At 63.8% G+C, this 57,671-nt stretch carries 50 protein-coding genes (1 of these 50 running past the window's edge); 38 read left to right on the plus strand and 12 right to left on the minus strand.

Features of this window, described 5'->3' with window-relative positions; genetic code table 11:
- From JWP26_RS14955 to JWP26_RS14970, 4 genes are all read left to right on the plus strand, one after another.
- On the plus strand, positions 1-907 hold a 907-nt coding region (locus JWP26_RS14955; RefSeq protein WP_299729236.1), incomplete at its 5' end, for a VpsF family polysaccharide biosynthesis protein.
- A gap of 94 nt (positions 908-1,001) precedes the next feature.
- Positions 1,002-2,441: a lipopolysaccharide biosynthesis protein gene (locus JWP26_RS14960; RefSeq protein WP_299729239.1), complete on the plus strand. Its 1,440-nt coding sequence runs from the start codon at positions 1,002-1,004 to the stop codon at positions 2,439-2,441.
- A 181-nt stretch (positions 2,442-2,622) separates the two neighbouring features.
- Positions 2,623-3,618: a sterol desaturase family protein gene (locus JWP26_RS14965; protein WP_299729242.1), complete on the plus strand. Its 996-nt coding sequence runs from the start codon at positions 2,623-2,625 to the stop codon at positions 3,616-3,618.
- Complete coding sequence (locus JWP26_RS14970; RefSeq protein ID WP_299729245.1) at positions 3,615-4,760, plus strand: GNAT family N-acetyltransferase; 1,146 nt, start codon at positions 3,615-3,617, stop codon at positions 4,758-4,760. Before JWP26_RS14965 ends, JWP26_RS14970 begins: the two co-directional genes overlap by 4 nt.
- 195 nt (positions 4,761-4,955) lie before the next feature.
- Here JWP26_RS14970 and wecC read toward each other — a convergent pair whose 3' ends face one another.
- Together wecC and wecB are read right to left on the minus strand one after the other, a co-directional pair.
- A complete protein-coding gene (wecC, locus tag JWP26_RS14975; protein ID WP_299729248.1) occupies positions 4,956-6,242 on the minus strand; it encodes a UDP-N-acetyl-D-mannosamine dehydrogenase in 1,287 nt (428 codons plus the stop codon).
- A complete protein-coding gene (gene wecB, locus JWP26_RS14980; protein ID WP_299729250.1) occupies positions 6,235-7,377 on the minus strand; it encodes a non-hydrolyzing UDP-N-acetylglucosamine 2-epimerase in 1,143 nt (380 codons plus the stop codon). Before wecB ends, wecC begins: the two co-directional genes overlap by 8 nt.
- 174 nt (positions 7,378-7,551) lie before the next feature.
- Here wecB and JWP26_RS14985 point away from each other — a divergent pair, with 174 nt between their 5' ends.
- Positions 7,552-8,067, plus strand: a complete 516-nt coding sequence (locus JWP26_RS14985) for a hypothetical protein (protein ID WP_299729253.1) — start codon at positions 7,552-7,554, stop codon at positions 8,065-8,067.
- A gap of 11 nt (positions 8,068-8,078) precedes the next feature.
- Here the strand turns inward: JWP26_RS14985 and JWP26_RS14990 are convergent, their stop codons facing one another.
- The 3 genes from JWP26_RS14990 to JWP26_RS15000 all read right to left on the minus strand — a co-directional run bounded on the left by JWP26_RS14990 (position 8,079) and on the right by JWP26_RS15000 (position 12,255).
- Positions 8,079-9,194 carry a glycosyltransferase gene (locus tag JWP26_RS14990; protein WP_299729256.1) on the minus strand — a complete coding sequence of 372 codons (1,116 nt, stop codon included), beginning with the start codon at positions 9,192-9,194 and terminating at the stop codon, positions 8,079-8,081.
- An 8-nt stretch (positions 9,195-9,202) separates the two neighbouring features.
- On the minus strand, positions 9,203-10,711 hold the full coding sequence (locus JWP26_RS14995) for a GumC family protein (protein ID WP_299729259.1): 1,509 nt from the start codon (positions 10,709-10,711) through the stop codon (positions 9,203-9,205).
- 86 nt (positions 10,712-10,797) lie between these two features.
- Positions 10,798-12,255, minus strand: coding sequence for a hypothetical protein (locus JWP26_RS15000; protein WP_299729261.1), 1,458 nt, complete (start codon positions 12,253-12,255; stop codon positions 10,798-10,800).
- Positions 12,256-12,398: 143 nt separating this feature from the next.
- Here JWP26_RS15000 and JWP26_RS15005 point away from each other — a divergent pair, with 143 nt between their 5' ends.
- The 4 genes from JWP26_RS15005 to JWP26_RS15020 all read left to right on the plus strand — a co-directional run bounded on the left by JWP26_RS15005 (position 12,399) and on the right by JWP26_RS15020 (position 16,984).
- On the plus strand, positions 12,399-13,277 hold the full coding sequence (locus JWP26_RS15005; protein WP_299729264.1) for a WecB/TagA/CpsF family glycosyltransferase: 879 nt from the start codon (positions 12,399-12,401) through the stop codon (positions 13,275-13,277).
- 98 nt (positions 13,278-13,375) lie between these two features.
- Positions 13,376-14,476, plus strand: coding sequence for a glycosyltransferase family 4 protein (locus tag JWP26_RS15010; RefSeq protein WP_299729267.1), 1,101 nt, complete (start codon positions 13,376-13,378; stop codon positions 14,474-14,476).
- 80 nt (positions 14,477-14,556) lie between these two features.
- Positions 14,557-15,555: a GNAT family N-acetyltransferase gene (locus JWP26_RS15015; RefSeq protein WP_299729270.1), complete on the plus strand. Its 999-nt coding sequence runs from the start codon at positions 14,557-14,559 to the stop codon at positions 15,553-15,555.
- A 10-nt stretch (positions 15,556-15,565) separates the two neighbouring features.
- Complete coding sequence (locus JWP26_RS15020; RefSeq protein ID WP_299729273.1) at positions 15,566-16,984, plus strand: hypothetical protein; 1,419 nt, start codon at positions 15,566-15,568, stop codon at positions 16,982-16,984.
- Here JWP26_RS15020 and JWP26_RS15025 read toward each other — a convergent pair.
- The gene (locus JWP26_RS15025) at positions 16,978-18,234 is read right to left on the minus strand and encodes a cellulase family glycosylhydrolase (RefSeq protein WP_299729276.1); all 1,257 of its coding nucleotides are present in this window, start codon (positions 18,232-18,234) and stop codon (positions 16,978-16,980) included. The genes JWP26_RS15020 and JWP26_RS15025 overlap by 7 nt on opposite strands.
- Positions 18,235-18,366: 132 nt before the next feature.
- Between JWP26_RS15025 and JWP26_RS15030 the strand changes: the two genes are divergently transcribed.
- From JWP26_RS15030 to JWP26_RS15060, 7 genes are all read left to right on the plus strand, one after another.
- Entirely contained in the window at positions 18,367-20,292 is a 1,926-nt protein-coding gene (locus JWP26_RS15030) for a heparinase II/III-family protein (RefSeq protein WP_299729279.1), read from the plus strand.
- Between the two features lie 139 nt (positions 20,293-20,431).
- Positions 20,432-21,841: an exopolysaccharide biosynthesis polyprenyl glycosylphosphotransferase gene (locus JWP26_RS15035; RefSeq protein WP_299729282.1), complete on the plus strand. Its 1,410-nt coding sequence runs from the start codon at positions 20,432-20,434 to the stop codon at positions 21,839-21,841.
- 147 nt (positions 21,842-21,988) lie between these two features.
- A complete protein-coding gene (locus JWP26_RS15040; RefSeq protein ID WP_299729285.1) occupies positions 21,989-22,660 on the plus strand; it encodes an amino acid ABC transporter permease in 672 nt (223 codons plus the stop codon).
- Positions 22,660-23,331, plus strand: a complete 672-nt coding sequence (locus tag JWP26_RS15045; RefSeq protein WP_299729288.1) for an amino acid ABC transporter permease — start codon at positions 22,660-22,662, stop codon at positions 23,329-23,331. Before JWP26_RS15040 ends, JWP26_RS15045 begins: the two co-directional genes overlap by 1 nt.
- 3 nt (positions 23,332-23,334) lie before the next feature.
- Positions 23,335-24,069 carry an amino acid ABC transporter ATP-binding protein gene (locus JWP26_RS15050; RefSeq protein WP_299729291.1) on the plus strand — a complete coding sequence of 245 codons (735 nt, stop codon included), beginning with the start codon at positions 23,335-23,337 and terminating at the stop codon, positions 24,067-24,069.
- 3 nt (positions 24,070-24,072) lie between these two features.
- Positions 24,073-24,996, plus strand: a complete 924-nt coding sequence (locus JWP26_RS15055) for an isoaspartyl peptidase/L-asparaginase (RefSeq protein WP_299729294.1) — start codon at positions 24,073-24,075, stop codon at positions 24,994-24,996.
- A 12-nt stretch (positions 24,997-25,008) separates the two neighbouring features.
- A complete protein-coding gene (locus JWP26_RS15060; protein ID WP_299729297.1) occupies positions 25,009-25,800 on the plus strand; it encodes a transporter substrate-binding domain-containing protein in 792 nt (263 codons plus the stop codon).
- Positions 25,801-25,843: 43 nt separating this feature from the next.
- Here the strand turns inward: JWP26_RS15060 and JWP26_RS15065 are convergent, their stop codons facing one another.
- The gene (locus tag JWP26_RS15065) at positions 25,844-26,845 is read right to left on the minus strand and encodes a LacI family DNA-binding transcriptional regulator (RefSeq protein ID WP_299729300.1); all 1,002 of its coding nucleotides are present in this window, start codon (positions 26,843-26,845) and stop codon (positions 25,844-25,846) included.
- A 144-nt stretch (positions 26,846-26,989) separates the two neighbouring features.
- Here JWP26_RS15065 and JWP26_RS15070 point away from each other — a divergent pair, with 144 nt between their 5' ends.
- From JWP26_RS15070 to JWP26_RS15085, 4 genes are all read left to right on the plus strand, one after another.
- A complete protein-coding gene (locus JWP26_RS15070; RefSeq protein ID WP_299729303.1) occupies positions 26,990-27,898 on the plus strand; it encodes an ROK family protein in 909 nt (302 codons plus the stop codon).
- Positions 27,891-28,613 (plus strand): copper homeostasis protein CutC, encoded by a 723-nt coding sequence (locus JWP26_RS15075; protein ID WP_299729306.1) that lies wholly within the window; start codon positions 27,891-27,893, stop codon positions 28,611-28,613. The genes JWP26_RS15070 and JWP26_RS15075 overlap by 8 nt, the downstream gene beginning before the upstream one ends.
- A gap of 24 nt (positions 28,614-28,637) precedes the next feature.
- The gene (locus tag JWP26_RS15080) at positions 28,638-29,165 is read left to right on the plus strand and encodes a TMEM43 family protein (RefSeq protein WP_299729309.1); all 528 of its coding nucleotides are present in this window, start codon (positions 28,638-28,640) and stop codon (positions 29,163-29,165) included.
- Positions 29,166-29,262: 97 nt separating this feature from the next.
- Positions 29,263-29,745 (plus strand): hypothetical protein, encoded by a 483-nt coding sequence (locus JWP26_RS15085; RefSeq protein WP_299729312.1) that lies wholly within the window; start codon positions 29,263-29,265, stop codon positions 29,743-29,745.
- A 151-nt stretch (positions 29,746-29,896) separates the two neighbouring features.
- Here JWP26_RS15085 and cydB read toward each other — a convergent pair whose 3' ends face one another.
- The 3 genes from cydB to JWP26_RS15100 form a co-directional block, all read right to left on the minus strand.
- Positions 29,897-30,901: a cytochrome d ubiquinol oxidase subunit II gene (cydB, locus tag JWP26_RS15090; RefSeq protein WP_299729315.1), complete on the minus strand. Its 1,005-nt coding sequence runs from the start codon at positions 30,899-30,901 to the stop codon at positions 29,897-29,899.
- Entirely contained in the window at positions 30,891-32,303 is a 1,413-nt protein-coding gene (locus JWP26_RS15095) for a cytochrome ubiquinol oxidase subunit I (protein WP_299729318.1), read from the minus strand. Before JWP26_RS15095 ends, cydB begins: the two co-directional genes overlap by 11 nt.
- A gap of 184 nt (positions 32,304-32,487) precedes the next feature.
- Positions 32,488-33,741 (minus strand): D-amino acid dehydrogenase, encoded by a 1,254-nt coding sequence (locus tag JWP26_RS15100; protein WP_299729321.1) that lies wholly within the window; start codon positions 33,739-33,741, stop codon positions 32,488-32,490.
- A gap of 162 nt (positions 33,742-33,903) precedes the next feature.
- On the opposite strand from JWP26_RS15100, the gene treY reads away from it, so the two are divergent.
- Positions 33,904-36,396, plus strand: a complete 2,493-nt coding sequence (gene treY / locus JWP26_RS15105) for a malto-oligosyltrehalose synthase (RefSeq protein WP_299729323.1) — start codon at positions 33,904-33,906, stop codon at positions 36,394-36,396.
- Here the strand turns inward: treY and JWP26_RS15110 are convergent.
- The gene (locus JWP26_RS15110) at positions 36,393-36,644 is read right to left on the minus strand and encodes a hypothetical protein (RefSeq protein ID WP_299729325.1); all 252 of its coding nucleotides are present in this window, start codon (positions 36,642-36,644) and stop codon (positions 36,393-36,395) included. The genes treY and JWP26_RS15110 overlap by 4 nt on opposite strands.
- Positions 36,645-36,734: 90 nt before the next feature.
- Here JWP26_RS15110 and JWP26_RS15115 point away from each other — a divergent pair, with 90 nt between their 5' ends.
- From JWP26_RS15115 to JWP26_RS15150, 8 genes are all read left to right on the plus strand, one after another.
- A complete protein-coding gene (locus tag JWP26_RS15115; protein WP_299729327.1) occupies positions 36,735-37,307 on the plus strand; it encodes a DNA-3-methyladenine glycosylase in 573 nt (190 codons plus the stop codon).
- A 193-nt stretch (positions 37,308-37,500) separates the two neighbouring features.
- Positions 37,501-37,818 (plus strand): plasmid stabilization protein, encoded by a 318-nt coding sequence (locus tag JWP26_RS15120; RefSeq protein ID WP_299729331.1) that lies wholly within the window; start codon positions 37,501-37,503, stop codon positions 37,816-37,818.
- Positions 37,819-37,925: 107 nt separating this feature from the next.
- Positions 37,926-39,749 carry a DNA helicase RecQ gene (gene recQ / locus JWP26_RS15125; protein WP_299729334.1) on the plus strand — a complete coding sequence of 608 codons (1,824 nt, stop codon included), beginning with the start codon at positions 37,926-37,928 and terminating at the stop codon, positions 39,747-39,749.
- A 252-nt stretch (positions 39,750-40,001) separates the two neighbouring features.
- Positions 40,002-41,408, plus strand: a complete 1,407-nt coding sequence (locus tag JWP26_RS15130) for a GumC family protein (RefSeq protein WP_299729336.1) — start codon at positions 40,002-40,004, stop codon at positions 41,406-41,408.
- Positions 41,401-42,450, plus strand: a complete 1,050-nt coding sequence (locus tag JWP26_RS15135) for a cellulase family glycosylhydrolase (RefSeq protein WP_299729338.1) — start codon at positions 41,401-41,403, stop codon at positions 42,448-42,450. The genes JWP26_RS15130 and JWP26_RS15135 overlap by 8 nt, the downstream gene beginning before the upstream one ends.
- The gene (locus JWP26_RS15140) at positions 42,447-43,304 is read left to right on the plus strand and encodes a WecB/TagA/CpsF family glycosyltransferase (protein ID WP_299729341.1); all 858 of its coding nucleotides are present in this window, start codon (positions 42,447-42,449) and stop codon (positions 43,302-43,304) included. The genes JWP26_RS15135 and JWP26_RS15140 overlap by 4 nt, the downstream gene beginning before the upstream one ends.
- Complete coding sequence (locus tag JWP26_RS15145) at positions 43,294-44,592, plus strand: O-antigen ligase (protein WP_299729344.1); 1,299 nt, start codon at positions 43,294-43,296, stop codon at positions 44,590-44,592. The genes JWP26_RS15140 and JWP26_RS15145 overlap by 11 nt, the downstream gene beginning before the upstream one ends.
- Positions 44,589-45,647, plus strand: coding sequence for a glycosyltransferase family 4 protein (locus JWP26_RS15150; protein ID WP_299729347.1), 1,059 nt, complete (start codon positions 44,589-44,591; stop codon positions 45,645-45,647). Before JWP26_RS15145 ends, JWP26_RS15150 begins: the two co-directional genes overlap by 4 nt.
- On the opposite strand, the gene JWP26_RS15155 is transcribed toward JWP26_RS15150, so the two are convergent.
- Positions 45,605-47,041 (minus strand): oligosaccharide flippase family protein, encoded by a 1,437-nt coding sequence (locus tag JWP26_RS15155; RefSeq protein ID WP_299729350.1) that lies wholly within the window; start codon positions 47,039-47,041, stop codon positions 45,605-45,607. The genes JWP26_RS15150 and JWP26_RS15155 overlap by 43 nt on opposite strands.
- A 139-nt stretch (positions 47,042-47,180) precedes the next feature.
- On the opposite strand from JWP26_RS15155, the gene JWP26_RS15160 reads away from it, so the two are divergent.
- From JWP26_RS15160 to JWP26_RS15200, 9 genes are all read left to right on the plus strand, one after another.
- Positions 47,181-48,344: a glycosyltransferase gene (locus tag JWP26_RS15160; RefSeq protein ID WP_299729353.1), complete on the plus strand. Its 1,164-nt coding sequence runs from the start codon at positions 47,181-47,183 to the stop codon at positions 48,342-48,344.
- A complete protein-coding gene (locus JWP26_RS15165) occupies positions 48,341-49,081 on the plus strand; it encodes a polysaccharide deacetylase family protein (RefSeq protein ID WP_299729356.1) in 741 nt (246 codons plus the stop codon). The genes JWP26_RS15160 and JWP26_RS15165 overlap by 4 nt, the downstream gene beginning before the upstream one ends.
- Position 49,082: 1 nt before the next feature.
- On the plus strand, positions 49,083-50,189 hold the full coding sequence (locus JWP26_RS15170) for a GNAT family N-acetyltransferase (protein WP_299729359.1): 1,107 nt from the start codon (positions 49,083-49,085) through the stop codon (positions 50,187-50,189).
- Positions 50,190-50,250: 61 nt separating this feature from the next.
- A complete protein-coding gene (locus JWP26_RS15175; RefSeq protein WP_299729362.1) occupies positions 50,251-51,231 on the plus strand; it encodes a heparan-alpha-glucosaminide N-acetyltransferase in 981 nt (326 codons plus the stop codon).
- Positions 51,232-51,430: 199 nt separating this feature from the next.
- Positions 51,431-53,257, plus strand: a complete 1,827-nt coding sequence (locus JWP26_RS15180) for an ABC transporter ATP-binding protein (RefSeq protein WP_299729378.1) — start codon at positions 51,431-51,433, stop codon at positions 53,255-53,257.
- Complete coding sequence (locus JWP26_RS15185; RefSeq protein WP_299729365.1) at positions 53,254-55,152, plus strand: ABC transporter ATP-binding protein; 1,899 nt, start codon at positions 53,254-53,256, stop codon at positions 55,150-55,152. Before JWP26_RS15180 ends, JWP26_RS15185 begins: the two co-directional genes overlap by 4 nt.
- A 246-nt stretch (positions 55,153-55,398) precedes the next feature.
- The gene (locus JWP26_RS15190) at positions 55,399-56,700 is read left to right on the plus strand and encodes a hypothetical protein (RefSeq protein ID WP_299729368.1); all 1,302 of its coding nucleotides are present in this window, start codon (positions 55,399-55,401) and stop codon (positions 56,698-56,700) included.
- An 88-nt stretch (positions 56,701-56,788) separates the two neighbouring features.
- Entirely contained in the window at positions 56,789-57,526 is a 738-nt protein-coding gene (locus JWP26_RS15195; RefSeq protein ID WP_299729371.1) for a TSUP family transporter, read from the plus strand.
- Between the two features lie 40 nt (positions 57,527-57,566).
- Positions 57,567-57,671, plus strand: part of the annotated coding region (locus tag JWP26_RS15200; protein WP_299729375.1) for a LysR family transcriptional regulator (this coding region is incomplete at its 3' end). Its footprint extends 632 nt past the window's final position; 105 of its 737 annotated nt are in view.

Below are 57,671 nucleotides of genomic sequence, written 5' to 3' on the forward strand. Positions count from 1 at the left end.
GGGCGCGGCCGGTCTGATCATGCTGGCACTCAATCCCAGCGTGCGGCGGGCGCTGGGTGACCTGACGCTGATCATGCTGATCCTGAGCGCAGTGATTGGCCTCGTCGAGGAAATTACCCATCATCGCCTGCTGCCTTACCCCTATGTGGAACTGCAATTTCGGCCGATCGGGCTGTCCGAGCATCCCCTGGCGCTGGGTGCGCTGTGTGCCACCGCGGTGGGCTTCGTGGCCGTGACCAATTGGCGGCTCTGGGTTCGGGTCGCGGCGATTTTTATCCTGCTGATTGGCTGTGCGGCCTCGGGCGCGCGTTTCGCACTGCTGCTGACCGCCGCCGAAATTCTGGCCCTGCTGGTCTTCGTGCGCTGGCCGCGCCTGTCGCCGCGCCATGAACGCCAGGCCAAGGTTCTCGTGCTGCTGACCACGCTGATCGGCGGCGCGCTGTTGGTGTCAGCGCTGTTCGCAGCCGGATTGCTGGGCCGGTTCAGCGACACCATTTTCGACGAGAATTTCTATGCCCGCGTGAACATCTATCAGGTGTTCAACTACGTGGACTGGAAGGACATCACCTTCGGCATGAAGGCTGCCGACCTGATCGGCATCGTACGCGAGCAATTGCATTTGCCGGCTATCGAGAGCGCACCAGTGGTGCTGATCCTGCTGCTGGGCCTGCCCATTGCACTGGCCTTTGCGGTGCTGGTGTTCTGGATGTTGCTGCGCCTGTTGCGCGGCGCCCCGATGCCGATCTGGATCGCCACCATCACCTTTCTGCTGGCCGCGCTGTCCAACAATACGCTATCGGCCAAGACGCCGGTGGTGATGATGATCGTGGTGTTGATCCTGGCGTATAATTCAAAGCCGGTGCCGAACAGGGCGGAATTGGTCGAGGATGCGCCTCGATCACATTAAGGGCATTTACTGTCCCCAGGGTTTTCGCTGGGTTAGGGGCTTGCGAAGGATTAATCCAAGGTAAACGGGCTCACCATGGCCCAAGGACATAACCTTGCTGCTGCGCTCCACTCTTATCTATGCCCCGGCGATCCTGCTGACGCGCATTTCGGCGCTGCTGCTGCTGGTGATTGCCACGCGGCTGATCGACCAGAGCGAATATGGCCTGCTGACGCTGGTCGTTACCGTTGGCGAGATGACCGATGTGGCGGTCACCAATTGGCTGCGCATTGCGCTGTTGCGGTTGGGGGGCAAGGGCGAGGTGAGCCGGGGGAGCCTGTTCCTCGCCGGCCGCGTGCTGCTGGCAACTACCGCGCTTGGCATTGTCATCTCGGTTGCGGGCGCAACGCTGGTGGCGCCGGAGCGCTGGGTGGAGTTCTCCATTGCTGTGTGCAGCTATCTGGTTGCGGGCTCGATCAGCCGCTTCGCGCTGACGGTGCTACAGATGCAGCAGCGCCATTCGACCTATTCGCTGCTGGAGGCGCTGCGGGCGGCGCTGCAGATGATCCTGCCGGTGGCGGCAATCTTCATCTTCCACAACTCGTTCCTGATGGTGTCGCTGGGCTCGTCATTGGGTGTGCTGATCGCCGGGGTCGTGGCCAGTATTATGGCCTTTGGCCGGGTTGCGCCTGGTCAGGCGCGGTTTACCCACCGGGCGTTCTTTGCCTTTGGGGTGCCGCTGATCGTCATGGCGCTGATGGGCTTTGGCCTCAACAGCGCCGAGCGCGTGTTTCTCAAAGTCTATTACGACGCCGGCGCGGTGGCGGTGTTCGCAGCCGCCTATGCGCTGGCGCGCCAGCCCATCGACATGGTGGCCAACGCCATCAATATGGGGGCTTTCCCCGAAGTGGTCAGCCGCTTCGACGAGCATGGCCCCTCGGCTGCCGCCGATTTCCTGTCGCATCTGATGGGTTTGATGATCCGGCTTTGCCTGCCGGTCGCGGCGCTATTAGTCGCGCTGGCTCCTGCCATCACCGAACTGGCGCTGCCGGCAGAATATCATGGCCATGTCGCCCAGCTGTTTCCGCTCATTGCCTTCAGCGTGCTCTGCGCCAATCTCACCAGCTTCGTTTATGGCGACGTGGTGCACGCCCACAAGCGGCCCTGGCTGCTGAGCATTCCCACGGCTTTGGGCTCCGTCGGCACTATCGGGCTGTCGCTGCTGCTGGTGCCGCCATATGCCGAGCTCGGCGCGGCCTCAGCGCTGGCGGGCGGTTCGCTGGTGAGCCTGGTTGCGTGTCTGGTCATCAGCGAACGGCTGACACCCATCCCGGTGCCATGGCGCCATATCGGCGTTTCCATCGTCATTGCGCTGGCGACCGGGCTGGCGGCCAGTCTTGCTGCCGCGGCCTTGGGGCAAGTGCCGACTATTGTCAGGCTGGCTGCTGGCGGATTGCTGGGCGGCGCGGTGTTCCTCGGCCTCAACGCGCTGTTCGATCCGGCGGCCACACTGCAACTGACCGGCAAGCTAAAGGCTCGCCTGGGCATGGCATGATGGCTGCACATACAATTTTACCGATTAAGAACGTTGGGATTTTGGGCGCCAATTGGCCCGCCCGATATGGCATCTTGAGCCCATTCGATGGGCCGGCCTTGCCACTGCCGCGCCCCTCGGTCGTCGATCCTCAGGTCAGCACCGCCGTCGGATCGCCGCGTTGCGGACCCAGGAGCGCTTCATGATTGCCGATCTTGCCAACATCGTGGTCGAAAAGCTGTGGAGCGCCAACGGGCTCGCCGCGGGCCTGTTGTTTTTGACGGCGTTTGGCAGTGCGCTCGTCGCCTACATCAGAATTGAAGAACACAAATCCTTGCTCGATTTTCTCAGCTTCGCCTTCCCCAAGGAGGTGATCATGCACCCTTCGGCGCGGGCCGACGTGCTGTTCTGGATCACCAAGCGGGCGATCATGCCGTTCTTCCTGATCCCGTTCGGCTTCGGGTTTGTGGCGGCAGTGGCCTATGGCACCAACCAGCTCATCGGCGGTGTGTTCCATCTCGATGGGCCGCTGATGGCCGGCCCGGCCAGCCCGTGGATCATCGTGCTGTTCACGCTGACCATGCTGGTGGCCTACGATATTTCCTATTACCTCTACCACGTGGCGCAGCACAAAGTGCCGATCCTGTGGGAACTGCATAAGGTGCACCACTCGGCCGAGGTCATGGTCGGCATCACCAAGGATCGCGTCCACCCGCTCGACGAATTGCTCAACCGCGCCTGGGACGGGGTCATTCCGGGCATCTGTTTCGGGCTGTGGAGCGTGATCGCGCTCGACCCGGTCGAGCTGACCATTTTCGGCATCAATGTCTACGTGATCCGCAATATCCTGATGATGGATTTCGTGCGGCACACCCATTTCAAGATTTCGTTCGGCCCGCTCGACAACGTCGTGCTGTCGCCGCACTGGCACCAACTCCATCACAGCACCAATCCCAAGCATTACGACAAGAATTTCGGGCTGTTGTTCTCGTTCTGGGATCGCCTGTTCGGGACGGCCTGCGTGCCTGAGCCCGATGAGGATTTCAAATTCGGGCTGCTGGATCGCGACCATCGCGATTACCAGTCCCTGTTCGGGCTTTACATCATGCCGTTGCAGAAGATGGGCGGACACGTGGCCAAATGGGCCGGGCGGCGGCCTCGGGTGACCGTTCCGCCGCCGGAAAGTCCGCGGTCATGAATGCGCATGCCGCTATTGGGATGGCGGCAGATGAACGGCTTGAGGTCGTTCAATCAGGCGAGCGGCTGGCCGAGATCGGACCCGCCTGGATGGCGCTATGGCGTCAAGCCGATGGGCTGATTTTTCAGAGCCATGCGTGGATTTCGGCCTGGTGGACCACGCTGCCGGATCATCGCGACCGCGCCTTGCGTATCGGGCTGGTCTGGAACGGCGAGCGACTGGTTGCAGTGCTGCCGCTGGCGATCAGCCGGCGCAAGGGCCTGCTCATGCTTGAATGGGCCGCCAATGCGCATAGCGACTACGAGGATGCGCTGGCCGCGCCCGACTGCGCGCCCGAGATGCTGCAGCGGTTGTGGGGGCAGATGTCCGCCTTGGGCGGATACGATCTGGTCAGACTCAATCGGCTGTTGCCGGGCGCGTTGGCCAATGGGCTGACCGGCGCCACGGCCGGCGTCAAACTGCGGGCCAATCATCGCGAGGAAATGAGCTATCGAGTCTCCGGCCAATGGGCGGATGGCGCGACCTGGTTCAACGAGCAGCCCAAGAAGACGCGGCAGAATTATCGGCGCGGCCGCAAGGCGCTGGACGAGGCGGGGGAGGTGCAGTTTAGGCTCTTACCACCGGATGCGCCGCTCGGGCCGGTGCTCGATCGGCTAGCGGCGCTCAAGAGCAAATGGCTGTCGGCGCGCGCCATCGAATCCGAATTGTTCGAGGATGGCGCTGTGCCGCTGTCGGCTTTGGTCGAGGCGTTGGCGCAGGCGGGCGTGTTGCATGTGTTCGTGCTGGAGAGCCAGGGCACGGTCATCGCCGTGTCGATCAATTTCGTGCAGCGCGGCAGCATGATGGCGTTCGTGACGACCTATGATCCGGACTTTGAGCGCGCCTCGCCCGGAATGGTGCTGATGATGGACTATATTCAGTGGTCGATCGATCATGGATTGCACACCGTGGATTTCCTGTGTGGCGCAGAGGCGTTCAAGCGCCGGTTTTCGACAGAGGCAGTGATGCTGAGCACGATTGCGGGGACGGGGAGTGCCAAGGGGGCGGTCGCGGAATTAGCCGACCGGACGCGCCACCAAGTGCGGGTGTTGCAGGAGCGGTGGCGGGGACGATCGGCTGCTGCACCGGAGGCAGCGGACTAAACTCCACAGACTAACGAACGCCGGACGGGCTCCCTCCCCCTTGAGGGGAGGGCTGGGGTGGGGGGAACGCGCGGCCTGGCGAGGTTGTCTGCCCAACTGGGCGCCGCTCCCTGTGCAACTTCCCCCCACCCTAACCCCCCCTCAAGGGGGAGGGGATCAGATCGTGGCGGCGACAGCATGGGAGTCAATTCAGCCCTAAACCACCAGCCTTGCATCCGACTTGCGGCTCTTCTTCCAGGTCCACAGCCCGCGCGTATCGATCAGCTTCTTGTTGCTGAGGGCTTCTGGGTCGATGAAGTTGAAATGGCGGTGATCCACCAGCAATACCACCACGTCGGCGCGATCGATCGCGGTGAGCGCGTCGCGGAATTCGATGTCGAGGCCTTGCAATTGCGGGGGCAGGGCATCGGTATGGGGCTCGCTGGCGATGATCTTGTGGGCGATGCCGGCCTCGTGCAGCAGGCGCACCACTTCGACGGCCGGGCTTTCGCGCAGGTCATCGATATTGGGTTTGAAAGCCAGGCCGAGGCAGGCCACAGTCTGCTTTTTCTTGGGGTCGAGCACTGACTTGATCTCGTCCACCACCGCCTGCGGGCGGGCGCTGTTGATCTTGCGGGCGCGGGCCATGAGCTGGCTCTGCTTGGGAGCGGCGTCGATGATGAAATAGGGATCGACGGCAATGCAATGGCCGCCGACACCGGGGCCGGGTTGCAGGATGTTGACGCGCGGATGGCGGTTGGCCAACTCGATCACTTCCCACACATTGATCTTGAGATGCGTGCAGACGGCGGCAAGTTCGTTGGCGAAGGCGATGTTGACGTCGCGAAAGGCGTTTTCGCTGAGCTTGACCAGCTCGGCCGCCTCGGCGGAGGTGAGGAACAATTCGCCGGTCAGGAAACTCGAATAGAGCAGGCCAGTGGCCTCGGCCGAGCGCTTCGACAGGCCGCCCACGCTGCGGTCGTTCTGCACCAGTTCGGTCAAAACCTTGCCGGGCAACACCCGCTCGGGGCTATAGGCGACCAGCACGTCGGCATCCTCGCCGGCGCCGGTGGGGAAGCTGAGATCGGGGCGGAGCACGGCCAGCTCTTTGCACATCGAGCGCGTGGTGCCGACCGGGGAGGTGGATTCCAGCACCACCAGGTCGCCCTTTTTCAGCACCGGCGCGATCGAGCGCGCGGCGGCGTAGACATAGGTGGTGTCGGGGCGGTGGTCCTCGGTCATCGGCGTGGGGACGGCGATGATATAGGCGTCCGAGGTCTCAGGCTTCAGCGCGGCGCGCAGGTTGCCGTTGGAGACGACCTTCTGGATCAGGCCATCGAGATCGGGCTCCACGATGTGGACCTCGCCGCGATTGACCCGTTCGACGACGCTCTTGTTGACGTCGACGCCAAGCACCTTCAGCCCGCGGCTGGCAAAGATTGCGCAGGTGGGCAGGCCGATATAGCCCATGCCGACGACACAGACGGTCTTGAAATCACGCATCGCGCGCAAGCTCCTCGAGAATTCGCAAACTGGCCTTGCCATCGCCATAGGGATTGTGGCGCATGCTCATCTGGCCATAGGCCTCTTCATTGTCGAGCAGCCGATTGGCCTCGCTGACGATGCGATTGGTATCGGTACCGACCAGGATCGCTGTGCCCGCCCGCACGCCTTCGGGGCGTTCGGTATTGTCGCGCAGCACCAGCACCGGCTTGCCCAGCGAAGGGGCTTCCTCCTGCACGCCGCCCGAGTCGGTCAGCACCAGATCGGCGCGCTTGAGCAGGTAGAGGAAGGGCAGGTAATCCTGTGGCTGAATCAGGTGAATACCCGCGACGTGGTCGAGGGCGGCATGGACCGGTACCATCACTTTCGGGTTGGGATGGACCGGATAAACGATCTCGACATCGCCACGCGCAGCCAGCGTTTTTAGCGCCGCGCAGATGCGCTCTATGCCGGAGTCGAAATTCTCGCGGCGGTGACCGGTGACCAGGATCAGGCGCTTGGTTGGATCGAGGAAATCGAAGCGCTTTTCCATCGGGGCGGCAAGGCTGTCGTCGGCATCGAAGCGCCCGCTGAAATGCAACAGCGAGTCCACCACGGTGTTGCCGGACACGAAGATGCGGCTGGCATCCTTGTTCTCGGCCAAGAGGTTATCGCGGGCTTCCGTGGTCGGCACAAAATGCCAGGCTGCGATATCGCCGATGACCTTGCGGTTCAGCTCTTCGGGCCAGGGCGAATAGAGATCGTGGCTGCGCAGGCCGGCTTCGATATGGGCCACGGGGATGCGCTTGTAGAAACTGGCCAAAGCCGCCGTCATCGCGGTGGTGGTATCGCCCTGCACCAGCACCACATCGGGCTTGGCGGCGTCGAGCACGGCTTCCATGCCCTTGAGGATGCGGGCGGTGACGTCGAACAGGCTCTGGCCGGGCGACATGATATCGAGATCGTAATGCACCGGCAGCCCGGTCATGGCGATGATGGCGTCGACCATTTCGCGATGCTGGGCGGTGACGCAGATCTCGGTATGGAAGCGGGGGTCGGCGAGGGCGTCGCGCGCCACGGGAAAGCACTTGATCGCCTCGGGGCGCGTCCCGAAGACGATGAGCAGGCGGCGCGGCGGCCGATTTTCAGGGGTCATTGTCGTTCTTTCTGCAGCACCGAAATTTATCACGCCTCGCGCCAGAACGGCACCAAAGCTTTGATTATCCTTAAGCTATCCGGCCATCTTGGGATTAACGATGTTCGCTTTCAACAGGGGTGTCGAGCGATGTGACATGCTAAACAAGACATTAACAACACGGATTTGACCGCCATGCTGACCAAAAGAATAGCTCTGCTCGCGGCCAATCCGGCCTTTGGTGCTATTGTCGGCAGCAGCCTGCAAAGCGAAGCCCGGCTCAAGGTCTACGCCTTTCAGACGCTTGAGGCGGTGACCACCTTCATTCGTATCTCGCCGATCGACATGGTGATTCTGGACGCCGATAGCGTGCCGGCCGATATCGCCGAGACCATCACGGCGCTGCGCGACCTGCCCAAGCGGGCGCAGCAGGATCTGGCGCTGATGCTGCTGACGCGGGCCGAGCCGGCGTTTCACGCCGCGCTAGTGGCTCAGGGCATCGATGTGGTGCATGGCAAGCCGGTGGCGCCGGGGCGGTTGCTGGAAAGCGTGCGCAGCCAGTTGCACATGCGCGCAGCGGGCCCGATCGTGGATGGCGTTTATCGCGGGCCCGAACGCCGCCGCCATGGCGGCGCCAGCCGCACGGCGCCTGTCATGCCCCGGCATGACAATGTGATCCAGCTGTTCGGCCGGGCCAGCAAGACAGCCTGAGCTGTCCGCGCTTAAAGCGTCAACAAAGCCTCGTACTGATCGCCGATCCGTTCGACCGAGAAATCGGCCGCTCGCGTCTGCAGGCGATTGGCGGACGTGGGGCTTGCCAGCATGCGCGCCATTGCGGCCGCAATAGCCCCCGCATCGCCGACCGGCGTCAGTTCTCCCAGGGCGCCGTTTTCCAAAATCTCGCGCGGACCATGCGTGCAATCGGTGCTCACCACCGGCAGGCCGGCCGCCAGCGCCTCGACAATGACATTGCCAAAGCCCTCGCTGGTCGAGGTCAGCACGAACAGGTCGGACGCCAAAAGGCTCGGTCGGATATCGGCTACGAAGCCGGGCATCAAGACATCGGCCCCGAGACCGCGCTCGGCCACCAGCGCCGTCAGCTCGTCACGCAGCGGGCCATCGCCCAGGATGACGAGCTTGGCCGGCATGTCGCGGCGCAAAAGAGCGAAGGCCTCGATCAGCGTGCGGTGGTCCTTGACGGGCGCCAGGCGGCCGGCGGTGATAATGATGGGTGTATCGGCGGCGCGTATGGCCGTCAGAGTGTGCATCCATTCGCTGTCTTCGGCCGGCTTGAGCGAGGGCGGGGGCAGGGGATTGTGGATGACCGCGATCTTGTCTGCCGCAATGCCGGCGCTGAGATCGCCCGCAATGCCTTGCGATACCGCGATGGCGCGTTTGGCGCGTCGCGCCATCAGGCCGGTAAACCGGCGCGCCAGTTCCGAGCCGGTGCGACTATCGCGCAGCGTGGCGGCGGCGTGGAAGCTGGGGTAGAATTTGGCCCCGCTCAGCGAAAGCCACAGGGCGAGCGCTGTCGTCAGGTTGGCAAATTCGGGGGCGCTGAACACGGCATCGGGCTGGTGGCGGCGGAAGTACGCCGCCATGCGCAGCAGGCCGCGCAGCGTGGCGGGCTTGCCGAAACGCTCGCCGGCAAACAGCGGGATGCCGAAATCCACCAGATGCACTTGGGGGGACACATGCACCCGGTTGGGGCCCAGACCATTCCAGACCAGCAGCGTCGTATCATGCCCGCGCCGCGACAACTCGTTGGCGACCAGCACCCAGACCCGCTCGGCGCCACCGCCGATCAGGCTGGGGACGTGAAAGATCAGCTTGGCCATGCGGGTCGCTAGGCCGTCGGTTCGGCGCGCGGGCCGCGAATATCGCTCACAATGCCTAGTCCGAGCGCCAGCACCAGGCCGAGCGCGAGGCCGCCGGCGCCGCCAAGCGTGATCATCAGGATATTCCGCGGCGGCCAGCTGCGCGCCAGCGGTGGCACTGCTGTCGAGATCACGCGCACATTGCTGGTATCGAGATTGCCGCTTTCGCTGAGCTGCTGCGAGCGGCTGAGGAAGGCCTCGTAGACCGCGCTGCGCGATTTGGCTTCGCGCTCCAGTTCACGCAAGGCAATCTGCGCCTGGTTATCGGAGAACACCGCGGTGCGCTGGGTGTCGGATTTCGCGGTCAGCGCCTGCAGCGCGTTGGTCGCCTCGTCGAGACGGGTCTTGGCGGCGGCGATCATGCGGGTGCTCTCGCTGGCCACCTGGGCCTGCAAGGCGTCCACTTCGGTCTGCAATTGCAGGATGATCGGGTGCCGGGCGCCATAGACCATGGATTGGCTCTGCAGCTTTTGCTGCGAGGTCGCCAGTTGCGCGCGCAGCGAGTCGAGCGTGGCGTTCTGGGCGGCATCGCTGCTGCCAGTGCCGCCGGCGCGCAGGCCATCATAGGCGGATTGGGCGGCGATCACCTGTCCCTGCGCGGTGACGACCTGTTCGTTGAGTTGGTTGAGCCGCAGCGTGCTGGTCAATTCGCCGGCGCTCGACTGCAGGCCATTGGCGCGCTTGTAGTCTTCGACGGCCGCATCGGCCAGGTTGACGGCCTTCTTGAGGTCTTCCAGGCGACTATCGAGGCCGCTGACGATCTGGTTGGAGCCGTCAGTCTCGGCGCGCGCGAGTTCGGCCTGAAAGGCCACGAAGACGGCGTTGGAGATGAGGATGGATTTGTCGATATCCTCGGTGGTCACCGCCATGGTGGCAACGAAGGATTTCTCGTCGGCGGTGATCTTGATGGCGGCGCGCAGGGCCGCGAGGGCCGCCACCTCCGGATCGATCTTGCCGGCCGGGTCGGCGAATTCGGGGTCGCTCGACAGGCGTAGATCGCTGACGACGCGGGTCAGCACATTGCCCGAAGTCATGACGCGCAGCTTGCTGGCGGCGGCCAGTAGCGCGCTATCGGGCTGTTGGCCGGCGGTGACGGCGGCAGCGTCGCCCAGCACTTGCAGCCCGGCGGGGTCGATCAGGATATCGGAGGTTACCGTATAGCTGGGCTTGCTGAGCACCCCATAGGCACCGCCCGCGATGGCGCCGAGCACGACCAGGATAGCGATCCACGGCAGGCCCTTGCGCAGCCAGACGGTGATCCGGCGCAGGTCGAGTTCGAGGAAATCGCCGATCTTGTCGAGCGTGACGGTTTCGGGTTGCGGCTTTGGCAGGGCTTGGGCCTGCACTTTTGCGGTCGCGCGCGGATCGGCGATGCGCACCATGGGACGCTCGCCGACGGCCCGCGTGCGCGGGCGGGCAAAGAGGCGGCCACCTGCATCCGGCGTGGCGGGGGTCATGCTGTCCGAGGCGTTGGCCATCGTGGTGAGCTTCCGTGGCTTTGTTCGCCCTCTTTATAAGCCCGAACCACGGTCTGCCTGCGCGGCTTCTGGATTCTTGGTAAATCTCAGCGCGGCTGGCGTACCACGCCGTCGACCACTTCGAGCCTGCCGGCGCGATTGGTGGTGTGCTTGAACTCGCAACGCCAGCCGGTTGTGTCGAGGCGGCGGACGGGGCCAACGCCTACGTGGTTGAGATCAAGTTCGGTGATGTCGACTAACCCCATGCCGCTGCCATAGCCATTGGTGCCGTCCTGTACCGGCAGCACCGCGAATGGGCCGCCCAAGATGAAGGCGCCGGCTGGACGCGCCGAACTTTGATCGATCAGGATCGGGTTGGCGATATGAGGCAGGAACGGGCCCGACAGGGTTTCGGCGTGAAACACCAGCATGGCGTCCGAGGAGCTGCCCCTGCCGCCATCGGCGGCGAACAGCCAGAACCGGCCATCGTGATGCAGCAGGGTGGCGTCGGAGAGTGGGGTGTCGGCGATAAGCACGGCGTGGCGCACCCAGCGGTCGGGGAACTGCACGGCGCGATAGAGATGGAGATCGCGACCGCCGGCAGTTTCGGGGATCATCCAGAAGTCTCCGTCATGGGCGAAGACCTGCGGATAGGACAGGTGGAACGGTTCCTCCAAGACGACGCGCGGGGTGCCGAACGTGCCGTCGTCATTGGCCTCGGCGACAGCGATGACGCCCTTTCTTGTGGCGTGGGGGAAGTCCTCGACGAAGAGGAAATAGCGGCCGTTCACCTCAACCGGAAAGGGATCGGCGTAAAAGCGCGATCCATCCTCGGGCAGTTCCTGCCACGGCGGGGCGGGCAGGGTGGCATAGCCGGCGGCAGTGCTATCGAAGCCGAGCCCGGCGAGGGGCTCAGGGTGAAAGCGATAGCCGACCCGCCAGTGGAAGGGCTTGTAGCGCAGCTTCAGGAAGAGGCGGTGCGCCAGCTTCGGGGCGATACCCAGCCAGTAGGCGGCAGTCAGTGCGGTGGATGACTTCGCTGTCACGAGGGGCTGTGGTGCTCTCGTCCTGCCCGCTGCGACGTCGCGGACGCAGCGCTCCAGCAGGTCGAGCGTGCGAATGAGAATGTCGTTGAGGGCGCGGGTAAGCCAGATGCGCTCGCTCACCATCGGGCGGGCGATGCCGATCGGCGCTCCATCGAGCAGCACGTGAACCACGGGTTGGCCGCCTGTGAGGACGCTATGAGCCGTGCCCTCAAGACTGTAATGACCATCGAACAGGACAGTCAGGGCGGGGACGCTCGCGCTGTTGTTGCGCCCAGACAGGTTGATGATGAGGTCGGGCGTCTCATGCGCGTCGTCGGGCGAAATAGTGGTTCGTGACGCGAGCCGGGGGCCGAAGCGCAGGCTTTCAAAGGCCAGGATATGATCCAGTTTGCGCGTTGCTCCGTAGGAGCTTAATGAAACGCTAACGCGGTGACCGGACTGGCGCAGGCGGTCGATCAATTCTGCATGCCAGCGACGCGAAAATTGCGTGGGAAGAATGATGCCAATGGCGATAGACATAGCTCATCCTCCCTCGTGGTCCCGCCATGAAAACACTGCAATTTTAGCCGTTAAGGATGCCTTAAGGGACTTGGCGACGGACGGCCCCACTCGGCGTATTTCTACGCACAAGGCCTGCGTCGGGCCGAACGGACGACACGAAGATGACTGATATCAAGATCAAGGCACCCGATGCGGAGCGCATCTGGCCGCCGTTTTATGCCTACCGCCCCTATCCGCAGAAAAAGGCGCCCGAGGCTGAGCCACAATTCTGGCAGCAGCACCCGGTGATCGCCGAGCATCGCACGACCTTCCTCGATGCGCCCATGCATACGCTGACCATGCTCGAAACGCTGGAACTAGCGGGCGAGGCCATGCGGGCGCGCCAGCCACTGCACCACACGGTCATCAACGTGTCCAAGCTGGTCAACATGCACTCCAACCCGGAATTGGCGCGCGACGTTTCGGAAGCCGACCTGATCAATATCGATGGCGCCGGCGTAGTCTGGGGCGCGCGGCTGCTGGGCATTGCGGTGCCGGAGCGCGTGGCGGGCGTCGAGATCATGGAGCGCCTGTTCAAGCTGTGCGCCGAGAACGGGTTCAAGCCCTATTTGCTGGGCGCCGAGAGCCAGGTGCTCGAGGCGGTGCAGGAGCGGTTGAAGCGGGACTATCCGACGCTGCAGATCGCCGGCGCCCATGACGGGTATTTCACCGACGAAGAAGAGATCGTGCTCGACATCAATGCCTCGGGCGCCGATTGCCTGTTCGTGGCCATGTCGAGCCCGCGCAAGGAGCGGTTCCTCTACAAGTATCGCCTGGTGCTGGCGCCCTATTTCATCATGGGCGTGGGCGGCAGTTTCGATGTCTATGGCGGCAAGGTGCGCCGCGCCCCGGCCTGGGTACAGACCATCGGCATGGAATGGCTCTATCGCGTGCTGCAGGAGCCGCGCCGGCTGTGGCGGCGCTACTGGGACACCAATCGCGCCTATGCGAAAATGCTGTGGACCAGCTATTGGACGCAGCGGCGCGGCCCGCGCCCTTAACCTACACATCGGCATTTCATTGCAGCAAAAGGCCTGCCGGCGCGATAGTGGCTGGGCCGCCAGGGCCGGACATGTCTCGGCAGCGGAGAGACCGGCGAATGGCTAAAGCGGATGGGATGTTGGACGTTCTGGTGGCGACACCGGGCGGCGGCGGCGGGCAGGGTGGTATCGACCGCATGATGGCGTCGTTGCGCACCGAGGCGGAACGCCAGGGCCAGCCCAATCTTCGCATTCAGTTCGGCGCCTCGCGCGGGCTCGGCCATATCGGCTTTTCGATCTGGCACATGAGCGTGTTCATCGTCCGCATGCTGGCCCTGCGCCTGGCCGGACGCCTCGATGTGCTCCACCTGAACCTTGCCATCCAGGGCAGCACCTGGCGCAAGCTGATCTTGGCCTGGATCGCCCACGCCATTGGCGTGCCCTACGTGCTGCATCTGCATGGTGCCGAATATCAGGAATACTGGACCGATGTGCCGAGCCGCCGCAACCGCGCGATCGGCTGGCTGTTCGCCCATGCGGCGCGCATCATCGTGCTCGGTACGGTCTGGAAGCAGTTCGTCACCGCGCGGGTGCCCGAAATCGGCCCGCGCGTCGTCATTGTCCCCAATGCGGCGCCGCGCCCGGCGCTGGCCCATCGCGGCGGCGGTAACTTAGTGCATATCTTGTTTCTGGGTCGCGTCGGCGATCGCAAGGGCGTGCCCCAACTGGGCGAAGCGCTGGGGCGGATGCAGGGCGATCCGGGCTGGCGCGCCACCATTGCGGGCGATGGCCATGTCGACGCGGCGCGCGCCGCAGCCAGGGAAGCGGGCCTGGCGGAACGCGTCGATATTCCCGGCTGGGTCGGGCCCGAGCAGGTGGCCGAACTGATTGCCAACGCCGATATCATGGTGCTGCCCTCGTTCCACGAAAACCTGCCGATCTCGGTGATCGAGGCGATGGCGGCCGGACTTGCGATCGTGGTGACGCCGGTGGGCGCGGTGGAGGACATCATCACCGATGAGGTCAACGGACTGCTGGTGCCGCCGGGCGATGTCGATGCGTTGACGGTGGCGTTGCAGCGGCTGGTCGCAGATCCCGAACTGCGGGCTCGGCTTGGCCAGGCCGCCCTTGAAGTGCATCGGACGCGGCTCGATATGGAGCCCTATCTCGGCGCGATCACAAATGCGTGGCGGGGCGCCGCACAGCGCTCTGTGCATTAAGCTTAACGAAGGGTAAAGATTGGGTCGGCCGGCGCAGCGGTCTACTACAGTGCAACCAGTCGGAACGAAGCGGTTACGCTATGATTCATGAGACATCGGCCAAACTGACTGCGGGAGCCGTGCTGGCCTTTTCGGCCCGCGACGCCGACCACGTCACCATCACGCAAATTCACGATGCCGCACGCTGGGATGCGTTGCTGGCCCTGGCCGACCGCCCCCACTTGACCCAGACCTTCGCCTATGGCGCCGCCAAGGCGACACAGAACTGGAAGCTGATCCGCGTCTGCCTGTCGATCGGCGATGTTCCGATCGCGCTGTGCCAGGTGCTGGAGAAGCGGGTCCTGGGCATTCGCGTGGTCTCGCGCATCAATCGCGGCCCGGTCATGCTGGAAACCAATCCATCCAATGAGCGGGTGCTGGCCGCCTATCGCGCCATTCGGCAGCGCTGGGGCCATTGGTATTCGGGTCCATTGTCGATCGCACCGGCCCTGACCCAAAGCGACGAGAACGCCGCGCTGCTGCGCCAGGCCGGATATAAATTCCGTGGCGTTAAAGGGTGGTGGTCGGGTCGCATCGACCTGACGCAGCCAGTCGAGGCCATCAAGGCGGGCTTCGCCTCGACCTTCCGCAACCGGCTGCGCAAGACGCTTGAGAGCGCGCTGACGCTGCGCGTCGCCAGCGATATCCAGACCGTCGACTGGATGATTGCCCGCCATGTGGAGAACATGCGCGAAAAAAGCTTTACGGCGGTCGACGCTAATTTTTTGATTAACCTAAGGGCGACCGCGCCGCAGGATTACATCGTTTTTCAGGCTATGCTGGATGACAAGCCGATTGCCGGCATGTCGGTGGTTCGCTTCGGCGACATTGCCGAATATCATACTGGCTGGTTCGGGCCCGAAGGGCGCGATGCCAATGCGGGGAATTTCCTGATGTGGGCCATCATGGCCGAGATGAAGGCGCGTGGTTGCACCACCTTCGATATCGGCGGGCTCCATGAAGGCCATGGCTATACTCAATTCAAACGCGGCATGAGACCGCTTGAATATCAGCTGGCGGGCGAGTGGGTCGCGTTTTAAGGGTGGGGTAATGTTTAAACTGGACGCGGCGCGAGGCGCCTATGTTCGCAGCCCGGCTATCGTGCGGCGAGCACTGGCACCGCTTTTGCGGTTGCTGCCGACCAGTTTTATCTATGGCCGCACCTATCGCAACTGGCGCGCCACCATTGCGCGTGGCGCCAGCGACAATTGTTTTGCCGCGGCCTTTCAGCTCAGTTCCCTGCGCCAGTTGATGGCCAAGGCGCAGGCCGGCAGCCCGTTCTACGCCGATTTGTTCGCGCGCACGTTCGGCCCGGAGTTCGAGGCGGCGACTATGACGCTCGCCGATTTCCGCAAATTGCCGATCATCGACAAGCGGACGCTGGCGGCGGCGGGAGACGCCATGCTGGCGGTGCCCAAATCCAGCATGGATGTGGCTCATACCAGCGGCTCCAATGGCGAGCCGCCGTTCAGCTTTTATCTCGACAGGGACCGCAGCGTCCGCGAGATCGCGTTCGTGCATCAGGTTTGGAGCCGCACCGGATATGAGCCGGACCACGCCAAGGTGGTGATGCGCGGTTTCGCCACGCAAGTGCCCAGCGGCAGGAGCCACGAATGGTCCCCAGCGCTGCGCGAACTGCGCCTCGCCGTGTTTCCGATGACGCGGGTTGATGCGGCCGTTTATCTCGACCTGATTGACCAGCGCCGCATCCGCTATCTCTACGGCTATCCGTCGGCCATCGAGACCTTTGCGCGCCATCTCAACCGGCTCGGCCGCCGGCCCAAACTGCCACTGCTGGGCATCATGCCGATCTCGGAGCCGCTATATGGCCACCAGCGTCGGCTGTTCGACAAGATTTTCGGCGACACGCCAATCGCGCCGTTTTATGGGCTCAGCGAAAAGACGCTGTTTGCCGCCGAACTGACCGGCCAGCCCGACATCTATGAGTTCGATCCGCTGTATGGCGTTGCCGAACTCATCGGCGATGACGGCGCCCCCTTGACCCGGATCGGGCAGGAAGGACGCCTGGTCGGCACCGGCTTCGTCTCAACCGGCATGCCGTTCATTCGCTATGATAGCCAGGATCGCGCCAAGTTGGTGCAACTTCCGAGCGCGGAGAATGGCCAGCGCCTGCGCGTGAGCGGCATCATGCCCCGCCGCAAGCCCGATTTCCTGATCAGCCACGACGGCGACCGCATCGTGGCGATCGACCTGACGCCGGAAGATCCGGCATTCTTCGAGGATATCGAGGGGTATCAGTTTTTCCAGAGCGTGCCGGGTCTCTGCGTCATCAAATATGTGGCGATGCCCGGTGGCTGCGACGAAAAGGTCGAACGTATCCGCAGCGAACTCGCCCGCAAAGCCAAGGGCAAGCTCGATTTCGTGGTGCAGCGCGTCGAGGGGCTGGAAAACCCCGGCAGCGGCAAACGCGCCTATATCGATCAGCAATTGGACCTTGCCGACTACTGAGCGGTGGGCGGCAATCCCAGCGGGGCCAGCAGCGTTTCGTCGGGCACGGCAGGGCCGGTCGGCACGATGAAGGTCATCCCATAAGGGTTGGCATATTCCCAGTAGGCCCAGGCCATGCCGTAGCTTTCCGCCAGCGAGCGCGCGTCGGCGATATAGCGGTTGCGATCCTCGGGCAGCGCGCCTGAGTCGCCCTTGGCGTTCATGTCGATGACGCCGAATTCGCCCATGAAGAGTCGGTCGGGCGCTATGCCCTGGCTCTTGGCCCAATCGACGCCCTGGGCGAACAGCTTGGCCATTTCTGCCTTGTCCCAGTTGCGGGCATAATAATCGTCGATATCGCCCGATATCTTCAGCCAGTTGGCCTGCTGTTCGAGAAAGCCGACGCCGGCAGCGTCCATTCGTGCCGTCAAGTCGGCCTCGACATCCTTGCGACTGCGTGAGCTGGCCGGCCAGGGCAGTCCCGAGGCCCAGCCACCATCGTCCATCCGCTGATGGGTGAAGCTGTGCGGATCATACATGTGGAAGCTATAAAGGATGTTGGGATCGTCGAACGCGGTGGCATCCAGGTTCAGCAGGTCCCCGATGTCGCCGCCGCAGGCGCCCGTTGCCACGACGGTGATGTCGGGACTGACGGCGCGGATCATCTGCACCTGCGCGGTCTGGATGCGCTGCCAGTCGTCGGTGCCGGTATCGTCGCAGGGATAGTAATGCGGCTCGTTATACGGTTCGATGGCGACTTTTTCGATGCCGACCGCCGCCAGCATCCTGGCGACATCGACCACCATGGCGTTGTAGCGGGCAACGGGTTCGGAATCCGCGCCCTGCTCGATGGCCTCCTGGCTATAGGCATCCACCTGCGAGCTGAAGTGCAGATTGAACACCACCTTGAGGCCCGCCGCCACGACGTGCCGCACGGCTTTATCCAGTACATCGAGCGCCGCTTGCCGCTGCGCGCCGTCATTGGCCAGCAGCGGACCGGGATCGACCGAGAGGCGCACGAAGTCGAAACCGAGGCCCTTCATGCGCTCGAACTGGTCTTGCGCGGGCCACGCGTCAAGCGGTCGGTAACCGCTCAACCATTCCGACATGGTGTTATAAGGCGGCTGGCGGTAGTTTCCCGAAGCATCCAGCGGTGCCCAGTTGAGCCAATCGTGGACCCCAATGCCGCGATGCAAAACCAGGGGCGCAGCCTGCGCGGACCCCAAAGCCAGGAGACTGATCAACGCGATGGCAAGACTGCGGTTTTTCACGATCGGGCTCCACGCCTTCTGGTGCGGTCACTGGCCCGCATGGCGCTCGTCGAGCGCCTTCGTGATTTTTATCAGCATGCGCCGGTCCCGCCCTGGGCTTTCACGCGATATGGTATACGCGGACGGACACGGATGAAGCTGGGCTGGTATCTGGCGCGACTGCGCAATATGAGCCCTGGCGAAGTTCTCCACCGGCTGGTGGAGAACCGGAAGCGCATTGAATCGCGCGGACGCCATGAGGGTTGGGAGCGATTTTCGGATGGGCCGTTGCCGTCGGCGCTATTGGGCCTGAAGGCGACGTTCCTCGCTACCCCGGCCTCGCATCCCCCCACCACAGCTGCCGCGCAATCCATCATGGACGGCCGATTTGCCGCGCTCGGTCTGGAATGGCCCCAGCGCGTGCACGCCGACCTGTTTCCCGCAGCGCTGTGGCGATTGTCGCCCGATACCGGCAGCGCCTGGCCTGCGGGCGCCTATTGCTTTGACATCAACTATCGCCAGACGGCGGGCGTCGGCGACATCAAATATGCCTGGGAGTTCAACCGGCTGCAATTTCTGCAGCCGCTGGCCGCGCAGGTGGCGCTGACCGGCGGGACGGCAGAACTCGGCGTTATCGAGCGGGCGATCGACAGCTGGTACGCCGCCAATCCGCCGTTCCGCGGCATCGGCTGGGCATCGGGCATCGAAGTGGGCCTGCGGGCCATCAGTCTGTTGCTGGTGGTGTCGCTCTGCGGCGAGCTTCTGTCGCAGCCCACATTGACGCGGATCGGCGCGATCCTGCGCGCCAGCGCCTTCTGGCTGCACCGGTTTCCCTCCGATTTCTCGTCGGCCAACAACCACCTCATGGCCGAACTTGCCGGCCGCTACCTCATCGCCGTAGCGCTGGATGACAAAGCCGCCGCGGCGCAAGTGCAGGTCGATGTCGAACGCGAGGTCATGCTGCAGATCCTGCCCGACGGTGTGGGCGCCGAGCAGACGCCCACCTATGCGGCCTTCACTGCCGAAATGGCCTTGCTCTGTGCCCTGGTGGCGCAGAATGCCGGCACGCCATTCGCCTCCGAGGTTGCGGAGCGGCTGGGTCTGTTCGCTGATTTCATCTTCTGGATCAGCGGACCCGACGGAACGGTGCCGGCCATCGGCGACGATGACGAAGGGCGCGTGATCAGCCTCTGCCAGCCGGAGCCCGATTATCCGGTCTCCGTTGCCGTCGCCATCCGCGGGTTCCTGGGTCAAAGCGCGCCAACCGCGGCGCCCCCGACATTGCGCAATGGCCTCTTCGCGGCGCCCACTGCGCTCGATCAGGTGACAAGCGGCGTCCGCACATTCCCGGTTGGCGGATATAGCGTCTGGCGCGGCAAGCATACGGGCCGCCAGGTCGGCGCGGTGCTCGATCACGGCCCGCTCGGCTATCTGTCGATCGCGGCGCACGGCCATGCCGATGCCCTATCGCTCAGGCTCACCATCGACGGAAAGCCGGTGCTGGTCGATCCCGGCACCTATCGCTACCAGGGCGGGGGAGCCTGGCGCGACTGGTTCCGCTCCAGCCAGGCGCATAACACCATGACGGTCGCCAATGCGAGCCAGAGCCTGGCCGCCGGGGCCTTCAACTGGTCGCACAAGGCACAGACGCGTCTCGATGGCAGTACCGACAGTCCCTGGCGCGTGACGGCCTCCCATGATGGCTACCAACGCCGCTTTGGCGTCCGGCACCAGCGCACCACCGCCATGACGGAGCAGGGGATGTCCATTTTGGATCGCCTGTCGGGCGCAACATCGCCGCTTGACTGCGTGCTGACCTTCCAGCTCGCCCCCGATCTGCTTGGACAGATCGATGGCAACACGGTTGCGGTGAGCCGGGGCGGAAAGCCTGTTTTCAGGCTGGTCCTGCCCACCGACGCAATCCAGATCATCCGCGGGGGCGGTCCCACCGAGGGCGGGTGGGTTTCCAGCCGGTTTGGCCACAAGGACCCCGCCGATCGCATTGTGTGGAGCGGTGAGGTGGATACCAATGGGGTAACCACCAATATTGAGTTCGATCGCCGGCGCGTCGCCCGATAGGTGGCATTTTAGCGTTAACCGCGCCGCGAAGTAACGCGCCGCAGCGTGGTGAATCAATGCTAAATGTTGGAGTGAAACGTGCAGCCATAGACCACTAAGGCCATTGTGGATCGGCGGGCGTTCGACATGCGGCAGGCCAATGAACCAGGACAGTTTGCATCGTTGGCCCGTGGAGGCCCGGAAGCGCCGCCGCTACCGGATTCCGAGCCGCACCTATTTTGGCTATGCGGTGGGTTTCGTCGAAGGCGTGCTGGCAATACTGCTGGTGCTGATCGCGGCCCGCGCGCACCCCGAATCCCCGCAAAGCTTCGCCCTGACAGTGCTGGTCGGTAGCGCCTACGGCGTGAGTTGCGCGCTGGCTTCGGCGCAGTACCTGCGATCACTGGCCACGCGGCGCCCAATGATGCTGCGCTCGGTCTTGATCTGGATGGTCGGCGTTGTCGTGCTGGTCGGGGCGATGCTGCTGTCGGGCGGCTATACGCTGGACGGCGGATGGGCCATGCCGGTGGCGGCCGGACTGGGGCTGGTGGCGGCGCGATTGGCATTTATGGGGATCAGCTCCACGCTGATGCATGCCGGCCGGCTGCAGATCGAACGCGTCGCGCTGGTCGGCCGCGCGGCCGACCTGGCGCAGTTCCGCGAGAATGTCGAAGTGTGGCGCCAGGGTGCTCAGGTGGTGCGCTCGCTCACGCTGGACGAGGCCGGGTCCGCCGGTGTGTCGCAAGCGCGAACCGTCGAGTTCGCCCGTGAATGCGTCGAGTACCGTTGCGACACCGTGCTGCTGGTCGGCACGCATGGCGACGCCAAGACATTCAATGCGCTGGTGGCGCCGTTCCGCTCCTACGCGCTCAATGTCATGATGGCGCCCTCCGCCACCAACGAACGCCAGATGCTGGTCGACCTGTTGCCGGTGGGCTCTACCCAGCCCGGCCGTGTCCTCGCCAAGCCGATCGACGATACCGGCCGCTTGCTGAAGCGGGCTTTTGATGTCGCGGGGGCGGGTTTTGGCCTGCTTCTGCTGTCGCCGCTGTTCCTGATCGTGGCGGTGTGGATCAAGTTCGATAGCCGCGGGCCGGTGCTGTTCCTGCAGGAGCGGCGCGGCTTCAACGGCGAGAGTTTCCAGATCTACAAATTCCGCTCGATGAGCGTTATGGAAGATGGCCGCGCCATGAAGCAGGCCGTGCCGGATGACCCGCGCATCACCACGATCGGCGCGGTGCTGCGCCGCACCAGTATCGACGAGTTGCCGCAATTGATGAACGTCCTGCTCGGCAATATGAGCCTCGTCGGTCCCCGCCCGCACGCCATTTCGCACGATGCCGAACTGGCGCTGCGGTTCGAGCGCTATGCGCAGCGGCAGCGCATCAAGCCCGGCATTACGGGCTGGGCGCAGGTCAATGGCTTTCGCGGCGATACCTCGACCCAGGAAAAGATCGAAGGGCGCACGCTGCACGATCTCTATTATGTCGAGCACTGGTCGCTGTGGTTCGACATCCGCATCCTGATGCTGACCTTTCTGTCACGCAAGGTTCGCGACAACGCGCTTTAGGCTAAGCGCGCGTTCTACATACTGAATTTCACCTCGCTGCCCAGATCCCTCTGCCCAACAATTGAGCATGGGGAAATTCTGCCTATCCGGCTTGACAAAATTGTTGGCGGCGGCAAAAGTGAAACCGATTTCATAGTGTGAAAGCGCATGCGGATAGATCTCTCGCTGCTCGTGCCATATCTGCCGTTTATGCTGGAAGGCGCGCTCTTAACCGCGCAGGTCTGCGTGCTCGCTTTGCTCGGCAGCCTGATCGTCGGCGCGCTGATGGCCGTGGCGCGCACCTCGGCCAATACGCTGTTGCGCCGGGCGGCCTCGATCTATGCCGACCTGTTCCGCAACGTGCCCTTCATCGTGCAACTGTTCTTCTTCTATTACGGCCTGCCCGAAATCGGCATCTACATCGATGCCTTCACCACCGGGGTCGTGGCTTTGTCGATTGCGGGCGGTGCGTTTACCTCCGACGTGATCCGCTCGGGCATTTTGGCCATCGAGCCCGGCATTATTGAAGCCGCCCAGGTCAGCGGCCTCTCCAAGACCAAGGTTTTCAGCAAGATCGTGCTGCCCGTGGCGCTGCGCACCTCAGTGCGGCCGATGGGCTCGGTGTTCATCAACCTGATCCTGACCTCCTCGATACTGTCGACCATCACGCTGAACGAGCTGACCGGCACGGCCAAGATCGTTGCCTCGGACACCTTCAAGCCGTTCGAGGTCTATGTCGTGCTGCTGATCGCCTATGCGACGCTGACCTATCTGGTGTCGCTGCTAATCGCCGCGCTGCATCGCCGGCTCAATCGCGATCTCGGGGAGGCGGTTCGCTGATGCGCTATACCGAATTTACCCCTTTCGATATCGTCCTGCTGGCCCAGGGGCTCGGCGTTTCGGTCGGGCTGTTCCTCGCCACCACGGTGATCGGGCTGCTGATCGGCACGCTCTGGGCCGTGGTGCGGTTTTATCGTGTGCCGGTGTTGACGCAGGTCATCACTTTCGTCGCCGAACTGCTGAAGAACTCGCCGGTGCTGGTGCAACTGTTCCTGGTGTTCTTCGGCTTCCCGGCGTTCTTCCATATCAATCTGGGACCGGTGGAAGCCGCCGTCATCACGCTTTCGGGCAATACCGCCGCTTTCGTCTATGTCATCGCCGTCTCGGCGATCGAGAGCATCGGCCGCGACCAGATCGAGGCAGCGCGCGCCTTCGGGCTGACCAAATGGCAAGTGCTGCGCCACATCATCGCGCCGCAGGCCATGGCCTTCGCCATCGGGCCGCTGACGGGGCTGCTGGTCAATCAATTGCAGGTCACCTCCCTGATCTCGGTGATCGGCGTGATGGACCTGACCAAGATCGGCAATATCCTCAACCTGCGCACGCTGAAACCCTTCATCGTCTGGGCCGTGGTTGGGGTGCTGTATTATTTGGCGGCCAAACTCATCGCCTATGCCGGCGCAACTCTGGAACGGCGCCTGCGGGCCCATACCGCATGGAAAGGTCTCTGATCCATGATCAAGGCACAATCGGTCCGCAAGGTTTTCGGCAGCGTCACCGTCCTCGATGGCGTCGATCTCACCGTCGCGCCGGGCGAGGTGGTCTCCATCCTGGGCTCGTCCGGCTCGGGCAAGTCGACGCTGATCCGCTGCATCAACGGGTTGGAACGGCTCGACGGCGGCAGCATCACGGTCGATGATTTCGACGTCAGCAAGCCCAAGGAACTCGCCGAGGCGCGCAAGCGCAGCGGCACCGTGTTCCAGATGTTCAATCTCTATCCGCATATGACGGCGCTGCAGAACGTGACGCTGGCGCCGGTCGAAGTGCTCAAGCGCCCCAAGGCGGAAGCCGAGGCCGAGGGCAGGGCGCTGTTGGCGTCGGTTGGTTTGGCCGATCGCGCCGATGCGTTTCCGAGCCAGCTTTCGGGCGGGCAGCGCCAGCGCGTCGGCATTTGTCGCGCGCTCGCGATGAAGCCGCGCTATCTATTGCTCGACGAAGTGACCAGCGCGCTCGATCCGGAAATGACCGCCGACGTGCTCGATATCCTGGCCAAGCTCGCCAAGGAGGGCACCACCATGGTGTTCGTCACCCACGAGATCGAGTTCGCGCGCACCATTTCCTCGCGTGTGGTGTTTCTCGAAAAGGGCCGGCTGGTGGTCGATCTGCCGACCGAGCAGTTCTTTGCTGCCGATGGCGGCCTCGCCAATCCGCGCATCGCGCAGTTCCTCTCCAAGATGCGGAAAGACTAGGCCATGCAGCTCCTCGCCAATGTCGAGGCCTATCCGGGCTTTGATACCACCATCGCCATGCTCAAGGATGGCGCGCCGGGCCTTGAAGCCATGGTCGCCGGCATGGGCCATGTCGAGCGCGATGTCCGCGTGCGGTCCGTCGGTTTCGGCGGTTGGCCCAATATGCTGGGCAAGATGGAATTCGATGCCGGCGTCATGAACGGCACCACCCGCGAAGTCGGTAGCGTCGGCGCGGTGCCGGATACGCTCCCGGTTTCGGCTTTGGCGCTGGAAGTCATGAAGCGCCTGCCCCATGTCATGCTAACCGGCGATGGCGCGCGCCGCTTTGCCACTGAAATCGGTTTCAAGGTTGACGAGACGCTGTACGAGGACAGCAAGCGCGTCTGGTGGGAGCGGTTGGTTAAGGAGCTGAGCGCCGAAGACCTGGCGGCCTTCCCCAACATTCCGCTGGCGCCGCTTAGCCGTCACATCACCGATCCGGAGCGCGTGCGCGACACCACCGTGTTCCTGTCCTCGGACGTGAGGGACACCATTTCGGTAGCGACCTCGACCTCCGGCTGGGCCTGGAAATATCCGGGCCGCCTGGGCGACTCGCCCATTCCCGGCGCCGGCTTTTATGCCGATAGCCGCTATGGCGCGGCTGCCTGCACCCACACCGGCGAAATGACAATGCGCTGCTCGACATCGCGCACCATCGTGCTGGCCATGAAGCTGGGGCGCTCGCTGGACGACGCCATCAAGCTGGCTACCGAGGAACTTGCCGAATTGACCACCGGGTTCCTGGCGGGGGTCGTGATCCACGCGATCGACGCCGCCGGCAACCACAAGGTCGTGAACTTCAGATGCCAGGACGATATTTTCTACTGGTACTGGGAGCCGAAAATGGCCGCGCCGGAACGCCGGACGGCCGAGAAATCATCACTCTAAGGGAGAACTGCAATGAAGCGTATTCTGACGACTTTGGCTGCGCTGGCGCTCGTCGCCGGTACGGTCCTTCCGGCAACTGCCGGCATGATCGACGATATCAAGAGCCGCGGCACCGTGCGCATCGGCGTGTCGCTCGGCGGCGAGCCGATCGGCTTCCGCGATGCCCAGAACAACCCCGTCGGCTATGACGTCGATGTCGCCACCATGCTGGCCGCAAAGCTCGGCGTGCCGGTGGAATTCACCGACGTTTCGGGCGATGCCCGCGTCTCCATGCTGGTCGCCGGCCAGCTCGATATCGTCGTCGCCAACACCTCGGCGACTCTGGAACGCGCCAAGTCCGTCAACTTCTCCATCCCCTACAACCGGGCTGGCCTGCGCATCATCGTGCAGAAGGACGCCGGTATCACCACGCTTGAAGGCCTTGCCGGCAAGAAGGTCGTGGTCGGTCGCGGCACCACTGGCGAAGCCTTCCTGAAGAAGGCCGTACCGGATGCCGAACTGGTCTACACCGACAACTTCTCTCCCGATGGCGTGCTGCTGCTGCAGCAGAAGCGTGCTGATGCGGCCATCGAAGACTCGTCGCTCCTCGATTATCTCGCCACCACCAATGAAAACCTGGTGACGCTGCCGGGCCTCTATTCTAATGACCCGATCGGCATCGCCGTCGCCAAGGGCGATCCGGAATTCGTGCGCTGGATCGACATGTTCGTTTCCGACTACATCCAGTCGGGCGCGTATGACGCGAACTACAAGAAGTGGTGGGGCGAAAAGGCCAACCCACCGGCTTTGACCCCGCTTTGGTAAGCTGACTAAAGCCCCGGATCACCAAGTGGTCCGGGGTTTTGCTTCAGGCCGTGGCGCGCGGCACGAAAGTGGTGGGCACGAGGACCGGCTTGTCGCCCGGCTGGAACCTCTGCGGATCGACCAGGAACCGCACCACCTGGTCCACATAGACCGCCTTATCGTAGCCGATCGAGGCAATCGGATAGGCGGCAAAATCGGTCAGCGACAGATTGTCGAACCCATAGAGCCGAAACCGCTTGGGCTTGTTCAGCGGAAAGTCATCCCGGCAGGCGTCTAAGACGCCCATCGCCATCGCGTCCGAGGAGCAGAACACCGCATCGGGCAGGTCATGGCGCTTGATTTCGGCGGCGGCGGCAAGCCCGCTGGCATAGGAGTAGTCGCCCTGTATCTCGCGGACCAGCTTGATCCCGCTTTGCGCGAGGGCCGCCTTGTAGGCTTGCGTGCGCGCCAGCTCCACCAGCGAGGAATTGCGGCCCGTGACCAGCACGGCCGTACGCACGCCCTTGGCGGCAGCGTCGGCGACGGCCTGGCCGATGCCACTGGCATGGTCGGCGATCACCGCTGGGGACAGCGCATCGTGGCGGCCATTGAGCATTACGACGTGGTCGGAGCGGAACATGCGGCGCACCGTCGGCGCATCGGCGAAATCGGAAAACACCAAAGCGGCATCGACGTGATAGGCGACGCCATTGCGTAGGAATTCCTCGACACGGCCCACAGAGCCGACGCGGATCAGGATCACCTGCTTGCCAATCGACTGGATCGCATCGAGCAGCAGGTCGAACAGGTCAAGATCGGATAGATCATGGATATGATTGACCACGACCGCGACCAGATTGACGGTCTTTTTGGTCAGGCTCTGGGCGAGGAGGTTGGGCTGGTAGCCGAGTTCCTCGGCGGCCTTGATGACGCGTTCGCGCTTGTCGGCGGAAACCGGGCGTTTCTCGGTCGAGAGCGCGCGCGACGCGACGGCGCGCGATACGCCGGCCAGTTGAGCGACATCGGAAATTGTCGGGGCGGCCGGGCGTCCGTTGTCTTCGGCCATAGGCGATGCGTCCCTGTTTTCCGTTTTCGCCGGCGGATTTCCTCAATCACCGGCGACAATCCTTCCACTATCATGTCTGTTCGAATCGGCAATCGGCTACGCGTCTGTTTCGCCAGCACTATCCTGAGAAAAATATAGGCCAGCATGATTATCTGCATCGATATTGGCGGCTCGGCCATCAAGGGCGCCATCGCCACCAGCCCCGACGCCATCACGCCACTGGAGCGTATTATCACGCCGCTCGATGACCGTGCGGCCTTCGACGGTGCCATTGCCAAGGTGGTGGCGCAGGCGCCAACCGCCAGGGCCGTGTCGATCTCGATCACCGGCGTCGTTGATCCGCGCGACGGCCGCATCAAGGTCGCCAATATTCCCTGCATCGACGGGCGGGCGCTGGCCGCCGACCTGTCGGCGCAACTGGGCAAGCCGGTGCTGGTTGCCAACGACGCCGACTGCTTCGCCTTGGCGGAGGCTGGTGCGGGGGCAGGGCGCGGCCACGAGATTGTCTTCGGCGTCATCCTGGGCACAGGCGTCGGCGGCGGGCTGGTGGTGGACGGAAAGATCGTCAATGGCGCGGGCGGCTTTGCGGGCGAATGGGGGCATGGCCCGGCGACGGCAACCAGCGCGGGCAGGCCGCCCATTGCCGTTCCGCGCTTCCCCTGTGGCTGCGGTCAGGTCGGTTGCGTCGATACGATCGGCGCGGCGCGGGGCATCGAGCGGTTGCATCAGCATATTCACGGCGTAGCTGCCACCAGTACCGATATCATCGCGGCTTGGCAGGTCGGTGATGTAGCGGCGGCGCGGACGGTCGATGTGTGGGTCGATCTGGTGGCTTCGCCGCTGGCACTGGTGCTCAATGTCGTCGGCGCCTCCATCGTGCCGGTGGGCGGTGGCCTCGCCAATGTGCCGGCGCTGATCGAGCTGCTGGATCGCACGGTGCGCACGCGCATCCTGCGTCGCACTGATGAGCCGCTGGTGGTGGTGGGGCAATGCCGGGTTGAACCCGGCCTGATCGGCGCAGCTATTTTGGGTCTGGGAGCACACCATGACTGACATCCTGCTGGAAATTTGTGTCGATAGCGCGGAGGGACTGGCTGCCGCTATCGCCGGTGGCGCCGATCGGATCGAGCTGTGCTCGGCGCTGGAGCTCGGTGGCCTGACGCCATCGCCGGGGCTGATCCGGCAGGCGGCGCTGGCGCCGATCCCGGTCTATGCCATGGTGCGGCCACGGCCCGGGGATTTCATCTTCGGGCAGGCCGATCTCGATGTCATGCTTGCTGAGATCGATATCATCCGCGAGGCGGGCCTTGCCGGCGTGGTGCTTGGTGCCAGCCGGGCGGGAGGGGCGCTGGATGAGACCGTGCTGCGCCAACTGGCCACGCATGCCGCTGGTCTCGGCACGACGCTGCATCGTGCGGTTGATCTGGTTCCCGATTTTGATATCGCCGTGGACCTCGCCGCCGATCTCGGCTTCGAGCGGATATTGACGTCCGGTGGCGCCCGTCATGCTGTCGAAGGCATGGACACCATCGCGGCCATGATCGCACGCGCTGCGGGGCGGGTCGCCATCATGGCTGGTTCGGGCGTGCGCCCGGGCAATGTCGGAGTGCTGCTGGATCGTCTGTCGCTGACCCAGGTCCATGCCTCATGCTCTGCGCCGGCCCGAGCGGCTGATGTTGCCGCAGTCCGGTTGGGTTTTGCCGATCCGGCCGGCAAGGAAACCAGCGCCGAGATTGTCGCCGAGTTGAAACGCGCATTGCGGCGCTGACCAATCTGACCGGGAGGGACGTCCGTGAGCCGCCGTGTGTCCTCCAAGATCGACTTCTGGCTGCTTGGCATTCTGCGCTCATTCATCGGGGTCGCGGTCGGCATTGCGCTGATCGTCGGCATGGTGGCGCTGTTGTCCTGGAACGAAATCGGCGTCCTGCAGGCCGAGCGGGCATTGGCGCTGGGGACTGCACCTATCCCATCCAACCCCGACAGTCTGGTCTGGACCATTCGTCCGATCGCAATGATCGGATTAATGGCCGGCTTCATGCTGCTTGGTGGACCGCTTGCCGCCATTGCCAATCTGAGTTCGGGATTCGGCGCCATGGTGCGGTTCGGCACGGCCATTTTCGCTACGGCTCTCGGTTTGGGCCTCGGCACGCTGACCATTGCGGTTGTCTGGATGTTCTATCGGCCGTGGCTGTCGATTATCGTCGTGCTGGTCGGCGCGGTGGTGAGTATCGGCATTGTCTGTCTCGGCGTGCGCATCGCCGATATCCGCTACAAGTCCGATCCCCTACCGCCGCCCGATGCGGAACCTCCGGCGGTTTAGGCGGGGTGGCGACAAGGTCGCGGCGCTGCTAAACTGTTCTCCGGCTTGACGGAACACGGGCGGCTGTCGCCCTGCGTCGTGCACAGGGAGGTCTGCCATGCGTCTGATGAAGCTTCTCCAACTCGCCTTGATTGCCCTTGGTCTCACCATCGGGGCCCTCGCCCCGGTCATGGCCCAGGATGCGAATACTAGGGTTATCGTGCCCGACGTTCCCGGTGGCGCGCTGCTGGCTGGCTGCTATCGCGTAACCGAGCGGCTCTATGGCCCCTATCGCATGGACTTTTGCCTCGAGCAGCGCGGCACCTACACCGTCACCGGTGGTGGCGTGCGCTGCAATGGCCGCCTCAACTGGTCGGCCCAGGGGCGCGACGTGAGCATCAACCTGCGCCGCTCGTCCTGCGGCAATGGCGTCGCCTGGAGCGCCGATCGCCTGTCCTGCCGCGGGACGGGGCTATTTGCTGGCATTCTGGCGCGGATCATCGTTCCCGACCTGCCGGCGATCGGCGCCCTGCGCTGCACCTATACGCCCACGGCCGGCAATGCGCGCCCGACCACTGTAGTGGCGCGACGCGTCAACTGACCCATCGGAACGCCGGCGAGTGTCGCCGGCGTTCCGCTCTAGTGGCCAAGCATCAGCTTGATCGCGAGACCGATAATCCCCACTGTCGCCACGCCGCCGACCCAAAGGGCGACGAACCACAACAGCCGCGATCCGAGTGCGTGCGTCGTCATCAGTGATAGCCCTCCTGTGGATCGATTTTGCCGCGGAACACCCAATAGGCGTAGCCGGTATAGATCAGGATGATCGGCACCAGCACGGCTGCGCCCACCAGAAGGAACTGCAGCGAGCTGTCTGGCGCAGCGGCCGCCTCGAAGGTCAGTGCCCCCGGAATGATGAAGGGGTAGAAGCTGATGCCGATGCCGGCAAAGCTCAGCACGAACAGGCCCAAAGCCGCGAGGAACGGCTGCAGATGTTTGTCACGGGTCAGGCCATGCCAGAGCCCGAAGCTGCAGACCGCCAGCAGTAGGGGCACGATCGAGGAGAAGAACGCGGTCGGGAAGCCGAACCAGCGCTCGAAATAAACCGGGTTAAGGGTGGAGGTCCAAATGCTGACCACGCCGATCAGAGCGACGGTGATCGCGGTCGTCACCAGGGCGATCCGCCTGGCATGGGCCTGCAATTGGCCGCTGGTCTTGAGATTGAGCCAGGTGGCGCCGAGCAGCGCATAACCGATGACCACGGCGAAGCCGGTCAGGACGCTGAACGGGGTAAGCCAGTCCCACCAGCCGCCCGCATAGGCGCGGCCCTCGACCTTGATGCCCTGCACCAAAGCGCCCAGCGCAATGCCCTGGGTGAAGCCCGCCACCATCGAGCCGGCGGAAAAGCCCCAATCCCACAGGTGGATCCAGGGACCCGAGCGCCAGCGGAATTCGAAGGCGACGCCGCGGAACACCAGGCCCAGCAGCATCAGCATGATGGGCATGTAGAGCGCCGGGAAAATGATCGCATAGGCGAGCGGGAACACAGCCATCAAGCCGCCGCCGCCCAGCACCAGCCAGGTCTCGTTGCCGTCCCAGACCGGGGCGACCGAATTGGTCATGACGTCGCGGTCATGCCGCGCGGGGAATAGCGGGAACAGGATGCCGACGCCGAGGTCGAAGCCGTCGAGGATCACATAGGTCAGCACCACGAAGGCGATCAGCGCCGCCCAGACGAAGGGGAGATCAAGGATCATTTGCAGCTCCTATCGGTTCATCCTGCGCGGGACCCGGATTGATGCCCGCAGCCCTGACTGGACCTTTGTTCAGCTCGCGTTCGTCGCTCAGCAGCGGTCGGCGCATCAATTGCAACAGGTAAAGGACGCCAGCACCGAAGACGACAAAATAGACCACGATGAAGGCGATCAGGGAGGTGCCCACGGCCGGCGCAGACACCGGCGACAGGCTATCGGCGGTCCGCATCAGCCCGTAGATAGTGTACGGCTGCCGCCCCACCTCGGTCGTGTACCAGCCAGCGAGCACGGCGACGAACCCCGAGGGTCCCATCACCCAGGCGGCGCGATGCAGCCATTTCCAATCGTAGAGCTTGCCGCGAATGCGCGCCAGGATCGACCAGGCGCCGACCAGCAGCATCAGCACGCCCAGCCCTACCATGATGCGGAAGGTGAAGAACGGGATCAGCGCCTTGGGCCGGTCTTCCTTGGCCCAGGATTTGAGCCCTTTGAGTTCCCCATCCGGATCATGGGTCAGCAGTAGCGAGCCCAGCTTGGGAATTTCGATGGCGAACCGAGTGACCTCTGCCTCGTCATCAGGGATACCGAACAGGATCAATGGCGCGCCCTTGTGGGTCTCGTAATGCCCCTCCATGGCGGCGATCTTGGCGGGTTGATACTCCAGCGTATTGAGCCCGTGCTGGTCGCCGACGAAAATCTGGATCGGTGTCACCAGGGCGGCCATCCACATCGCCATGGAGAAGATGATGCGCGCCGGATGGTTGTTCTTGTTCTTGAGCAGGTGCCATGCGCCCACCGCCCCGACCGCAAAGGCTGTGGTCAGGAACGAGGCCAACACCGTGTGCACGAGGCGATAGGGGAAGGACGGGTTGAAGATGATCGCCCACCAGTCCAGCGGAATGAACTGGCCGACATCGTTGATGCCATAGCCCTGCGGCGTCTGCATCCAGCTATTGACCGCGATGATCCAGGTCGCCGAAATCAGCGTGCCGATCGCCACCATGCAGGTGGCGAAGAAATGCAGGCCCACCCCGACCCTTTTGCGCCCGAACAGCATGATGCCCAGGAACCCCGCCTCCAGGAAGAAGGCGGTAAGCACCTCATAGCCCATCAGCGGGCCGACCACCGGCCCGGCCTTATCGGAAAACACCGACCAATTGGTGCCGAACTGGTAGCTCATGACGATACCGGTCACCACGCCCATGCCGAAGACGATGGCGAAGATGGTCTTCCAATAATCGAACAGGCGCAGGTAGGCGTCGTCCTTCTTGATCAGCCATAGCGCTTCCAGCATGGCGAGGAAACTCGCCAGCCCGATCGAGAACGAGGGGAAGATGAAGTGGAAGGAGATGGTGAAAGCGAACTGGATACGCGCCAGGGTTTCAGCATCAAGGCCCAAGAACATGGTGTCCCTCCAACTGCTTGGCCAATCACGATCGACCCGCTCAAGCTAGACCACAGTTCACCCCGACACCATCGGCAAGGTGACGCGGGTCATGGTGACGCGCGACAAAGAGCACGCTGGCGCCATCGGCAGTAAATACTGGGCCGCCGATTGCTCTTGCTTGCCCTAGGCCTGCGCGCGCCGTCTATCGGTAACGGCCCGGTCCCAGATCGCTGATGTCGATATCCGGCTTGGTTCCGGAGATCATGTCGGTCATCACCCGCGCCGAGCCGCAGGCCATGGTCCAACCCAGCGTGCCATGGCCGCTATTGATGTAGAGATTGGGCAATTTGCTGACCCCGATGATGGGCGTGCTGTCGGGCGTCATCGGGCGCATGCCGGTCCAGAAGCTGGCCCTCACTGTATCGCCGGCGCCGGGGAACAACTGGTTGACGACAAAGGCCAGGGTGTCCTTGCGATGCGGCGACAGGTCGGAATTATAGCCCGACAGTTCCGCCATGCCGCCGACGCGGATGCGGTCGCCCAGGCGGGTGATGGCGATCTTGTAGCTCTCGTCCAGAACCGTCGAGACCGGCGCGGTGGCTTCATCCACGATTGGTGCCGTGATCGAATAGCCCTTGACCGGATAGATCGGCAGATCGATGCCGATCGTGCGCCCAAGCCGGGGCGAAAAGCTACCCATGGCCATGATGTAGCGATCGCCGGTAATGCGACCCGCGCTGGTCTGCACACCCGTGACGGAGCCGCCCTGAACGTCCAGCCCGTTGATGGTCACGCCATAGCGGAACACGACGCCCAGTTCGGCCGCCATCGCGGCAAGCTTAGTGGTGAAGATATGACAATCGCCGGTCTCGTCGCCGGGCAGCCGCAGGCCGCCGGCAATCGGGGCGTCGGAGGCACCTAGCCCCGGCTCGGCGGCGATGCATCCCGCCTTGTCGAGCACCTCGTAGGCCACGCCATATTGGGCGAGCACTTCGATGTCCTTGTGGGCATCGTCCACCTGATGCTGGGTGCGGAACAGTTGCAGCGTCCCCTGCGTCCGCTCGTCATAAGTGATGCCGGTATCGGCGCGCAGCACCTTGAGCACGTCGCGCGAATATTCGGCGACCCGCACCATGCGAGCCTTGTTGGTGGCGTAGCGCCCGGCGGTGCAATTGGTCAGCACCTGGACCATCCAGCGCACCATGTATGGATCGGCGACCGCTTTGACGATCAGCGGCGGATGCTTCATCAACAGCCACTTGATCGCCTTGCGCGGAATGCCCGGCGCGGCCCAGGGCGACGCATAGCCGGGCGAGACCTCCCCCGCATTGGCGAAGCTGGTTTCCAGCGCCACGCCGGGCTGACGTTCGATGACTTCCACCTCATGCCCGGCCTTGGCCAGGTAATAAGCCGAAGTGACCCCGATAACGCCGCCGCCGAGGATGATGACTTTCATGACGCGACGCTCTCCGGTGCCTGTTTAGGGGCGATAGTGGCCTTGGCGATGACGGCGCGCAATTGCAGAAATGCGCTAGCATGCCTGTCCGCAGAGCAGGGCCGCAACCTTACGGTCGGCGGGCCGTTGCGGCTGCGACCATCCGCTAGCGAAAGTGCGCCCATGACCACGCCCGCCGCCGTTCCGCGCGCCACCTATCGGCTGCAGTTGAACAAGGATTTCGGCTTTGCCCAGGCGCTGGCGCTGGTGCCCTATCTCGACCGGCTCGGCATCAGCCACCTCTACCTGTCGCCGATCCTGCGAGCGCGGGCCGGTAGCACGCATGGCTATGACACGGTCGAGCATCGCGAGATCAACCCGGAACTCGGCACGCTGGATGATTTTCGCCGGCTCGCTACGGCTGCTCGTGAGCGCGAAATGGGGATTATCCTCGATTTCGTACCCAACCACATGGGGATTGGCGGCACTGAGAATGTCTATTGGCTCGACGTGCTCAAACTCGGGCAGGGGAGCCGCTATGCGCATTGGTTCGATATCGACTGGCACCCGGGCGATAGCAGCCTGACCGGCAAGGTCCTGGTGCCGGTGCTGGGCTGTTCCTATGGCGAGGCGCTGGAGCAGGATCGTCTTGTGCTGAAATTCTCGGCCGACACCAATAGTTTTGCCATTTGGGTCGACAACACCAACCTGTTGCCGCTCGATCCGAAGACCTACCCCGCTTCCGGTGAAATCGACGCCATCAACGCGGACAAGGACCGGCTCGATGGGCTGGTCAAGCTGCAGCATTGGCGAGTGGCCCGCTATTCGGTGGCGGCCGACGATATCAATTATCGGCGGTTTTTCATCGTCAATGAGCTGGCCGGCATTCGCATCGAGGAGCCCGATGTGTTCGATCACGCCCATGCGTTGATTTTCCAATTGATCGGGCAGGGGCTGGTCGATGGCCTGCGCATCGATCACATCGACGGACTACGCGATCCCAAGGCTTATGCGGTCAAATTGCGCGAGAAATCGCCGCGGCCAATCTATCTGGTGGTCGAGAAAATCCTGGCGCCGCATGAGCAGTTGCGTGGTGATTGGGGTGTGGATGGCACGACAGGGTATGAGTTTTCCACCCATCTCACCGCCTTGGGCAGCGACCCTGCTGGTGAGGCCGGGTTGAGCCGGGCCTATGAAGAGTTCACCGGTGAGCGTCTGGCTTTTACCGAGATCGAGCTTGAGTCAAAGCTAACGATCATCGACACCGAAATGGGCGCCGAACTCGACCGACTGGCGACGCTGGCGCGTGCAATTGCGGTGGGCAAAAACGCCACCAGCGACCTCACCCGCAACGCCTTACGCAATGCCATCAGGATGTTGGTCGCCCATATGCCGGTCTATCGCAGCTATGCGGACGGCGACGGCAGCAGCGAAATCGACCGGCGCAATGTCGGCCTGTCGCTGGCTGAGGCGCGGCGCGACGCCCCGACGTTGGACCCCGCAGTGTTCGATTTTCTGGCTGAGCTGATTGCCAATCCGGGCGAGCAGAACGGTTTGGAGTTCGTGCTGCGGCTGCAGCAGTTTACCGGGCCGGCGATGGCCAAGGGGCTGGAGGATACGGCGCTTTATCGCGGTAACCGATTGATTGCGCTCAACGATGTCGGCGAGCGGCCAGACCGGTTCAATATCGGCATCGCGGCGTTCCATGATTTCAACGCGGCGCGGCTGGCGCAGTTTCCCCATGCTATGCTGACCACGTCGAGCCACGATACCAAGCGCGGCGAGGATACCCGTGCGCGTATTTTGACGCTGTCCGGCCGCGCCGGTGCATGGAAAACCGCTGTCGATGAATGGACTGCCCAGCTGGGGCCAGTGGCCGAAGGCATCGAGCGCAACGAGCTTTGGTATTTCTTCCAGATGCTGCTTGGCGCCTGGCCTACGGATTTTCCCGAAACCGGCGAGCTGCCGGCAGCCGCACTCGATCAGTTCCGCCAGCGATTGCAGGCGGCGATGCAGAAGTCGGTGCGCGAGGCGCGGGTCAATTCCAGTTGGACCAAGCCGAACGAAGTCTACGAGACGGCGCTAACCAGGCTGATCGATACGGCGCTGGCCGACATGCCGGACGATGGCTTCCTCACGGCCTTCCGCCTTTTCGCCACCAGCATTGGCGAGCAGGGCGCCCGGATCGGGCTGGCGCAGACCGTGCTCAAGCTTACCGTGCCCGGCGTGCCCGACATCTATCAAGGCGCCGAACTGTGGGAGCAGAGCATGGTCGATCCCGACAATCGCCGCCCGGTCGATTTCGTCGCGCGCTGGCAATTGCTCGACAACGCCGATGCGCCGCTCGATATCGCCAATTGGCGCGACGGATCGGTGAAATTGCAGGTGATCGAGCGCCTGCTGCGCGAGCGGGCCGATGATCCGGAGCTATTTGCCAAGGGCTCATATGAGCCGGTTGCGGCGGGCGACCACATCGTCGCGTTTCTGCGCCGGCATGAAGGGCGCTCCATCTTGGTCGCGGTGGCCTTGCATCCGTGGACCGCACCGGGAGATGAGCTGAAATTGCCGGAAGCCCTGGCATCAACCCAATGGCAGGACGCCTTCGCCGGAACCGCAAGCGTGCCCGACAGCGCGGCCCTGGCCGCCCTGTCGGTCGCGGTGTGGCGCTCGGTCTAGTCTTTCAGGTTATCTTCGACCACGGCTTCCGGCCGGTCTTCGCCTTCGGCAACTTCCTGGTGCCAGACGCCGTCGCGGGTTTCGTATTCGATGCCGGTCGAGGTGCCGGAAACCTGCTGGCGCTGCGCCGCATTGGCTGCGGCCTCGTGTGCGTCCTTGTGGGTGCGGAAAGTTTCGGAGAACACGTCGCCCACCTTATAGGCGAAGCCGCCATCGTGTTCGACGATATCGTAGGTAATCCTGGTCATTGCAGTCTCCTTGGAGCGGGCACAACGCGCCAGCCGGCCCGGAGTTCATGCTAGCTTGACGCCGCGCCTTTGGCTGCGCAAAAGCGACGCATGTCGCACGAAATCCTTCCCCTCGATCGCTCCTTCTTCGACCGCCCCATGCTGGAGGTGGCGCGCGAACTGATCGGCACCACGCTTTTGGTCGACGGCGTCGGCGGCCTTATCGTGGAAACCGAGGCCTACGATCCCTCCGATCCGGCCTCGCACACCTTCAATGGCCCGACCCCCCGCAACGCCGCCATGTTCGGCCCGGCCGGCCACGCCTATGTCTACAAGATCTATGGCATTCACTGGTGTCTGAACTTCGTTTGCCAGCCCGGCAGCGCCGTGCTGATCCGGGCTCTGCAGCCGACCCATGGCCTCGATGCCATGGCCGAGCGACGTGGCGGGCTGGCGGCACGGCAGTTGTGTTCGGGCCCCGGCAAACTGTGCCAGGCGCTGGGCATAACCATCGCGCAGAATGCCCTGCCGCTCGACGACGCCCCGTTCACGCTTCTGCCAGCGTCCGCCGTGGCCGAAGTGGCTACTGGTCCTCGCATCGGCCTCACCAAGGGCGTGGACACGCCATGGCGGTTCGTGTTGCGCGGATCGCCGTTCCTCAGCAAGCCGATCCCCACGTCCTAGGTTCGCAAGCGAACTATCGGGAACATTTTTCGGCCTCGGATGTTTTCCTGCCGAGGCGTAGACGCGCGTCGACCGGACATGGCGGCATAGGGAACAGGACGGTTTTTCCGGTCTCCCATCCTGGCCAACGAAATGGCAGCCGAGCCCTTATCCCGCCCGCGTCACGCCTCACCAATTTTCCGAGGAGAGCATCATGCCCAGAGGGGATAAATCTGCCTATACGGACAAGCAGGAGCGCAAGGCCGATCACATAGCCGAGGGCTATGAAGATCGCGGCGTTTCCGAAAAGGAAGCCGAGCGCCGCGCCTGGGCCACGGTCAACAAGGACGATGGCGGCGGCAAAAAATCCGGCTCCGGCCGCGGCAAGGATACCGGCCATCCGGCCGCTCACAAGGGTGGCGAAAAGGGCGGCAAGGCCGCCGCAAGCCGATCCGCCGCCGAACGCTCCGCTTCGGCCAAGAAAGGCGCCGCGACGCGCAAGCGCAATGCCGAGAGCCACGCCTCGCACTAGGCGCGGATAAACCCGCGATTATCCACACTCGCGCCCGTGACCGCCTTGCGGCTCACCCCCGCTCATGATTCAAGGGCAGGGTGAACGCGCTGGATTCGACATACGACATGTTCGGCACGGGAAACGTGGGCAGGCCCCGCGACCCGCTGGCCGTGCTGCGCGATATCTTCGGCCATCAGAGCTTTCGCGGGCAGCAGGAAAAGGTGGTCCGCCACGTCACCGATGGCGGCGACGCGGTGGTGCTGTTCCCCACTGGCGCCGGCAAATCGGCGTGTTTCCAGATTCCCGCTATTTGCCGCCCTGGCGTCGGCATCGTCATTTCACCGCTGATTGCCTTGATGCGCGACCAAGTCGAGGCCTTGCGCCAGGCCGGCGTGCCGGCGGCGGCGCTCAATTCATCGCTGACCCCCGAAGAATCCGCCGATGTGCGTCGCCAATTGCGCAATGGCGAACTGGATTTGCTTTATGTCGCGCCAGAACGGGTGGCGACGCCCGGCTTTGCCAATATGCTGTCGGGTATCGATATCGCGCTGTTCGCCATCGATGAAGCCCATTGCGTGAGCCAGTGGGGCCATGACTTCCGGCCGGAATATCGCGAGCTCAGCAAGCTCACCGAACTGTTCCCCGGTGTTCCCCGTATCGCCCTGACCGCGACGGCCGATCCGACGACGCGCGAAGACATTATCGAGCGGCTGGGGCTGGAAACCGCAAAAGTCTTCACCACCAGCTTCGACCGCCCCAATATTGCCTATTCCATCGTCGAGCGCGACAAGGCGCGCGATCAGTTGCTGAGTTTCCTTGCGGCGCACAAGGGCAGTTCGGGCATCGTCTATTGCTTGTCGCGCGCCAAGGTCGAAGACACCGCCGAATGGCTCTCCGGCAAGGGCATTCCGGCACTGCCCTATCATGCGGGCCTCAGCGCCGAGCGACGCAATGCCAATCAAGACGCATTCCTGCGCGAAGACAATATCTGCATGGTGGCGACCGTGGCCTTTGGCATGGGTATCGACAAGCCGGACGTACGCTATGTCGCCCATATGGACCTGCCGGCCTCGATCGAAGCCTATTACCAGGAAACCGGCCGCGCCGGGCGCGATGGCCAGCCCGCCGATGCCTGGATGAGCTATGGCATGGCCGATGTGGTGCAGCGCCGCCGCATGATCGACGAGGGCAATGCGCCCGACGAGGTCAAGCGCGTCGAGCACACTAAGCTCAATGCCCTGCTCGGCGTCTGCGAAACCGCCGATTGCCGCCGCAAGGCGATCCTGGCGCATTTCGGCGAGACCTATGAGGCGCCCTGCAACAATTGCGACACCTGCCGATCTCCGGTGGAAAGCTGGGATGGCACTGAGGCAGCAATCAAGGCGCTGGCGGCGATCTATCGCACCGGTCAGCGGTTCGGCGCGGCGCATGTCATCGATGTGCTGGTGGGCAAGGCTACAGAAAAGGTCGAGCGTTTCGGCCACCAGAACCAGGCAGTATTCGGCGCCGGCAAGGATATCGACGCCAAAACCTGGCAATCAGTGTTGCGGCAATTGACCGCCAATAGCCTCGTCGTGGTCGATCACGCTGCCCATGGTGCACTGACGCTGGGCGAGGGAGCCCGCGCCGTGTTCAAGCATGAGCGCAAGGTGACCCTGCGCAAGGACCAGCCGAAAAAGGCCGCCGATGTGCGTCGGCAACTGGCTGGCGCGGTGCAATTGGCCGAGCCGGCGATGACCATATTCAATGCGCTGCGGGCCGAGCGCCTGCGCATCGCCAAGGAACAGGGCGTGCCGCCCTATGTGGTGTTCCAGGATGCGACCTTGCGCGCCATGGCACTGGCGCGGCCGCGCCAATTGCATGACCTGCTGGACCTGCCCGGCATCGGTCAAGCCAAACTCGAACGTTACGGCGATGCGTTCCTGGCCGTTCTGGATCGGCATACGTAATTACGCGTAAGTATTGGTCTATGTAGTCTTGCGTTGAAACTCCCCGAGTTAACGTAAAGACCGCGTTTCATTACCGGATATTCATCTCACCTGCTAGAAAATTTGCAGCGGTAACAAACCGTTAAGCATGATCTAGTGGGGGCGGTAATGGCGAACTCTTTCAGGACGGAATCTTCCGGCGAAGCGCTGGTCCGTGCCTTTCGATCAAGCCCGGCCGCGTCATTGACTGCTCCGTCATCAGTCAGCCACTCGATGTTTCGCAGCGACACGGCGCCGGGCTTTGCCGGAGTGCCGTCCCTGCCGCTGAGCCTGGGCGACTTCGGTTCGCGGCTGTGGCGCACCAAGGGCTGGGCGCTATCGACGGCCTTGGCGTTCGGCGCACTGGCTGTGGTGTTCTGCCAGGTGATGCCGCCCAATTATCGGGCCAGCGCGCAGATCTATATCGATCCGCAGAACCTGCAATTGCTGGAGCGCGACCTCGCCCCCAATGCCGCCGGCGGCGATGCCGGCGTGGTACTGATCGAAAGCCAGGCGCGGGTCATGGCCTCCCAATCGGTGCTGCGCGCCGTGGCGATCCAGCTCGATCTCGACCACGACCCCGAATTCGTCGGCAGCGGCAGCCCGCTCAAGGCTTGGATCGATGGCCTGCTGAACGGCCCTCCAGGCGCCGATGTGGACGATCTGCAGCGCGCGGTGACGGCGCTGGGCAAGGCGGTCTATGTCGTTCGGCTCGACCGTACCTATGTGGTCGACGTGCATGCCGAATCCGAAAGCGCCACCCGCGCCGCCGAAATCGCCAATGCCGTGGTGCAGCAATATCTCAACCTGCGCGAAAGTCAGCGCGCCGGCCAGGCGGGCCGTGCCTCGGGAGAATTCGAAGGCAGGCTGGCGCAGTTGCTCAAGGAGCTCGAAGCGGCCGAAAACGCCGTCGAGAGCTTCAAGAGCGCCAACAATATCGTCGAGACGGGCGGGCAATCGCTGCTCGAAGGCGAGGTCAGCCAGGCCAATCAGGGCCTGCTGTCAGCCAATGCGGCAGTCGCATCGGCGCAAATCCAACTCGATCAGTTACGAGCACTGGCCGGCGATCCGAACCGCATCATGGCGCTGCCTGAAGCCCAGGGGTCGCCCGATATGGTGCGGTTGCGGGGCGAATTGCAGGTCGCCACCAGCGACGCCGCCGTGCTGTCCGCGACACTGGGCGCGCAGCACCCGCGTCTGCTGGCGGCAGAGGAGCGCGTGGCTGGCGCGCGCGCTGCGGTAGATGCCGAAATCGGCCGCATGCTGGCCAGCGCCGAACTCAATCTGGATCGCGCCAAGGACAATGCAGCCTCGCTCGATGGCCGCGTTTCGGGGCTGACGGGGGATTTGCAGAGCACCGACAGCAAGCGGGTGCGCCTGCGCCAGTTGGAGCGCGAGGCAGACGCCAGCAAGGCCGTCTATGAGGATGCGTTGCTGCGCTCGCGTGAAACCGCCGAGCAGGCGCAGATCGATACGCTCAATGCCCAAGTGGTGTCGCAGGCCTCGCCGCCAGTCAGCCGTAGCTTTCCGCCCAAGCTGAGCTTGTTGCTGCCGGTGGCGCTGCTGTTCGGCCTGCTGGCGGGGGCAGGGATCGGACTGGGACTGCAGGGTATGCGGGCAAAGGGACGGGACCATGCGTGATTTGTCCCGCCGTGCCGTGGTCGCTGGACTGTTGGCTTCCGGCGTCATGCCCGCGCGCGCGCAACCGGCAACACGCATCGAGATCGAAGGCAACCGCATGCTGTGGAACGGCGAGATATTGCGCCTGCGCGGCGTCGCCATGGGCGATCCGGTCTACATTCGCGCCGGCCGCTCGCTGAGTGATTATATGACCGTGGCGACCGACTGGTCGGCCAATTGCGTGCGCATCAGCGTGCATCCCGGCCACTGGCGTTATGATCGCAGCCAGATGGCGGCACTGCTCGACGCCGACGTGCAGGCGGCGCGGGCGCAAGGGCTGTTCGTCATCATCGACTGGCACGCTATCGGCTTTCCCGGCATGTACCAGCCGGTGCCGCCGGCCGAATGGGGGCTGCTGGTGGATGCCTATCTCTCCACCATCACCGACGCCGCCGATTTCTGGCAGGCTATGGCGCAGTTCTATGGTCATGACCCGGCTATCCTGTTCGAGCTGTGGAACGAGCCGGTGACCGACGATCATCATTGGGTGTCCGATGGAGCGGGGTGGCCGCAATTCCGTGCGGCGTGGGTGGAACTGACCGCCGCCATCCGCGCCATCAGTGACAATATCATCCTCTGCACGGGCGGCCGTTGGGCGCATGACCTGATCGGCGCGGCTGGTGCGCCGATGGACGATCCGCGCACCGCCTATTCCTGGCACGTCTATCCCAATGAGGATCGCAACGCCCCCGACCGCTGGTTGAAGAGTCTGGCAGGGCTGGCCGCGCAAAAGCCCATCGTCGTGACCGAATGGGGCTTCCTGCCCGATGGCCCGGGCGACCTGACGGGCGGGCTCGACGACTTTGCCCGGCCCTTTGTTGCCGACGTTCTCGACGGCCTGGGACTGGGCCATACCGCCTGGTGCTACAGCCCCGGCGCCACTCCGGCATTGCTGGCTGCCGATGGCGCATGGCCCTCCGCCTATGGCCGCTTCGTGCGGGACCAGTTGCGAAGCTCAGCTGCTGCCGAACCGTTGATACTTGCGCCGGGAGACAGATCATGAGACGTCGGCTTTCGGCCCCTGTGCTGCGGCCCAGGCCAGTTCCTGCCCATGCTTTTCCCCGCTTCGAGACCGTGCAATTCGCTGGCCTGCCGGTGGCTCGGCTGGATCGCGCCCGCACAACGCAGTTGCTGATTGACTTGGCGGTCAAGTTCCGCCGCGGTGATCGGCCCTGGATTTCCACCAGCATCAATGGCCAGGTGTTGTCCAACGCGGCGCGCGATGCCGACCTGCGCGAGGCCATGCTGTTTGCCGATCTGGTCAGCGCCGATGGCCAGCCGATGGTGTTGGCGAGCCGACAGGTCACCGGCTTTGACCTGCCCGAACGCGTGGCGACGACCGACCTGTTCCACGATGTGGCGCGGGCCGCCAAAAGCCGGCCCCTGACCATGTATTTCCTGGGCTCCAGCGAGGCCGAAAACGCCCGCGCCGTGGCCAACGTCCGCGCTGCCTATCCGCATCTGCGCATTGTCGGGCGCATGCATGGCTATCATAGCCACGCCGAATGGATCCGACGGGTCGCCGAGATCAATGCGGTCGGGCCCGACCTGCTCTGGGTGGCGCTCGGCGTGCCGCGCGAACAGCAGTTCTATATGCGCTTTGCCCATGCGCTGCCCAATGTGGGGGTGATCAAGACCAGTGGCGGACTGTTCAATTTTCTCTCCAGTTCGGCGAGCCGCGCGCCGCAGTGGCTGCAGGATAACGGGCTGGAATGGGCCTATCGGCTCGGCCAGGAACCGCGCCGCCTGCTCATGCGCTACCTCACCACCAACCCGCATGCGGCCATGCTGATGCTGACCCAGCGCCAGCTCGGACGGCGGATTTGCCATCTCGGGCGTGACCGCCATGAGCGCTGACAGCCGGGCACTGGACCGCGTCGTTGGTGGAATCGATGCCGGGCGTCTGTTGGTCGTCGCCTTCGTGGTATTCACCATGCTGGTGCTGTGGACGCAGGCGCAGCCCTTCGCCAGCCTGCAGAATTATGGCGTGCTGGATGATCCCACCCAGTCCAATGCGCTGCGCCGCAACCTGACCCTGGCCATCGCAGCCGCGGCGCTATGGATGGTCGGGCGTGATGGGCAGATGCGTCAGCTCTGGAATGCCATGAGCCCCGGCCTCGTCGCCATTTTCGTGTGGTTCGCAGTGACCTCGGTCATTTCGCCCAGTCCCGGACTGGCGCTGAACCGATTGGTGCTGGCGGGGGTGGTCATCGTCATCGCCTTCTGCCTGCCGCTGCTGTTCGCGCGGTTTTCAGACTTTGTTACCGGCTATGGCGTGGCGGTCAGCATTGCGGTGGCGCTGTGTTTTCTCGGTGTGCTGTTCGTGCCCGATCTCGCCATCCACTCGGCGCGCGACAATGTCGAACAGGGGCTGGCCGGCGACTGGCGCGGCATGTTCCGCCACAAGAACGACCTGGCGCCGATGGCCATCCATTTCCTGTTTGCGGGAATTTTGTTGTGGCGGGTGGCCAATAAGGGTTGGGGCGCCGCGGTGATCGTTGGCTCGGTCGTCCTGTTGATCATGTCCGGCGGCAAGTCAGCGGCGTTGCTGGTGCTGCCGACGCTGGTCGCCGCCGCATTGATCGTTCGATTGCGCAACGCGATGGTTGTTGCCGTGGTCGCCTTCATGACCGTGGCCGGGCTGGCGCTGCTGACGCTCGGTTCAGTGGCGTTTCCCGCGGTCGGCGCCGTGGTCTCCCATCTGCCCGATCCGACCTTCACCGGCCGGGCCGATATCTGGACGCTTGGGCTGGAGGCCGCCGGCGCCAGGCCGTTGACCGGGTTTGGCTACAACATCTTCTGGGATACCGGCGCCGCCTATGGCCTCGCCAATTCGGGGGATACGGCGGCCCAGGTGTCCCACGCGCACAATGGCTTTCTCGATGTCGCCATTTCGGCGGGCCTGCCGGGGTTGCTACTGGTGCTGATCTGGGCCGGCTATGCCCCGCTCCGGCACATTGCGGCCATTCGCCGGAACGCGCTCGACGCCACCGAGGCGGCGTTTCTCGAATTTTTGGTGCAGGGCTGGCTGTTCACGCTGATGATCTCCAGTCTCGAGGCCGTGCTATTCAATCGCGGCGATTCCATCTGGTTCACCGGGCTGCTCTCGATCGTCTGCCTGCGACTGTGGTCGCGTGCGCGATGACCCGCATTTTGCAATTGGTGACGCGCGACGAGCCCGGCGGCGTGCAGGTGCTGACTCGCATGATCGACGCGGGATTGCGGGACCGCGATATCGAGGTGGCCACCTTGGCACTCGATATTGGCGGCAACTTGCCGGCGCGTCTTGCCCATATGTTCAACGTGATGCGGGCCTTGCTGGTGGGACGTTACGACGCCGTGCTGTCCTATCAGGCGGCGGCGAGCGTGGTCGCAGCCGTATGCGGGTGGATCGGGCGCATTCCGGTTCGTGCCGTTCACCAAACCGCCATGCCGCACGCGGTACGCCATCATTGGCGGCTGCTCGATCTGTGTTGTGGCGCACTGGGTCTGCACACGGTCATCATCGCCAATTCCCGCGCCACCGAGCTGGCCTATGTCTCCCATCCGGCCGCATATCGCGCGCGCCTCCGCACGATCCTGCATGGGGTGTCGCCTCTGCCGCGACCAAAGTTTTCATTCAACTGGCGCTCGGCCCTGCTCATCCCGCCGCAAGCGCCCCTATTGGTGAGTACCGGCAGGCTGACGCCGCAGAAGAACCATGCGGTGGCCGTCGCTGCTTTGGCCAAACTCCCCAGCATGCATTTGATCATCGCCGGCGAAGGCAGCGAGCGGGTGGCGCTGGCAGTGCAAGCCAAGGCCCTTGGCGTCGCTGACCGGCTACACCTGATCGGCGATCGCCCGCGCGAAGCCGTGGCGAGCCTGCTGGCCGCAGCCGATCTCTATGTCTTCCCCTCGATATGGGAAACCTTCGGCCTGGCCGTGGTCGAGGCCGGCATGACCGGCCTGCCCATCGTGGCGGCGGATTTGCCGGTGCTGCGGGAAGTCCTCCAGCCCGCCTGCCTGCATGGCCTCGCCCATTTTCACCATCCCGCCGACGTGGCGAGCCTCGCCGCTGTCGTGCGCACCATGCTGGGCCAATATCCCGATGCGGCGTGCCGTGCCGCATCGGCCCGAGCCATGGCCGACCGACATGGCATTGCGCCGATGCTCGATGCCTATGAGCTTCTGCTAGAGGGCACGACGCGAGCCAGCAGGTAGGCGGCGATCCGGCCCAGATCGAACAGGTTCCACATGACGGCCAGTCCCAACCCGCCGAGCAGGGTGATGGCGAGTCCGCCGAACCAGCCCGCAGCGCCGCCCAATGCCGCCATTATGAAGGCCGCGAGCAGCGCCGTGGCGATGGCGATGGCGGTAGCGGCGCCGGCTTGGGTCCAGTCGATTGGCATGATCGCCGTCTTGCGGTCGGCAATGAGGAAATAGGCGAGGCCCGTGGCCTGGGTGGCCGTGAAGGCAGTGGCGGCGCCGATCAGCCCGAACGGCGGGATCAGGATCGCGCAACTTGCCGCAGCCACTGCGACCATCAGCAGCGACGCCTGGACCTCGCGCCGCGCTGAGTTGGCGAAGTAGATGACCTGGCCGAAATAATAGGCCCGGAGCACGAGGCCGGCCGTGCCCAACACCAGTATGGGCATCGCGGCGAGTGCGGTATCGCGATAGTCCGGCGCCAGCACGACGCCGATCACGCCAGTGCCAAACAACACGAAGCCGATAACGCCGAACACCACGATGACCCAAAGCGTGACGAAGGCGCGCCTGAGGATGGCGCGGCGGGCTTCCTGCTCGCCGGCCTGCGCCTTGGCTTGCGAGATATAGGCGGCGGCGATGGCTTCGCCGAGGACGACGAAGCTCTGGCGGATGATATCGGCCACCGCCCCATAGGGCCCCACCGCGCCGGCCCCGACCCACCAGCCCAGCGCGATGCGGTCGAGATTGATCGACAGCGCCCCGGCCATCAAGGCCAGGATCAGCGGCCAGCCATAGGTCAGCAGCGCCAGAATATCGCTGCGCTCGGGCGATACAAACCCGGCTTTCCATATGCCTTGCCGCAGCGCGAGCAGCACCGGCAGTGCTGCCAGGACGTGCGCCAGCCCGATGGCGGCCAGCAGCGCCGTAGCATCCTTGAGCACCAGCAGTGTGGCGCAACCGAAGGCCAGCATCAGCACGCCGCGCAGCAGGCTCGCCGCCGTCACCTGACCGACCAGCAATTGCGCCCGGCCAACCTCGACGGCCGCGATGTGCACGACCAGCCCGAGCACGAGCGCGGCGATGCCGAGCCCTTGAGGGGCGTCGATCAGCCGAAAGGCTATCGCGCCGGCCAGGACGATGAGGGCCGCAAGGGCGATCACCCCCAGCAGCGCAGACAGGGCACCAGCCAGCCGCGCGGCGCGGGCTGGGGTGTAGACGCCGAAATGGGCGTGCAGCAGCCATTGGAACGCCGTGCCGAAGACGATGAAGCCGGTGGCGAAGCCCACGAGGTAGTGCCCGAACACGTCGGGCGGCGCCAGCCGGGTGAACAGCGCGACGGAGACCAGGTTGAGGACCGCCGCGGCAACGCGCGACACCAGATAAAGGCTGGCATGGCGATCACTCAAGGACGGAGCCCTTCATAAGTATACATGGATAAGTAGTTTCCAGTACAATTAACTCAAGAACGAAGTGTTCGGCGTGATGCAATTACAAATACCAAGGAATGTGTAAAACAATTGCGCATGATATTCGCGTTGTTGAGACATGTTTGAAACTCAAAAAAGTATACCCGGCCGGATCGTCATGCTGGTGCGCGCCTTTTCGGGCGGCGGGGCGCAGCGCGATGCGGTGGAACTGGCCAATGGATTGCATCGTGGTGGCTGGCCGATGGCTATTGCGACGCTGGATGCCAGTGGCCCGCTGCGGGCTCTGATCGAGCCGGACATGACCGTGATCGACCTTGGGCAGGGGCGCAAGCGCCGCATGGCGCGTGCTGCGCCCGCGCTGGTCAGCATGATGCGATCATTACGTCCGGCCGTCGTCATTGCCTCCGAAGCGGCGGCGAATGGGCTGCTGGTGCTGGCCTCGCAAACTCTCGCGCGCGATATCCGGCCCCGCATCGTGCTGCGCGAGGTGGCGAGTCCCGTGCAGGCCCTTCGGGCCGATCCATATGTTCAAAACCGCATGGCCTACCGGCTGGCGCCGCTGTTCTATCCGCTGGCCGATCGTGTGCTGAGTTTGACCGAGGGCGTGCGGCAGGACCTCATCGCCCGGTTTGGCGTGCGGCCGGAGCGGGCGATCAATCTGGGCACCAATGCGGTTTTGACCGAGGCGCGGCTTGCGGACATCTCGCAGCCGGCGGCGCGGCGGCCGGGGCTGATTGTCGGCATTGGGCGGCTGTCGCCGGAAAAGGACTTTGCTAGCCTGATCGCGGGTTTCGCCGCGCTGCATGAGGTGCGCGATGTGAGCCTGTTGATCTTGGGGGAGGGCCCGGAACGGGCCGCGCTGGAGCGGCAGGTTGCGACGCTCGGCCTGGCTGGGATCGTGCACCTACCCGGCTTTGTGGCCGAGCCGCTCGACTATCTGCGCGAGGCCTCACTGTTCGTCAGTACGTCCCGGCATGAGGGGTTCGGCAATGCCATCGTGGAGGCGCTGGCTTGCGGCGTGCCGGTGGTGGCGACTGACGCGCCGCACGGGCCGCGCGAGATTCTGCGCGATGGCGCCCTGGGCACGCTGGTGCCGCTCGGCGATCTGTGTGGATTGGTTGACGCCATGGACGTGGCGCTTGATCAGCCGGCCGATCCGATGCCGCTGCAAGCGCGGGCCGCCGATTTCACCACCGAGCGCGCCGTCGCCCGCTTTGCCGATGTGCTGGGGGGGCTCGGCGTGGCCAAAACGCCGCTGGCCATGCTGGAGGCCGCATCATGATGACGCCGGCCAATGGCTTGCTGGGCATGTCGCGGCGGGTGGCGCGGGCGGTGCCCTATCGACCGTTCCGGCTCGCATTGGAGCGACCGGTCGTGACCTTTACCTTCGATGATTTCCCGCTCTCGGCGGCCGAGCACGCCGCGCCATTGCTGGAAGCGGCCGATGCGCGCGGCACGTTCTACTTCGCCGATGGCCTGGCTGGTGGGTCCGAAAACGGACAGCCGATCGCCAGCCGTGACGTGGTGGCGGACCTTGCGGCGCGGGGACACGACATCGGTGGCCACACCAGGGCGCATATCAATGTGCAGCGCAGCACAACCAAAGACCTTATTGCCGATGTGACTGCCAACACCTCGGCGATCGCGACGCTGACCGGGCAAGCGCCGACCTCCTTCGCTTACCCGTTCGGCGTCGTGTCAATTCGCTCCAAGGCCGTGCTGGCGGCCCGTTATGCCGGGCTGCGCGGCATCATGGCCGGCATCAATCGGGGCTGGATCGACCTGGCGCATTTGCGGGCGCAGGAACTGTACGACGTCAGCTCCAGCCTCGGCAGCATGTACGCGCTATTGGACGATCTGGAACGGGATGGCGGCTGGCTGATTTTCTACACCCACGACGTGCGGACCGATCCATCCGGCATCGGATGCTCGCCGGACTATTTCGGCGCGGTGCTGGAAATGGTCGTCAGCCGTGGCATTGCCGTCCAGACCATGGCGCAAACGCTGGAGCGGATGTGAAATGGACGTCATGACCAAACCCAGCGCTATCGCGCCGATGCGCCCGGCCGATATCCCCGCGGTTGCGGCGATCTTCTATCGCGCTTTCCGCCGCCCCGATCAGCATCCGGCCGACGAATTCCGCGCCTATTTCGAGCAGAGCTTCTTCGGCAGCCCCTCCTATGATCCGGCGCAGGCGGGCCTGGTGCATCGCGATGGCGATGGGCAGATCGATAGCGCGCTGCTGGTCATTCCGATGCAGGTCAGCGTGCATGGCCGCACCATCACCGGGCGCCTGATGAGCAATTACATGACCGATCCGCAGCGGCGAACGCGGGGCGGGGCCGACATGGTGCTGACCATCCGCGCCCGCAACCAGGACTTCTGCTTTTCCGACAGCGCCAACGCGGTCAGCGCCGGGCACTGGAAGGCGGTTGGCGGCAAGGTATTGCCGATCCATAGCCTCGATTGGCGCGTGGTATTCCGTCCCACCGGTTGGCTGGCGCTCCGCGCCCGCTCGCGCCTGCCGTCTATCGTGCACCGGCTGGCGTTGGGTCTGGCGCGGCCTGTCGACGCAATGCTGCGACGCATGTTGCCCAAAATGGCATCCGGACCAGTGGCGCATGTTGCGCCTATGTGCCGCGCCGCCTTCATTGCCACGGCGCCACGCTTTGTGGAGCGTTTTGCCGTCCATCCCGTATGGGCGCCAGACGAGCTTGGCTGGCTGCTCGATATGGCCGCCCGCAACACCGTCGACGGCCCGTTGCGGTTGCTGGAAGTGCATGACGATAGCGGCACTCTCTGCGGCTGCTGCGCCCTCTACGCGCGGCCGGGCGCAACCGCCAAGGTGCTCAACATCATGACGGCGCGCGGCAGCGAGTCGGTCGTGGTCGGCCATCTGCTGGCCTATCTCGATACGCTGGGATGCGTTGCGGCGCAGGGCATGGCGCAGCCGTTCTTGCTCGAAGCGCTGGGCCAGCAGAAGGGCATGAGCTTCGTACCGCGTGGTGCCTATTGCATCAGCACCAGGCATAGCGAGATCGTCGATGCGGCGCTCAAGGGCGATTGCTACCTTGGGGGCCTGATGGGCGAGGACTGGAACCGGTTGGTGACCGACTTTCACGATTGATCGGCGCGGCGGCGCGCGGCATGGTGCGGCCGTATCGAGATGCCGGAAGGTTCGCCGCGCCATGACTGAGCTTTCCGCCCCCCGCCCGCGCTTTGCCGTGCTCGATATCGCTCGCGGCATCGCCATCATCGCCATGGCGATCTACCATTTCTGCTGGGACTTGGCCTATTTCCGCTTCATCGACGCCGATGTCGGCTACGGGCTGGGCTGGGTGATCTTTGGCCGGTTGGTGCTGACGGCCTTCCTGCTGCTGGTCGGCATCGGCCTGGTCCTCGCGCATGGCCGGGGCATTCGCTGGCCCTCGTTCTGGCGCCGCGAAGCCATGGTGGCGGGCGCCGCGGTGATCATTACGATCGCCACCTATTTCGCCTTCCCCGACAGTTTCGTCTATTTCGGCGTGCTGCATGCCATTGCGCTCACGAGTCTGTTGGCGCTGCCCTTCCTGCGCGCGCCGCTGGCTCTGGTGGTGGCGGTCGCCGCCGTGGTCATCCTGCTCCCGGCAATCTATTCCGATCCGTTTTTCGACCTGAAGCAAACCTCCTGGATCGGTTTCTGGGTCAAGGCGCCGCCGACCAATGACCTGGTCTCGGTGTTTCCCTGGCTCGGCATAGTGCTGCTTGGGGTGATCGGGGCGCGACTGGTGCTGGGCTCCGGCGCGGCAGGACGACTCGCCGCCATCCAGCCGGATAACTGGATGACGCGCGTTCTGTCGAAAATGGGCCGCTGGAGCCTGATCATTTATCTGGTGCATCAGCCGATCCTGCTCGGCATTCTGTTTCCATTGGCGGGGATGCTGCATCCCGAAGTGGCGGCGCGCGAAAGCCAGTTCCTGGCTTCGTGCCATTCCACCTGCGAGGAAGGCGGCACCACGCCCCAGCTTTGCGTCACCTATTGCCAGTGTGGGCTCAAGGGCGTCGCCGACAACGATTTATGGAATGCCGTCTATACCGGCATGGTCACTGCCGCAGAGCAATCCAAGCTCGATGAAACCACGCGCCAGTGCTCGGCACTAATTTATCCTGTTGCACCATCGGCACAGTAGTTTGCGCTGTCACAAAATATCGATAATCGAGGGCCGTTAGCCTCAATTAGGTCTTGAACAGCCTAAAAAATGGGCTTTGTATACGTCCATACGCGATTTGCCCGAACAGGGGCCGGTTTCTCCGACTCCCCTCGCCCGGGCGCCCCAATTGTTGAAGTCTGGATTTCCCGTGACCACCGAAAAGGTTGGCCGTGCGTATCTGCGCGGCGACTCCCGAGCCCATGTTGCCGATGCCCATGTGGGTAAAGGCCAAAAGCCGCTGCTCCGCATCACCCTCTATTCGCTGCGCCATCCTTGGCAGGCCTCCATCGCGATCGGGGCGACGATTATTGCCTCGGTACTGCAATTGATGATCCCGCGCCTGTTGGGGCACGCGGTCGACCAGGCCCAGGGCATTTTGAGCACCGGCGCCGAGGGCGCCCAACAGGCGCTGCTGTGGAGCGCCATGATCCTGCTCGGTGTGTCGGTGGCGCGCGGGTTTTTCACGCTGGCGCAGAACTATTATTCGGAAGCCGTCGGCCATCAGGTCGGCTACGAATTGCGGCTCGCCTTTTATGACAAGGTGCAGCGGCTGTCCTATTCCTACCACGACAAGGTCCATACGGGTGACCTGATCACTATGGGCCTGCTCGATCTCGACGGCGTGCGCATGTTCTTTTCCACCGGCCTCGTGCGTACGGTCTTGCTGACCGTGTTGATCGGCGTCGGCGCGTTCATGCTGCTCTCGACCGACTGGTTGCTGGGGCTGCTGGCGCTGAGCTTCGTGCCCTTCGTCGCGTGGCGCTCCTCGGTCGCGCAACTGACCTTGCGCGCGACCTGGGTCACCCTGCAGGACAAGCTCTCCGCCATGACCCGCGTCATGGAAGAAAATCTCGGCGGTATCCGCGTGGTCCGGGCCTTCTCGGCGCAGAAGTTCGAGCTGGCCAAGTTCGACCGTGCCTCCAAGGAGGCGCTGGAGCTGTCGCATGACCGCGTCAATATTCGCGTGCGCAACACCTCGGCCATGACCTTCTCGTTCTTTACGGCCATGGGCCTGGTGCTGTGGTTCGGCGGCAACAAGGTGATTGCCGGTGATATGAGCGTGGGCACGCTCGCCTCGTTCCTGACCTTTATGACCATCCTGCAGATGCCGGTGCGCCAGCTCGGCCTGATGGTCAATTCCTTCGCCCGCGCTTCGACTTGCGGCGACCGCCTGTTTGCCTTCCTCGACGAGCCGCTAGCCATCGAGGACGCGCCGGGCGTGCCCGACCTCAAGGTGACCAAGGGCACGCTCAAGTTCGAGGACGTGCACTTCACCTATCCGGGCGCCAATCACCCGACGCTTGACGGCGTCAGTTTCGAGGCCAAGGCCGGCCAGACCGTGGGTATTGTGGGTGCACCGGGCAGCGGCAAGTCGACGCTCGCCCATCTGATCCCGCGCTTTTACGATGTCAGCGGCGGCAAGATCACCATCGATGGCCAGGACGTCAGCCAAGTGTCGCTGCAATCGCTGCGTCGCTCGGTCGCCGTGGTGCAGCAGGACTCGTTCCTGTTCACCACCACGATCGAGAACAACATCGCCTATGGCGATCCGTGGTCCAAGGAAACCAAGATCGAAAAGGCGGCCGAAAGCGCGCAATTGCACAATTACATCATGGGCTTGCCGGCGGACTACGACACCGTGGTGGGCGAGCGCGGCGTCTCGCTCTCGGGCGGTCAGCGCCAGCGCCTGTCCATCGCGCGCAGCCTGGTACTGAAGCCTGCAATCATGGTGTTCGATGACTCGACCGCCGCCATCGATGCGGGCACCGAGCATCGCATCCGCAGCGCGATGCGCCGCTATGCCAGCAACCGGGTGACGCTGATCATCTCCCACCGGCTGAGTTCGCTGATGCACGCTGACACCATCCTGTTCCTTGATGACGGCAAGATCGTCGAGCGCGGCAGCCACGAGGAATTGTTGGCCAAGGGCGGTCGCTACAGCGCGCTCTATGACCTGCAGACCCGTCCGACCGAGGACCTCGAAATCGGGAGCGCCGCACAATGAGCGCCATCGAAGAAGACGAACGCGACGTCGCCAGTTTTCCCGGCCAGCGCCCGCCGCGCGCCAGCGTCGGCTCGCACCGCATCGAGGAAGAGGTCTTCGGCAAGGCCTATGATCCCAAGACGGTGCGCCGCATCTGGGCGTTCGTGCGGCCGTACCGGACCAAGATCTATCTGTCGGTGATTTCCGTGCTGGTGTTTACTGCCACGCAATTGGCGATCCCGCTGATCATCGGCCGCGCCATCGATACCGGCATGGTCAAGGGCGGCGATGCGACCCATCTGCTCTGGGCGGTCGGCGCCTTTGCGGTGGCGGTCCTTGTCAACTTCGGCGCTTCCTACGTGCAGGAGACCCAGGTGGGCGCGGTGGCCGAGAACGTGCTGTTCGACATGCGCCGCGCTATGTTCGCCCAGCTCCAGCGCGTCTCGCTCAGTTTCATGGACAAGACCGAAGTCGGCCGCCTGATGAGCCGGCTGCAGGGCGACGTCAATTCCATGCAGGAATTCCTCGAAACCTCGGTCCTGTCGGTCGGCGATATCGTGCTGCTGGTCGGCATTGTGGTGGTGTTGCTGACGCTGGATTTCCGGCTTGGGCTGCTGACGCTCTCCACCATGCCGGTGTTGTTTATCGTGCGCATTTTCTGGCTGCCGCCCGCTAAGCGCGCCTTCTGGGCGGCGCATGAGACCAATTCGATCACCGCCGGCGCCATGGCTGAAGGTATCAATGGCGTGCGCACGGTGCAGAACCTGGATCGCCAGAAGGTCAATTTCGACCTCTATGACGACAAGGCCTATAACAACCTTTTGACCCAGTTGACCGGCTCGCGCTTTGCCCAGGTCATGGTGCCGATCGTCGATAGCCTGACCGGCGCGGCCATGGCCATCGTGGTGGTTGTGGGCGGCTCGCTGGTGCTCAATGGCGGGCTGGAAATCGGCGTCATCGTGACGTTCCTGTTCTATATCCAGCGCTTTTTCGACCCGATCCGCTCGCTGACCATGCAGTATTCCATCATGCAGCGCGCCATGACCTCGGGCCGCCGCATCACCGAAGTGCTCGATATTCCGGCCTCGATCAACGACAAGCCCGACGCCGTGGTGCTGACCCGCGACATGGATGGCTCGGTCGAGTTCAAGGACGTCGTGTTCGGCTATAGCGCCGACCGGCCGGTGCTCAAGCATGTGAGTTTCAAGGTCAAGCCGGGCGAGACCGTCGCGCTGGTCGGCCCGACCGGTTCGGGCAAGACGAGCGCCATGTCACTGGTGCATCGCTTCTACGAAGTGCAATCCGGCGCCGTGCTGGTGGGTGGGCACGACGTGCGCGACATCACCCAGGAATCGCTGGGCGAACAGGTTGCCATGGTGTTGCAGGAGCCGTTCCTGTTCACCGGCAGCGTGTTCGACAATATCCGCTACAACAAGGCCTCCGCGACGCTGGATGACGTGATTGCGGCCGCCAAGGCGGTGGGCGCGCACGAGTTCATTTCACGCCTGCCGGGCGGCTATGACAGCGTTCTGGAACAGCGTGGCTCAAACCTGTCGCTGGGGCAGCGCCAATTGCTGAGCTTTGCCCGCGCGCTGGTTGCCGATGCCAAAATCTTGGTGCTGGACGAGGCCACGGCCAATATCGACAGCTATACCGAGCGGCAAATCCAGAAGGCGCTGCTGATCCTGCTCGAAGGGCGCACCGGCATGGTCATCGCCCATCGGCTGGCCACCATTCGCGGCGCGGACCGTATCATCGTGCTGCAGAATGGCGAGCTGATCGAGACCGGCAACCACGATGAGCTGATGGATCTGAACGGGCTCTACGCCAAGCTGTATAATATGAACTATTCGTCGTTCGACGATATTCCCGACGAAATGATCGCCGGGAGCGGGCCGAAGGCGGCGTCGACCTAGGGGCGTTTTGCTGGCTCCGAGTGCTGGGCCACCCTCACCCCCGACCCTTCCCCACAAGGGGAAGGAGACCCTCCCAATCTTCGTACCACGCCATCCTGGCCAGCGTTTCCATCGTCTCCCTCCCCCTTGTGGGGAGGGGACAGGGGTGGGGGGACGTTTGGCCCATGCCATCCGTTAGCTCCCGTTCCATTCAGCCCCCGTTCAACGTCAGCTGCTAGGGTCGCGCCAAATCAGCCCAGGTGATCTATGCGCATATCCGTCTCCGTTCTCGCTCTGCTTGCCCTGACCACCCCCGGCTTTGCTGCCGAGGCGATCACATACAAAGGTACGCTCAATGGCGCACCGATCGTGGTGGAGCTGACCGACCCGGCCGATGGCCCGGTGGTGGGGCGCTATAGCTATATCGAGCACGGTGTCGATATTCCGCTGCAGGCGGCCGAAGGCGCGACCGGCCAAATCGCCCTGACCGAAGAGGCGCCCTGTGCGCCGGGTCTCTGCCCGGTGGATGACGATTACAACGTTACCGCCTGGCCGGTGGCGGCAACCTGGACGCTGTCGATTGCGGTCGATGGGAGCATAACCGGCACGTGGCAGCCTCAGGGCAAGTCCAAGACACTGGCCATTGACCTGCAAAAAGCCGGCCAGCGCACCTTGCCCGATGGCACCGAACACACCCCCAATGGCCTGCCCGATAGCGCCGACGCGCTGTTCTACTCTGCTGACGCGGAATTGTCGGAGCAGACCGACCCTTATGACGTCATCAAGCTGGCCATACCGTTGAGCGAAGGGCCCCTCGAGACGCTCGACGGTTCGCACTTCCGCTACGTCACCGACCCGCGCACCAAGTTCGCTTTTCCGCGCCTGGTCGATCTGGTCGATGGCAGCGATGTCAGTGCTGCCAACTTGGCCCTGACCAGCGCACATGCCGGTATCAGCCTGGGCGCCTTGGATTGCCTGTCGCAGATCTATGCCGGCTTTGGCGGGCGCGACGACATGCTCGACATGGGCATCGGCACGCTGGCGGGCTATGACGACGAAACTGTCATCATGACCTATCTGTCGCCGACGCTCACCACCTGGACGGAATCGGGCAGCACCTGGTGCGCCGGCGCCTATCCCAACAATCACGACAATGTCTTCATGATCGACACCGGGACCGGCGAGCCCCTGGCCCTTGCCCGTGTGTTCAAGGACTGGGTCGCCGTGAGCAACACCACCGATTACACGGCGCCGGTCGACCAGGCCACGGCACTGGCGGCGCCGCAGGACTATACCTGGCAGGCGGGACAGACACTGATCGACTACGTTATCGCCCACAAGACCACCGATGATGCCGCCTCCGAAGACGATTGCGGCATCAATGATCTGATCGCCAGCAATCTGGGCGTCCGCTTCCTGCCGGGCGACAAGGTGGTGTTCGATCTCGAGGGGCTGCCGCACGCCATCCTTGCCTGTGGCGAGGATTTGCTGACGGTCAAGCTGGCCGATATCCCCGAACTGCTGGCTCCGACGGCCGCCGAGGTGTTCCCCTCGCTCGCCAAGAAATAGGCGCTCTCCGGCATGGCCTCATGCCGGATCGCCACTGGCGCCACCGTCATCCAGAGTTCACAAGACCTCCAGAATTGACGGGGGAATCATGAGTATCTGGATCGGTTTGGCCATGCTGATGGCGGTGTTCACCACCTCCGCCATCTCGGGCGTTTTCGGCATGGCGGGCGGCTTGATCCTCTTGGCGCTGCTGCTGATCATCCTGCCGGTGGGCACCGCCATCGCCGTGCAGGGCGTGATCCAGATCGTCGCCAATGGCTCGCGCGCTATCCTGTCGCGCAAGTTCATCGACTGGCGCATTCTGGGCACCATGATGCTGGGGCTGGCGACAGCGGGCGTGATCCTATGGATCGTCCGCTATACGCCGGCACTCGCCACCGTCTATGTCGCGGTCGGACTGATGCCGATCCTGGTGTGGATTCCGGCATCTTGGCTGCAACTCGATGCCGCCAAGCCCGTGCATGCCTTCGTCTGCGGCTTTGTCGGCGGCGGGCTCAACCTGACGGTGGGCGTTTCCGGACCCTCGATTGATATCTTCTTCATCCGCACCACGCTGGATCGCCGCACCGTGGTGGCCACCAAGGCGGCGATGCAGGTGCTGTCCCATATCGCCAAGGTAGTGTTCTACTGGCAGGCCACCATGGTTCTGACCTCGATTGAATGGGGCGCCGTCGCGCTGGCCGCACCCTTCGCCATCGCCGGCACCAGCGCCGGCTATTGGGTGCTCCAGCGCATGAACGACGTCAATTTCCGCGTCTGGATGCGCTGGATCGTCACGGGCATAGGCCTTTATTATCTGGTGCAGGGCATCTTGCTGCTGATCTAGCGGCATCTTGTCGTTATGGTGCGCCATCTGGGGAGATGGCATGCATAGTTTCGACAGCGTCACCGCGCGCTTGATTTTGCTCTTGGCGGAAACCGGCTCGATCGGCCGCGCCGCCGAGCGCGAGGGCATTGCGTCCTCCGCCGTC

The sequence above is a fragment of the Devosia sp. genome, assembly GCF_028290435.1.
Lineage (GTDB): Bacteria > Pseudomonadota > Alphaproteobacteria > Rhizobiales > Devosiaceae > Devosia.

What these genes read in the sequence shown, in the direction of transcription:
- JWP26_RS15035 (WP_299729282.1), top strand. Translation starts at nt 20,432, where the DNA reads ATGAACCAGGACAGTTTGCATCGTTGGCCCGTGGAGGCCCGGAAGCGC.
- wecC (WP_299729248.1), bottom strand. Translation starts at nt 6,242, where the DNA reads ATGCGTGATTTCAAGACCGTCTGTGTCGTCGGCATGGGCTATATCGGC.
- JWP26_RS15135 (WP_299729338.1), top strand. Translation starts at nt 41,401, where the DNA reads ATGCGTGATTTGTCCCGCCGTGCCGTGGTCGCTGGACTGTTGGCTTCC.
- cydB (WP_299729315.1), bottom strand. Translation starts at nt 30,901, where the DNA reads ATGATCCTTGATCTCCCCTTCGTCTGGGCGGCGCTGATCGCCTTCGTG.
- recQ (WP_299729334.1), top strand. Translation starts at nt 37,926, where the DNA reads ATGTTCGGCACGGGAAACGTGGGCAGGCCCCGCGACCCGCTGGCCGTG.
- JWP26_RS15015 (WP_299729270.1), top strand. Translation starts at nt 14,557, where the DNA reads ATGATTCATGAGACATCGGCCAAACTGACTGCGGGAGCCGTGCTGGCC.
- JWP26_RS15145 (WP_299729344.1), top strand. Translation starts at nt 43,294, where the DNA reads ATGAGCGCTGACAGCCGGGCACTGGACCGCGTCGTTGGTGGAATCGAT.
- JWP26_RS15150 (WP_299729347.1), top strand. Translation starts at nt 44,589, where the DNA reads ATGACCCGCATTTTGCAATTGGTGACGCGCGACGAGCCCGGCGGCGTG.
- JWP26_RS15185 (WP_299729365.1), top strand. Translation starts at nt 53,254, where the DNA reads ATGAGCGCCATCGAAGAAGACGAACGCGACGTCGCCAGTTTTCCCGGC.
- JWP26_RS15110 (WP_299729325.1), bottom strand. Translation starts at nt 36,644, where the DNA reads ATGACCAGGATTACCTACGATATCGTCGAACACGATGGCGGCTTCGCC.
- wecB (WP_299729250.1), bottom strand. Translation starts at nt 7,377, where the DNA reads ATGACCCCTGAAAATCGGCCGCCGCGCCGCCTGCTCATCGTCTTCGGG.
- JWP26_RS15045 (WP_299729288.1), top strand. Translation starts at nt 22,660, where the DNA reads ATGCGCTATACCGAATTTACCCCTTTCGATATCGTCCTGCTGGCCCAG.
- JWP26_RS14965 (WP_299729242.1), top strand. Translation starts at nt 2,623, where the DNA reads ATGATTGCCGATCTTGCCAACATCGTGGTCGAAAAGCTGTGGAGCGCC.
- JWP26_RS15075 (WP_299729306.1), top strand. Translation starts at nt 27,891, where the DNA reads ATGACTGACATCCTGCTGGAAATTTGTGTCGATAGCGCGGAGGGACTG.
- JWP26_RS15190 (WP_299729368.1), top strand. Translation starts at nt 55,399, where the DNA reads ATGCGCATATCCGTCTCCGTTCTCGCTCTGCTTGCCCTGACCACCCCC.
- JWP26_RS15040 (WP_299729285.1), top strand. Translation starts at nt 21,989, where the DNA reads ATGCGGATAGATCTCTCGCTGCTCGTGCCATATCTGCCGTTTATGCTG.
- JWP26_RS15060 (WP_299729297.1), top strand. Translation starts at nt 25,009, where the DNA reads ATGAAGCGTATTCTGACGACTTTGGCTGCGCTGGCGCTCGTCGCCGGT.
- JWP26_RS15175 (WP_299729362.1), top strand. Translation starts at nt 50,251, where the DNA reads ATGACTGAGCTTTCCGCCCCCCGCCCGCGCTTTGCCGTGCTCGATATC.
- JWP26_RS15170 (WP_299729359.1), top strand. Translation starts at nt 49,083, where the DNA reads ATGGACGTCATGACCAAACCCAGCGCTATCGCGCCGATGCGCCCGGCC.
- JWP26_RS15070 (WP_299729303.1), top strand. Translation starts at nt 26,990, where the DNA reads ATGATTATCTGCATCGATATTGGCGGCTCGGCCATCAAGGGCGCCATC.
- JWP26_RS15030 (WP_299729279.1), top strand. Translation starts at nt 18,367, where the DNA reads ATGAAGCTGGGCTGGTATCTGGCGCGACTGCGCAATATGAGCCCTGGC.
- JWP26_RS15165 (WP_299729356.1), top strand. Translation starts at nt 48,341, where the DNA reads ATGATGACGCCGGCCAATGGCTTGCTGGGCATGTCGCGGCGGGTGGCG.
- JWP26_RS14985 (WP_299729253.1), top strand. Translation starts at nt 7,552, where the DNA reads ATGCTGACCAAAAGAATAGCTCTGCTCGCGGCCAATCCGGCCTTTGGT.
- JWP26_RS14970 (WP_299729245.1), top strand. Translation starts at nt 3,615, where the DNA reads ATGAATGCGCATGCCGCTATTGGGATGGCGGCAGATGAACGGCTTGAG.
- JWP26_RS15065 (WP_299729300.1), bottom strand. Translation starts at nt 26,845, where the DNA reads ATGGCCGAAGACAACGGACGCCCGGCCGCCCCGACAATTTCCGATGTC.
- JWP26_RS15050 (WP_299729291.1), top strand. Translation starts at nt 23,335, where the DNA reads ATGATCAAGGCACAATCGGTCCGCAAGGTTTTCGGCAGCGTCACCGTC.
- treY (WP_299729323.1), top strand. Translation starts at nt 33,904, where the DNA reads ATGACCACGCCCGCCGCCGTTCCGCGCGCCACCTATCGGCTGCAGTTG.
- JWP26_RS15130 (WP_299729336.1), top strand. Translation starts at nt 40,002, where the DNA reads ATGTTTCGCAGCGACACGGCGCCGGGCTTTGCCGGAGTGCCGTCCCTG.
- JWP26_RS15095 (WP_299729318.1), bottom strand. Translation starts at nt 32,303, where the DNA reads ATGTTCTTGGGCCTTGATGCTGAAACCCTGGCGCGTATCCAGTTCGCT.
- JWP26_RS15000 (WP_299729261.1), bottom strand. Translation starts at nt 12,255, where the DNA reads ATGTCTATCGCCATTGGCATCATTCTTCCCACGCAATTTTCGCGTCGC.
- JWP26_RS15115 (WP_299729327.1), top strand. Translation starts at nt 36,735, where the DNA reads ATGTCGCACGAAATCCTTCCCCTCGATCGCTCCTTCTTCGACCGCCCC.
- JWP26_RS15055 (WP_299729294.1), top strand. Translation starts at nt 24,073, where the DNA reads ATGCAGCTCCTCGCCAATGTCGAGGCCTATCCGGGCTTTGATACCACC.
- JWP26_RS15085 (WP_299729312.1), top strand. Translation starts at nt 29,263, where the DNA reads ATGCGTCTGATGAAGCTTCTCCAACTCGCCTTGATTGCCCTTGGTCTC.
- JWP26_RS15100 (WP_299729321.1), bottom strand. Translation starts at nt 33,741, where the DNA reads ATGAAAGTCATCATCCTCGGCGGCGGCGTTATCGGGGTCACTTCGGCT.
- JWP26_RS15160 (WP_299729353.1), top strand. Translation starts at nt 47,181, where the DNA reads ATGTTTGAAACTCAAAAAAGTATACCCGGCCGGATCGTCATGCTGGTG.
- JWP26_RS15120 (WP_299729331.1), top strand. Translation starts at nt 37,501, where the DNA reads ATGCCCAGAGGGGATAAATCTGCCTATACGGACAAGCAGGAGCGCAAG.
- JWP26_RS15195 (WP_299729371.1), top strand. Translation starts at nt 56,789, where the DNA reads ATGAGTATCTGGATCGGTTTGGCCATGCTGATGGCGGTGTTCACCACC.
- JWP26_RS15010 (WP_299729267.1), top strand. Translation starts at nt 13,376, where the DNA reads ATGGCTAAAGCGGATGGGATGTTGGACGTTCTGGTGGCGACACCGGGC.
- JWP26_RS15140 (WP_299729341.1), top strand. Translation starts at nt 42,447, where the DNA reads ATGAGACGTCGGCTTTCGGCCCCTGTGCTGCGGCCCAGGCCAGTTCCT.
- JWP26_RS15020 (WP_299729273.1), top strand. Translation starts at nt 15,566, where the DNA reads ATGTTTAAACTGGACGCGGCGCGAGGCGCCTATGTTCGCAGCCCGGCT.
- JWP26_RS14995 (WP_299729259.1), bottom strand. Translation starts at nt 10,711, where the DNA reads ATGGCCAACGCCTCGGACAGCATGACCCCCGCCACGCCGGATGCAGGT.
- JWP26_RS14990 (WP_299729256.1), bottom strand. Translation starts at nt 9,194, where the DNA reads ATGGCCAAGCTGATCTTTCACGTCCCCAGCCTGATCGGCGGTGGCGCC.
- JWP26_RS15005 (WP_299729264.1), top strand. Translation starts at nt 12,399, where the DNA reads ATGACTGATATCAAGATCAAGGCACCCGATGCGGAGCGCATCTGGCCG.